The sequence below is a fragment of the Dactylosporangium sp. NPDC000244 genome, from assembly GCF_040300725.1.
Taxonomy (GTDB): Bacteria; Actinomycetota; Actinomycetes; order Mycobacteriales; family Micromonosporaceae; genus Dactylosporangium.
The window spans coordinates 107,704-164,155 of record NZ_JBEPEH010000017.1 but is presented as its reverse complement, the minus strand read 5'-3'; the positions used below and the strand labels follow the sequence as shown (position 1 = coordinate 164,155).

At 72.7% G+C, this 56,452-nt stretch carries 52 protein-coding genes (1 of these 52 cut by a window edge); 19 read left to right on the top strand and 33 right to left on the bottom strand.

Going from position 1 to position 56,452, the window contains the following annotated elements; genetic code table 11:
- The 4 genes from ABT369_RS25030 to ABT369_RS25015 all read right to left on the bottom strand — a co-directional run.
- Positions 1-340 carry the 5' portion of an SRPBCC family protein gene (locus tag ABT369_RS25030; protein WP_350615353.1) on the bottom strand. Its footprint begins 323 nt before the window's first position, so only the first 340 of its 663 coding nucleotides appear in the window; its start codon is at positions 338-340; its stop codon lies off the left edge, out of view.
- A 263-nt stretch (positions 341-603) separates the two neighbouring features.
- Entirely contained in the window at positions 604-849 is a 246-nt protein-coding gene (locus ABT369_RS25025; protein ID WP_350615351.1) for a hypothetical protein, read from the bottom strand.
- A 425-nt stretch (positions 850-1,274) separates the two neighbouring features.
- A complete protein-coding gene (locus ABT369_RS25020; protein ID WP_350615350.1) occupies positions 1,275-2,417 on the bottom strand; it encodes an XdhC family protein in 1,143 nt (380 codons plus the stop codon).
- Entirely contained in the window at positions 2,410-2,625 is a 216-nt protein-coding gene (locus tag ABT369_RS25015; RefSeq protein ID WP_350615348.1) for a hypothetical protein, read from the bottom strand. The genes ABT369_RS25020 and ABT369_RS25015 overlap by 8 nt, the downstream gene beginning before the upstream one ends.
- A 200-nt stretch (positions 2,626-2,825) precedes the next feature.
- Here ABT369_RS25015 and ABT369_RS25010 point away from each other — a divergent pair, with 200 nt between their 5' ends.
- Complete coding sequence (locus tag ABT369_RS25010) at positions 2,826-5,864, top strand: hypothetical protein (RefSeq protein WP_350615346.1); 3,039 nt, start codon at positions 2,826-2,828, stop codon at positions 5,862-5,864.
- Positions 5,865-5,993: 129 nt separating this feature from the next.
- On the opposite strand, the gene ABT369_RS25005 is transcribed toward ABT369_RS25010, so the two are convergent.
- Positions 5,994-6,569 (bottom strand): nucleotidyltransferase family protein, encoded by a 576-nt coding sequence (locus ABT369_RS25005; protein WP_350615471.1) that lies wholly within the window; start codon positions 6,567-6,569, stop codon positions 5,994-5,996.
- A gap of 83 nt (positions 6,570-6,652) precedes the next feature.
- Here ABT369_RS25005 and ABT369_RS25000 point away from each other — a divergent pair, with 83 nt between their 5' ends.
- A complete protein-coding gene (locus ABT369_RS25000) occupies positions 6,653-7,150 on the top strand; it encodes an NUDIX domain-containing protein (RefSeq protein ID WP_350615345.1) in 498 nt (165 codons plus the stop codon).
- Here the strand turns inward: ABT369_RS25000 and ABT369_RS24995 are convergent.
- From ABT369_RS24995 to ABT369_RS24965, 7 genes are all read right to left on the bottom strand, one after another.
- Complete coding sequence (locus ABT369_RS24995; RefSeq protein WP_350615343.1) at positions 7,132-8,817, bottom strand: bifunctional 3'-5' exonuclease/DNA polymerase; 1,686 nt, start codon at positions 8,815-8,817, stop codon at positions 7,132-7,134. The genes ABT369_RS25000 and ABT369_RS24995 overlap by 19 nt on opposite strands.
- A gap of 64 nt (positions 8,818-8,881) precedes the next feature.
- Complete coding sequence (locus ABT369_RS24990) at positions 8,882-9,688, bottom strand: carbohydrate ABC transporter permease (RefSeq protein WP_350615470.1); 807 nt, start codon at positions 9,686-9,688, stop codon at positions 8,882-8,884.
- 151 nt (positions 9,689-9,839) lie between these two features.
- Positions 9,840-10,781 carry a carbohydrate ABC transporter permease gene (locus tag ABT369_RS24985; RefSeq protein WP_350615341.1) on the bottom strand — a complete coding sequence of 314 codons (942 nt, stop codon included), beginning with the start codon at positions 10,779-10,781 and terminating at the stop codon, positions 9,840-9,842.
- A 30-nt stretch (positions 10,782-10,811) separates the two neighbouring features.
- On the bottom strand, positions 10,812-12,215 hold the full coding sequence (ngcE, locus tag ABT369_RS24980) for an N-acetylglucosamine/diacetylchitobiose ABC transporter substrate-binding protein (protein WP_350615340.1): 1,404 nt from the start codon (positions 12,213-12,215) through the stop codon (positions 10,812-10,814).
- A 22-nt stretch (positions 12,216-12,237) separates the two neighbouring features.
- Positions 12,238-12,990 (bottom strand): sugar isomerase domain-containing protein, encoded by a 753-nt coding sequence (locus tag ABT369_RS24975; protein ID WP_350615469.1) that lies wholly within the window; start codon positions 12,988-12,990, stop codon positions 12,238-12,240.
- 38 nt (positions 12,991-13,028) lie between these two features.
- On the bottom strand, positions 13,029-14,024 hold the full coding sequence (locus ABT369_RS24970; RefSeq protein ID WP_350615339.1) for a MurR/RpiR family transcriptional regulator: 996 nt from the start codon (positions 14,022-14,024) through the stop codon (positions 13,029-13,031).
- Between the two features lie 351 nt (positions 14,025-14,375).
- Complete coding sequence (locus ABT369_RS24965; RefSeq protein ID WP_350615338.1) at positions 14,376-15,644, bottom strand: aspartate aminotransferase family protein; 1,269 nt, start codon at positions 15,642-15,644, stop codon at positions 14,376-14,378.
- A gap of 53 nt (positions 15,645-15,697) precedes the next feature.
- Between ABT369_RS24965 and ABT369_RS24960 the strand changes: the two genes are divergently transcribed.
- Positions 15,698-16,717 carry a coiled-coil domain-containing protein gene (locus ABT369_RS24960; RefSeq protein WP_350615337.1) on the top strand — a complete coding sequence of 340 codons (1,020 nt, stop codon included), beginning with the start codon at positions 15,698-15,700 and terminating at the stop codon, positions 16,715-16,717.
- Between the two features lie 16 nt (positions 16,718-16,733).
- Here ABT369_RS24960 and ABT369_RS24955 read toward each other — a convergent pair whose 3' ends face one another.
- From ABT369_RS24955 to ABT369_RS24940, 4 genes are all read right to left on the bottom strand, one after another.
- Entirely contained in the window at positions 16,734-18,248 is a 1,515-nt protein-coding gene (locus ABT369_RS24955; protein ID WP_350615335.1) for a PucR family transcriptional regulator, read from the bottom strand.
- A gap of 74 nt (positions 18,249-18,322) precedes the next feature.
- Complete coding sequence (locus ABT369_RS24950) at positions 18,323-19,531, bottom strand: hypothetical protein (RefSeq protein ID WP_350615334.1); 1,209 nt, start codon at positions 19,529-19,531, stop codon at positions 18,323-18,325.
- Position 19,532: 1 nt separating this feature from the next.
- Positions 19,533-20,621: a HesA/MoeB/ThiF family protein gene (locus ABT369_RS24945; RefSeq protein WP_350615333.1), complete on the bottom strand. Its 1,089-nt coding sequence runs from the start codon at positions 20,619-20,621 to the stop codon at positions 19,533-19,535.
- 281 nt (positions 20,622-20,902) lie between these two features.
- On the bottom strand, positions 20,903-23,671 hold the full coding sequence (locus tag ABT369_RS24940; protein WP_350615332.1) for an ATP-binding protein: 2,769 nt from the start codon (positions 23,669-23,671) through the stop codon (positions 20,903-20,905).
- A 35-nt stretch (positions 23,672-23,706) separates the two neighbouring features.
- On the opposite strand from ABT369_RS24940, the gene ABT369_RS24935 reads away from it, so the two are divergent.
- Complete coding sequence (locus tag ABT369_RS24935) at positions 23,707-24,576, top strand: TrmH family RNA methyltransferase (RefSeq protein WP_502891820.1); 870 nt, start codon at positions 23,707-23,709, stop codon at positions 24,574-24,576.
- A gap of 94 nt (positions 24,577-24,670) precedes the next feature.
- Here the strand turns inward: ABT369_RS24935 and ABT369_RS24930 are convergent, their stop codons facing one another.
- From ABT369_RS24930 to ABT369_RS24915, 4 genes are all read right to left on the bottom strand, one after another.
- Entirely contained in the window at positions 24,671-25,912 is a 1,242-nt protein-coding gene (locus tag ABT369_RS24930) for an MFS transporter (protein ID WP_350615329.1), read from the bottom strand.
- A 53-nt stretch (positions 25,913-25,965) separates the two neighbouring features.
- A complete protein-coding gene (locus tag ABT369_RS24925; protein WP_350615328.1) occupies positions 25,966-26,577 on the bottom strand; it encodes a TetR/AcrR family transcriptional regulator in 612 nt (203 codons plus the stop codon).
- A gap of 180 nt (positions 26,578-26,757) precedes the next feature.
- Positions 26,758-27,879: an SPFH domain-containing protein gene (locus ABT369_RS24920; RefSeq protein WP_350615327.1), complete on the bottom strand. Its 1,122-nt coding sequence runs from the start codon at positions 27,877-27,879 to the stop codon at positions 26,758-26,760.
- Positions 27,880-27,884: 5 nt separating this feature from the next.
- Positions 27,885-28,319, bottom strand: coding sequence for an NfeD family protein (locus ABT369_RS24915; RefSeq protein WP_350615325.1), 435 nt, complete (start codon positions 28,317-28,319; stop codon positions 27,885-27,887).
- A gap of 120 nt (positions 28,320-28,439) precedes the next feature.
- Here ABT369_RS24915 and ABT369_RS24910 point away from each other — a divergent pair, with 120 nt between their 5' ends.
- Complete coding sequence (locus tag ABT369_RS24910) at positions 28,440-29,750, top strand: serine hydrolase domain-containing protein (protein WP_350615468.1); 1,311 nt, start codon at positions 28,440-28,442, stop codon at positions 29,748-29,750.
- A gap of 35 nt (positions 29,751-29,785) precedes the next feature.
- Here ABT369_RS24910 and ABT369_RS24905 read toward each other — a convergent pair whose 3' ends face one another.
- Positions 29,786-30,592 (bottom strand): DUF3097 domain-containing protein, encoded by an 807-nt coding sequence (locus ABT369_RS24905; RefSeq protein ID WP_350615324.1) that lies wholly within the window; start codon positions 30,590-30,592, stop codon positions 29,786-29,788.
- Between the two features lie 75 nt (positions 30,593-30,667).
- Here ABT369_RS24905 and ABT369_RS24900 point away from each other — a divergent pair, with 75 nt between their 5' ends.
- Positions 30,668-31,450 (top strand): Rv1486c family protein, encoded by a 783-nt coding sequence (locus ABT369_RS24900; RefSeq protein ID WP_350615322.1) that lies wholly within the window; start codon positions 30,668-30,670, stop codon positions 31,448-31,450.
- 13 nt (positions 31,451-31,463) lie between these two features.
- Here ABT369_RS24900 and ABT369_RS24895 read toward each other — a convergent pair whose 3' ends face one another.
- The 7 genes from ABT369_RS24895 to ABT369_RS24865 form a co-directional block, all read right to left on the bottom strand.
- Positions 31,464-32,252 (bottom strand): HAD-IIA family hydrolase, encoded by a 789-nt coding sequence (locus tag ABT369_RS24895; protein WP_350615321.1) that lies wholly within the window; start codon positions 32,250-32,252, stop codon positions 31,464-31,466.
- 23 nt (positions 32,253-32,275) lie between these two features.
- Complete coding sequence (locus ABT369_RS24890; protein ID WP_350615320.1) at positions 32,276-33,280, bottom strand: ferrochelatase; 1,005 nt, start codon at positions 33,278-33,280, stop codon at positions 32,276-32,278.
- Positions 33,281-33,594: 314 nt separating this feature from the next.
- Entirely contained in the window at positions 33,595-34,368 is a 774-nt protein-coding gene (fabI, locus tag ABT369_RS24885; protein WP_350615319.1) for an enoyl-ACP reductase FabI, read from the bottom strand.
- 26 nt (positions 34,369-34,394) lie between these two features.
- Positions 34,395-35,099, bottom strand: coding sequence for a 3-oxoacyl-[acyl-carrier-protein] reductase (fabG, locus tag ABT369_RS24880; protein ID WP_350615318.1), 705 nt, complete (start codon positions 35,097-35,099; stop codon positions 34,395-34,397).
- Between the two features lie 390 nt (positions 35,100-35,489).
- On the bottom strand, positions 35,490-36,440 hold the full coding sequence (locus ABT369_RS24875; RefSeq protein ID WP_350615316.1) for a VWA domain-containing protein: 951 nt from the start codon (positions 36,438-36,440) through the stop codon (positions 35,490-35,492).
- On the bottom strand, positions 36,437-37,300 hold the full coding sequence (locus tag ABT369_RS24870) for a DUF58 domain-containing protein (RefSeq protein ID WP_350615467.1): 864 nt from the start codon (positions 37,298-37,300) through the stop codon (positions 36,437-36,439). Before ABT369_RS24870 ends, ABT369_RS24875 begins: the two co-directional genes overlap by 4 nt.
- Before the next feature lie 56 nt (positions 37,301-37,356).
- Complete coding sequence (locus tag ABT369_RS24865; RefSeq protein WP_502891819.1) at positions 37,357-38,475, bottom strand: AAA family ATPase; 1,119 nt, start codon at positions 38,473-38,475, stop codon at positions 37,357-37,359.
- 268 nt (positions 38,476-38,743) lie between these two features.
- On the opposite strand from ABT369_RS24865, the gene ABT369_RS24860 reads away from it, so the two are divergent.
- From ABT369_RS24860 to ABT369_RS24840, 5 genes are read left to right on the top strand one after another with little or no spacing between them, the layout of a single operon-like run.
- Positions 38,744-38,929, top strand: coding sequence for an acetone carboxylase (locus tag ABT369_RS24860; protein WP_350615466.1), 186 nt, complete (start codon positions 38,744-38,746; stop codon positions 38,927-38,929).
- Entirely contained in the window at positions 38,926-39,429 is a 504-nt protein-coding gene (locus ABT369_RS24855; protein ID WP_350615312.1) for a PH domain-containing protein, read from the top strand. Before ABT369_RS24860 ends, ABT369_RS24855 begins: the two co-directional genes overlap by 4 nt.
- Positions 39,426-40,805: a PH domain-containing protein gene (locus ABT369_RS24850; RefSeq protein ID WP_350615310.1), complete on the top strand. Its 1,380-nt coding sequence runs from the start codon at positions 39,426-39,428 to the stop codon at positions 40,803-40,805. The genes ABT369_RS24855 and ABT369_RS24850 overlap by 4 nt, the downstream gene beginning before the upstream one ends.
- Before the next feature lie 22 nt (positions 40,806-40,827).
- On the top strand, positions 40,828-41,232 hold the full coding sequence (locus ABT369_RS24845) for a thioesterase family protein (protein ID WP_350615309.1): 405 nt from the start codon (positions 40,828-40,830) through the stop codon (positions 41,230-41,232).
- A complete protein-coding gene (locus tag ABT369_RS24840; protein ID WP_350615307.1) occupies positions 41,229-42,029 on the top strand; it encodes an MBL fold metallo-hydrolase in 801 nt (266 codons plus the stop codon). Before ABT369_RS24845 ends, ABT369_RS24840 begins: the two co-directional genes overlap by 4 nt.
- Positions 42,030-42,155: 126 nt before the next feature.
- Here ABT369_RS24840 and ABT369_RS24835 read toward each other — a convergent pair whose 3' ends face one another.
- Entirely contained in the window at positions 42,156-42,737 is a 582-nt protein-coding gene (locus ABT369_RS24835) for a TetR/AcrR family transcriptional regulator (RefSeq protein WP_350615306.1), read from the bottom strand.
- A gap of 42 nt (positions 42,738-42,779) precedes the next feature.
- On the bottom strand, positions 42,780-42,968 hold the full coding sequence (locus tag ABT369_RS24830) for a hypothetical protein (protein ID WP_350615305.1): 189 nt from the start codon (positions 42,966-42,968) through the stop codon (positions 42,780-42,782).
- Here ABT369_RS24830 and ABT369_RS24825 point away from each other — a divergent pair.
- Complete coding sequence (locus tag ABT369_RS24825; RefSeq protein ID WP_350615303.1) at positions 42,967-44,016, top strand: alpha/beta fold hydrolase; 1,050 nt, start codon at positions 42,967-42,969, stop codon at positions 44,014-44,016. The genes ABT369_RS24830 and ABT369_RS24825 overlap by 2 nt on opposite strands.
- A gap of 218 nt (positions 44,017-44,234) precedes the next feature.
- Here ABT369_RS24825 and ABT369_RS24820 read toward each other — a convergent pair whose 3' ends face one another.
- A complete protein-coding gene (locus ABT369_RS24820) occupies positions 44,235-45,485 on the bottom strand; it encodes a Gfo/Idh/MocA family protein (protein ID WP_350615302.1) in 1,251 nt (416 codons plus the stop codon).
- Positions 45,482-46,261, bottom strand: a complete 780-nt coding sequence (locus tag ABT369_RS24815; RefSeq protein ID WP_350615301.1) for a DeoR/GlpR family DNA-binding transcription regulator — start codon at positions 46,259-46,261, stop codon at positions 45,482-45,484. The genes ABT369_RS24820 and ABT369_RS24815 overlap by 4 nt, the downstream gene beginning before the upstream one ends.
- A gap of 107 nt (positions 46,262-46,368) precedes the next feature.
- Here ABT369_RS24815 and ABT369_RS24810 point away from each other — a divergent pair, with 107 nt between their 5' ends.
- The 5 genes from ABT369_RS24810 (at position 46,369) to ABT369_RS24790 (ending at position 52,645) form a co-directional block, all read left to right on the top strand.
- Complete coding sequence (locus ABT369_RS24810; RefSeq protein WP_350615300.1) at positions 46,369-47,676, top strand: alpha-glucosidase/alpha-galactosidase; 1,308 nt, start codon at positions 46,369-46,371, stop codon at positions 47,674-47,676.
- Between the two features lie 432 nt (positions 47,677-48,108).
- Positions 48,109-48,987: an SIS domain-containing protein gene (locus tag ABT369_RS24805; protein WP_350615298.1), complete on the top strand. Its 879-nt coding sequence runs from the start codon at positions 48,109-48,111 to the stop codon at positions 48,985-48,987.
- A gap of 609 nt (positions 48,988-49,596) precedes the next feature.
- Positions 49,597-50,886 carry an ABC transporter substrate-binding protein gene (locus ABT369_RS24800; RefSeq protein WP_350615296.1) on the top strand — a complete coding sequence of 430 codons (1,290 nt, stop codon included), beginning with the start codon at positions 49,597-49,599 and terminating at the stop codon, positions 50,884-50,886.
- Positions 50,883-51,821, top strand: coding sequence for a carbohydrate ABC transporter permease (locus ABT369_RS24795; protein ID WP_350615294.1), 939 nt, complete (start codon positions 50,883-50,885; stop codon positions 51,819-51,821). The genes ABT369_RS24800 and ABT369_RS24795 overlap by 4 nt, the downstream gene beginning before the upstream one ends.
- A 65-nt stretch (positions 51,822-51,886) precedes the next feature.
- Positions 51,887-52,645, top strand: coding sequence for a carbohydrate ABC transporter permease (locus tag ABT369_RS24790; RefSeq protein ID WP_350615293.1), 759 nt, complete (start codon positions 51,887-51,889; stop codon positions 52,643-52,645).
- Positions 52,646-52,859: 214 nt separating this feature from the next.
- Here the strand turns inward: ABT369_RS24790 and ABT369_RS24785 are convergent, their stop codons facing one another.
- Positions 52,860-53,855, bottom strand: a complete 996-nt coding sequence (locus ABT369_RS24785; RefSeq protein ID WP_350615291.1) for a carbohydrate kinase family protein — start codon at positions 53,853-53,855, stop codon at positions 52,860-52,862.
- Between the two features lie 269 nt (positions 53,856-54,124).
- On the opposite strand from ABT369_RS24785, the gene ABT369_RS24780 reads away from it, so the two are divergent.
- Together ABT369_RS24780 and ABT369_RS24775 are read left to right on the top strand one after the other, a co-directional pair.
- Complete coding sequence (locus ABT369_RS24780; protein ID WP_350615465.1) at positions 54,125-54,895, top strand: endo alpha-1,4 polygalactosaminidase; 771 nt, start codon at positions 54,125-54,127, stop codon at positions 54,893-54,895.
- A gap of 406 nt (positions 54,896-55,301) precedes the next feature.
- Positions 55,302-56,452 (top strand): 1-phosphofructokinase family hexose kinase (locus ABT369_RS24775; RefSeq protein ID WP_350615290.1); only part of this gene is annotated, 1,151 nt, incomplete at its 3' end.

The window sequence follows — 56,452 nt, the reverse complement described above, 5'->3', positions numbered from 1 at the left end:
CGTCGAGGTCGGTCGACACGCGCACCCGGGTGCCGTCACCCTCCGCGACCAGGGCCGCGGTCACCCGCGCCCGGGCCGTGCCTCCGCCGCCGCTGTCGGCCCCGGACGCGCTGATCACCATGCGGCGGGCGGCCTCGTCGCGCTCGACGAACGACCCGGACCCCTGGAACATCAGGGCGGCCGGGCCGAGCTCGACCGCGAGGGTGCCGGTGAAGTCGTCGCCCTCGGCCGCGGTGACGGTCGCGCCGGGCACGCAGGGGGCGATCCGCTCGATGTCCAGCAGCGCCGCCCACGCCTGCTCGACCGGGACGGGCACGGTGAAGGTGTTCTCCAGTTGCACGGGCCCTACCTCCATAGGTCGACGGCCCGGCCGAGTGAGCCGGGGCCATCTCGACGGTAGTCACCCTGGACGCCGAGCGCCCGGCAGACCACTCCGACGGTCGAGCCCGGCGCCGGCGACCGCGCGCCTAGTGCTTCGTCGCGGGCATCACCAGCGAGCGCTCGGCGGCGTCCAGCGCGGCGAGCTTCTCCAGCTCGGCGCGGTAGCCGGCACGGTCGAGGTCGCCGTGGAGCAGGCGCGCTCGGCGTCCGGCGAACGTGCCCCTAGTGCTCCGCCGCCGGCACCACCAGCGGGCGCTCGGCGGCGTCCAGCGCGGCGAGCATCTCCAGCTCGGCGCGGTAGCCGGCGCGGTCGAGGTCGCCGTCGAGCAGGCGCGCGGTGGCGGCGCGCTCGGCGCCGGCCAAGCGGCGGTGCGGGCGGCCGGGGGCGGCGGCCTTGTGCAGGTGCCGGGCGATCAGCAGCACGTAGACGCCGGCGATCAGCGCGGCGGCGAGCATCGTCGCGAGCATTCGCAGGACGATACGGGGGCCGGGGCGGGCTTCGGAACCGGCTCTGCGGACCGAATCCGTTGCACTCCTCGGCGGCAACCCGGCGGCGACCGGCCGATCGGGCGCCCGGGCACTTGGGATGCCGGCCGCGTGGAGAGGCCGGCGGGCTCGTGGGCTTCTCCCCGCGCCCGGCCGTACGGGATGGCGCGGCGGGCGAGACCTCGCGGCGGGCGGAAGGACGCGGGGACCTCGCGGCGAGCGGGAGGACGCGGGACCTCAGTGCGGGCGGGAGGACACGGGGACCTCGCAGCGGGCGGGAGGACGGGGCGGGAGGACGCGGGGCTGAAAGGGCGCGGGCCGGGAGGACACACGGCCGGGAGGACATGGGGCCGGGAGGACACGGGGGCAGGAGGACGCGGCCGTGCGGGAGGACGCGGAGGGGCAGCTCAGACCGGGTCGCGGCGGACGTCGTGATGGATTTCGTGATGGATGCGGCCCGCCGTGGTGGTGAGCCGCGCTCCCCCGCCGCCCCAGCGCCCGGCGATGATCTCCGCCGCGATGCTCACCGCGGTCTCCTCCGGCGTGCGCGCGCCCAGGTCCAGGCCGATCGGCGACGAGAGCCGCGCGAGCTCGGCCGGGCTCACCCCGGCCTCCCGCAAGCGTGCCACGCGGTCCTCGTGGGTGCGGCGGGAGCCCATGGCACCCACGTACGCGAATTCGCGGCGCAGCGCGACCCGCAGCACCGGCACGTCGAACTTCGGGTCGTGGGTGAGCACGCACACGACCGTGCGATCGTCGAGGCGGCCGGCGTCGATCTCGCCCTGGAGGTACCGATGCGGCCAGTCGACGATCACCTCGTCCGCGTCCGGGAAGCGCTTCGAGGTCGCGAAGACCGGCCGGGCGTCGCAGACCGTCACGTGGTAGCCCAGGAAGCCGCCGATCCGCGCGACCGCTGCCGCGAAGTCGATGGCGCCGAAGACGAGCATGCGCGCGGGCGGGGCGAACGAGGCCACGAACACCGCCAAGCCCTCGCCGCGGCGCTCGCCGTCGGGTCCGTAGTGCAGGGTGTCGGTGCGCCCGGCCGCGAGCAGGCCGCGCGCGTCGTCGGTGACCGCGGCGTCGAGGCGCGCCGAGCCCAGGGTGCCGTCGCGGGAATCCGGCCAGACGACGAGCCGCCGGCCGATGCGCCGCGCGGGTCCCTCCACGATGGACGCCACGGCGACCGGCTCGCGCCGCTCGATCGCGTGCGCCACGCGCTCCAGCTCCGGGAACCGCGCGCGGTCGACGGGCTCGACGAGCAGCTCGATGACGCCGCCGCAGGTGAGCCCCACGGCGAAGGCGTCGTCGTCGCTCACCCCGTACCGCTGGACGACCGGCACGCCGGACTCCACTACCTCGCGGGCGAGCTCGTAGACCGCGCCCTCGACGCAGCCGCCCGACACGCTGCCGACCGCGGTGCCGTCCGGCCCGGCGAGCATCGTCGCGCCGGGCGGCCGGGGCGAGCTGTGCCAGGTGCGCACCACGGTGGCCATGCCGACCGGCTCGCCCGTGCGCCACCAGCCCAGCAGATCGTCGAGCACCTCACGCACGGCGGACCTCCAGGGTCTGCGGCCGCGCGTCCAGCGCCGCGATCGCACGGCCCGCGACGCGGGCGTCGACGTCCGGGTGAGCGGCGGCAAGGCCACCGGCCCCTGGGCGCAGCGCGGGGAAGCCCGCCACCGCGAGCCCCTCGTCGGCGAGGTGACCCGCGTCGGCCAGGCGCGCCGCGAGAGCGGCCGGCGACGCGAAGTCCGGCACGCCCCAACTATGCCTCTCCGCCCGCCGATCGGGGAGCCATCCGCCCCGGCGGCCGGTAATTCGTCACGCCGCGTACCGGCGCGACCACAGCCCCGGAACATGCGGCTACGAAGGGAGTCATCCGCACCACGGCCGGCAATCCGGCGCGACCGCGGAAAATGCGGCTGCGTCGAAGGCGCCCCCGCCGCCATCATGGGCGCGTGACAGCGCGTCTCACCGGCGGTGTGGTCCCGGCCCCCCACGAACGCGTCCTGCCCCCCGGCGCGGATCGCCCCGGGCAGCCCGTCGCCGTCGGGCCCGCCGAGGCCGGGGAGGCGCCGGCGGCCGCGGCGCTCGAGCGGCTCCGGGCGCTCGTCGACCGCGCCGGCGTCGTGGCGGCCGACGCGGGCGTGGATCTCGGCGGCGGGTTCCGGTCGGCGCGCATCGAGGGCGGGGCCGGCAACCGGCGCGACGGGATGCTGGCCGCGCTGCGCGTGCTCGGGGCGGAGCCGCTCGGGGCGCCGGCCGCTGTGTCCGTGGCGCTGTTCGGGATCGAGGCGACGAAGCCCCTCGGGGCGGCCGCGGCCCGGGCCGTGGCGGACGGCCGATGGGCCGCGCTGCGCTTCGCGGTGGCGGCCGCGGAGGTGCTCGGGCCCGAGCAGCTGGTGCGGCTGCTCGAGGTCACCGGGACAGAGGCCGCGCGGGCACCAGAGGCGCTCGGGCCCGAGCAGCCGGTGCGGCTGCTCGAGGTCACCGGCACAGAGGCCGCGCGGGCACCCGACGCCGAACACCGGCCGGGCGGGGACGGCGACGACGCCGACCCGTTCCCCGACGGGCTGCCCTCCGTCGTCGGGGAGCATCTGCGGCAGGTGCTCGAGGCCGTCCCGCGGGCGCGGCGGCCGCGGCTGCTGCTGAGCCTCTGGGACGGGGTCTGTGCGCACCTGGAGGCGCGGCGGCGCACGCGGCGGCGGCGGGAGACGCAGGCGCGGGTGGACCGGCGCGACGACCTGCGCGCGCGGTACGAGGTCCACAGCGACGACGAGATCGTCGATGCCGTGCGCCGGAGCCTGCGCCGGGAGCCGAGCGTGGCCGACGCGGCGCGGTGGAGCATACCGCAGACGTACCGCCACCAGCGCGCCACCGGCGTCCTGCACGACTGTCTCGCCGCCACCGTGCTCCTGCGGCTCGCCGTGTCCGTCGCCGACACCGGGACGGCCGCGGCGCTGGTGCGCCACCGCGACGAGATCACGGCGGCCGGGGCGCTGCTCGACGAACCCGCCGTCCGGCTGGCGACGCGCGCGGTGCCGGGGCTCACGGGGCTGCCCGCCCGGCCCGGGGTGATCCTGCGCGGGCTCGAGCGGCGGCTGCGCCATCCATCGCGCGACGACGACGCCTTCGTGCGCAACGCGATCGCCAACGCCCGGGCGTACGGGCGGCTGGCCCTGGAGCACGCGGACGACCTGCTGTACGAGATGACGGACGAGCCCGACGGGCGGGTGCGGAAGATCGCCGAGCGGTGGGCCGCCCGGTCCATGGACGACTGGCGGGAGAAGGCCGGGCCGCTCTGCCCCGGCCGGGCCGCCGGGTGGTGGCAGCCGCCCCTGTTCGCCACGGCCGAGAGCCCGAGCATCGGGCACCGGATCGCGCGCGGCGAGCCGGTCCGGGAGACGATCGGCGACCTGGTGTGGCTGGCCGAGCTCGGCGACGCGCTCGCGCGGCTGGGCGGGGATTCGGCGGCGGTCGTGGAGTACGGCCGGGTCCCGCAGATCGTGTATGACGTCCCGGCGGCCGAGGAGTCGCCGCTCGCGCCGCGCTGGGACTCGATCGCGCTGGTCGCCGGGGGCACCGCGCAGCTCGCGGGGCTGGCCGGGCTGCGGGACGGCGCTCCGGCCGCGGCCGCGGCCCGGCGGGCTCGCGGCTGGGGCGAGCTGATCTCGGTGCTGCAGGGCGAGGCGGCCGTGGTGGAGGCGCTGACCGGCTCGTTCGCGCTGCCCGACGCCATCCTCGCGGCCGACGGGGCGGTGCTGCCGGGCGGCGGCGAGCGGATCGAGATCGCGCTGACGCCGCGGCGCACGGCGGAGTGGGGCGCGTACATGGGCAACTGCATCGGCGCGCAGTGGCACACCGCCGACGCCCTGGCCGGGCGGGCCTTCCTCGTCGCCGTGCGCACCGAGGACCGCATCCTGCTCAACGCCGACCTCCGCCCGACCGCCCGCGGGTGGCGCATTCAGCAGCTGCGGGCGCGGTTCAACCAGGACCCGGAGCCGGAACTGGCCGAGCGGTTCCGCGCGTGGGTGGCCACGCTGCCGCCGCCACCGGATCCCGGGCGGCCGCGCGCGACCGAGCCGCCGGCACCGCGGCATGCCCCGGAGCCGGCGCGGCAGCGTCGCGGGCGGGTGCGCACGCCGGCCGGCCGGATCTCGGCCGAGCACGCGGCGGCGCTCGGGTCCCTGGCGGACTCGGCGGTGCGCTCGGAGCCGGTGGCCGCGGCGGTGTCGCTCCTCGCGCGGCTGACGGACGGGACGGCGGGCGACGGCGTGGCGGCGATGACGGCGCTACGGCGGATGTCGCCGGCGGCGCTGGTCCGGGCGGTGGCCGCGGCGCTCGAGGCGGGCGACCCCGCGGCGGGCCCGGCGGCGGGTCGGGCGGCGGGTCGGGCGGCGGGTCCGGCGGGTCCGGCGGCGGGTCCCGCGGTGGGTCCGGCTCGGGACGGGGACGGGCTCACCGCGGGGCAGGTCTGGCTGGCCGGTGGGGTGCGGCCGCTCGGTGGGGTGCTGGCGGACTACGGGGTGGCCGAGCTGGCGCCGCTGGCGCTGGACGAGCCGCTGGCGGGGGCGTTGCGGACCGTGGCCAAGGCGCCGGGTGTCGCCGAGGCGCGCACCGTCGAGGTGGTCTCCCGGCGGGTCCGGCGAGCGGCGGGCACGCTGCTGCGCGGCGGGTCGCCGGTGCTCGCCGGGCGGCGGCCGGAGGGGATCGGCGTGGCGATGCTGTGCGCGTGCGCGCTCGCGGTGACGTCGTGGGCGGGGCCGGGGGTGGCGGTCGCCGGGCCTCGCCGCGTCACCGTGCCCGGGTTCCCGGCCTCGGCGCTGCACGACGAGGACGGGCCGTGGCAGGCCGCCTGGCCGGACGCGGTCGAGCTGGGAGCGGATCGGGACGTGTTCTGGGAGCGCATCGCCGAGCACGGGCTGCTGGTCCCGGCCGCGTGGGTCGGGGCGGGCGGCTGGGTGGCGCTCTGGACCCGCGCCCACCGTCAGCACTGACCGCGCGGAGCCCAGTGTCTCGCGAAGGCGGTCACGTCCCGGCCGCGCGGATCGGGGCGAGCGGCTGGGCGGCGCTCTGGACCCGCGCCCACCGTCAGCACTGACCGCGCGGAGCTTTCGAGAAGGCGGTCACTCCGCCGGGTCGGCCGGCACGTCGAGGTCGGTGTCGTCGGCGATGTCCTCGCACGGCACGCCCTGGACCTGGTCCGCGTGGGCCACCAGGTAGGCCCGCGCGCCCACGTCCGCCGTGGCCAGAGTGGTCACGCCCGGCCAGTGGCCGCGGCCGAGGATCACCGGGTGGCCCCGCTTGCCCTTGTACGTCGCGGTCAGCAGGGCGCCGGGGCCGGACGGGGCCTCGGCCAGCATGCGGGCCACCGCGTCCGGGCCGATGCCCGGGGTGTCGACGAGCAGGACCATCACGGCCTCCACGTCGGTCTCCGCCAGGGCGGCCAGCCCGACGCGCAGGGACGAGCCCATGCCGCTCTTCCACACCGGGTTGTCCAGCAGCGTCACGTCGCCCAGGGACGCCTCGGTGCGGACTCGGGCGGACTCGGCGCCCAGGACGACCAAGATGCGGGTGCAACCGCCGTCGCGCAGGGTGGCGACGGCGCGCTCGACCAGCAGGTGGCCGTCCTCGTGGCGCACGAGGGCCTTGGGACCGCCGAACCGGCGGCCACCACCTGCGGCGAGTACGAGTCCGGCAATCGCGCTCAGCGGGCTCTCCTACGTCCGACGGTTTCAGCACCGACTCGGATCAGACTAGTACGCGCTCGATAGGCTCCATGCTCATGGCCCTCCATGATCACTGTTCGTACTGCGGTGCCGCCTATCCGCAAGGGGCGCCCTGGCCACGGGTCTGTGCCGCGTGCGGCGAGACCACCTGGCGCAATCCGCTGCCGGTCGCGGTGACGCTGCTGCCGGTCGACACCGACCAGGGGCGCGGCATCGTGGTGGTGCGCCGCGACATCGAGCCGATGCGCGGCGAGCTGGCGCTCCCGGGCGGGTTCATCGAGGTCGGTGAGACCTGGCAGGAGGCGGCCGTGCGCGAGCTGCGCGAGGAGACCACGATCCTCGCGGACGCGGCCGACGTGCGGCTCTTCGACGTGCACAGCGTGCCGAGCGGGAATCTCATCGTCTTCGGGGTACTGCCGCCGCGCCCCCTCGCCGACCTCCCCGCCTCCACGCGGACGGAGGAGTCGCTCGGCTTCGAGATCTCCGTCGGCCCGCGGCCCCTCTGCTTCTCCACGCACACCGACATGCTGGCCGCCTACTTCGCGTCGAAGTAGCAGTCGACGATCGACACGTCGAGGGGGAAGCGGACCTCGGTGTCGCCGAACAGCAGGCGCCGGGCCTCCTCGCCCGCGGCGTGCACGGCGGCCGCGACCGCCTCGGCCTCGTCGCGCGGGCAGTGCACGATGACCTCGTCGTGCTGGAAGAACACCAGCTCCGCGCGGCGCCCGGCGAGCGCCGCGCGGAGGCGGGCCAGCAGCACGAGCGCCCACTCGGCGGCGGTGCCCTGGATGACGAAGTTGCGCGTGAACCGGCCCCGGGCCCGGCCCCTGGCCCCGCCGCGGGACTCGACCTCGGCCCCGGGCTCGTCGAACCCCTCGCGCCAGGTCACCGACGCCGGGGGGCAGGTGCGGCCGAGCCAGGTGCGCACCAGTCCCCCGGCCTCGCCGGTGCGGGCCGCCTCCTCCACGAGGTCCCAGGCGGCCGGGTAGAAGCGGCGCAGGGCGGCGAGGGCGGGCGCGGCGCTGCCGCCGGTCTGGCCGTACATCGCGCCGAGCAGCGCGATCTTGCCCTTCATCCGGTCGCCGCCGAACGCCTCGGCGGCCAGCGCCGCGTAGAGGTCCCCGGCCGCGCCCGCGCGGGCCAGGCGCCGGTCGCCGGAGACGGCGGCGAGCACCCGCGGCTCGAGCTGGCCGGCGTCGGCGACCACGAACGCCCAGCCGGGGTCGGCGACCACGGCGCGGCGCACGATCTTGGGGATCTGCAGGGCGCCGCCGCCGCGGGTCGCCCAGCGGCCGGAGACGACGCCGCCCGGGATGTACTCGGCGCGGAACCGCCCGCCCGTGACCCACTGCTCGAGCCAGCTCCACCCGTGCGCCGTCCAGAGGCGATAGAGCTCCTTGTACTCCAGCAGGATCGGCACCGCCGGATGCTCGACGTGCTCCAGCTCCCACTTGCGGGTGCTGCGCAGCATGATGCCGACCCGGGCGAAGGCGCGCAGCAGCTCGGCCGGGGAGTCGGGGTGGACGCGCTGGCCGAGGGCCTCGTTGAGGCGCACGCCGAGCTCGGCCAGGCGGGCGGGCGGGCCGCCGACCGGGGAGGGCGGGCCGAGCATCTCGCGCAGCAGGGCGTCGTGGACGTCGGCGCGCCAGGGCAGGCCGGCCAGGCCCATCTCGACGGCGACGAGGGCGCCCGCGGACTCGGCGGCGATCAGGGTGCGCATGCCGCCCGCCCGGGGCGCGAGGGCGTGCGCGGACTCGAGCTCCGGCAGCGCCTCGACCCGGCGCCGTTGCGCCCGGTAGACGGCCGTCAGCTCTTCCAGCGGTACGGCCGCAGCATCGAAGGCGTCGAAGAGCGAATCCTGCGACAGTCCGGGTGGCTCGGCCGCCCGCGCCGGCGGGTCGGGCGGCACCGGCCGTCCCGCCAGGCGGGCGCTCGCCGCGGCGAGCGTTCGGGGCTGGCCCCAGGCGCCCTCCGCGCCGAGCAGGAGCGCCTCGGCGAGCTCGAGATCGTGGCAGCGCTCGACGCGCACGCCCGCGCGCACCAGGCGCGGGTAGATCTCGGCGGTGGATGCCCAGAGCCAGCGGGGGCGATCGCGTGACTCGACTCGAGCGACCGCCCCCGCCAGGTCCTGGACGTGCTGCTCGGCGCCGGTGGGCGTGCCGTCGTCGGCCAGCGGCCGCAGGAGGCCGCCGGAGCCGGAGGGCGTGAGCGCGACGAGCATTCGATCATTACATCGCACGGCCCTGGTACTTCTCGTGGAAGCGCCAGGGCCGCGCGGGCTCGGGTTACTTGGAGATGCCGCCGGTGAGGCCGGCCTGCACCTGCCGCTGGAACGCGATGTAGACGATGAGCACGGGCAGCATGGCCATCGTGAGGCCGGCGAACAGGCCCGACCAGTCGGACTTGTAGCCCTGCTGCACCGACAGGCTGATCAGGCCCTGGGCGAGCACCTCGTGGACCTTGCCGGCGCCGGTGGTGTCCTGCATGAGCACGGTCGGCAGGTACCACTGGTTCCACTGGCCCAGCACGTTGAAGATGCCGATCGAGATCAGGCCCGGCTTGGCCATCGGCAGCATCACGCGGAAGAACAGCGTGGTGTGCGAGGCCCCGTCCACCAGCGCCGCCTCGGCGACCGAGGTCGGCAGCGTGCGGAAGAACGAGTGCATGAAGAAGATCGTGAACGACAGCGACCAGGCGACGTACACGAGGATGAGCATGAACCGGGAGTTCAGGCCGAGCAGCGGGATCGACACGCCGGAGTTGAAGACGCCCTTGTACAGCGGCACGACGGCGAGGTACACCGGCAGCGTCAGGCCCGACAGGAACAGGAAGTAGATCGCCCGGTTGCCCGGGAACTCGTAGCGGGCCAGCACGTAGGCGGCCATCGAGCCCAGCAGCATGGTGAGGATCACGCCGCCGCCGACGACGATCACGGTGTTGAAGAAGAACTCGCCCAGCCCGCCCTTGGTCCACGCGCGGGAGAAGTTGTCCCACTGCAGCGCGTGCGGGTTCAGGGAGAGCGGCTCCTTGATGATGTACTTGTCCTCCTTGAAGGACGAGATCACCACCCACAGGATCGGGTAGACGACCATCAGGGCCCACACGATCAGGAACAGGTGGGAGAAGCCCCCGAACACCTTGTCGCCGATCTTGGCCGGCTCCGCCGCGGCCTTCGGTACCGCGCGGCGCGAACCACCGCCGCCGGAGGCCGTGCGCCTGTCGTTCACCACCACGTCAGCCATGTCAGAACTCGATTCGTTCGCGGCGGGTGATCCGCAGCTGGAGGGCGGCGATCAGCATCGTGAAGATGGCGAGCGCGACACCGAGGGCGCACGCGTAACCGAACTGACCGCGGTTGAAGGCGGTGAACTGAATCACCGAGGCGAAGATCTCGGAGGCGTGGTCGGGGCCGCCCTGGCTGGGGGTCATGACGTAGACCAGGGCGAACATGTCCAGGGCGGTGATGCCCAGGTAGACCCACGCGACCGAGATGTTGTCGCGCAGCAGGGGCAGGGTGATCCGCATGAACGTGTGCACCCGGCCGGCGCCGTCGAGCAGCGCCGCCTCGTAGATGTCCTTCGGGATGCCCTGCATGGCGGCGGAGAACAGCACCATGTAGAAGCCGACGCCGCTCCAGATCGCGATGAGCAGCAGCCACCAGAGCACGGCGGGGATGCCGAGGATCGGGGTGGGGTCGGCGACGAACAGGTTGGGGTGCTGGGGGTCGAGCAGGCCGAACTTGATGAGCAGGCCGTTGAGCAGGCCCTGGTCGTCGGTGCGGTAGATCTGCTGCCACATGACCGCGATGAGGACCAGCGACAGCACCTGCGGGAAGAAGAAGATGACCTTGTAGACGCTGGACCCGAACACACCCCGGATGCCGGCCTTGTCTCCGCGTCCGCCCACATTGAGCAGGAACGCGAAGAACAAGGCCAGCGCGATCGTGAACAGCGGCACGGTGACGAGGAAGAACACGTTGTGCCAGAAGGCCTTGTGCACAAGCTCGTCCTTGAACAGCCGGACGTAGTTGTCCACGCCGACGAAGTTCTGCTTGTCCGAGTAGCCGCCCCAGTCGGTGAACGAGTACCCCACCGCCTGGGCGAACGGCCACACCACGTAGAACGCGAAGAGCAGTACCGGTAGGGCGAGGAAGCCCACCACGAACCGCGCTTTACCGTGCCGCATGATCAGTCACTACCTAACCGGGAAACGGGGTCAGTTGGTGCGGGTCTGCTTCTTGATGTTCGGGTCCTTGGCGATCTTGTCGGCGGCCGCCTGAATCTTGCTCACGAACCCGGCCGCGTCGACGCGACCGGCCATGAGGTCCTCGCAGAGGTTCTCGCTCTCCTTGCCGTAGTCGGCGTAGAAGTCCGGGAAGCGGAAGGAGATCAGGTCGGCGGGCGCGCTCTTCATGAGCGTGTTCGCGCTCGCCAGCGCCGAGTCGTCCACCTTGTCGCCCGAGCCCTTGACCGACGCCAGGGACTTGGTCAGCGAGGCGAACGCGCCCGCGCCCTCGGAGGACAGCATCGCGCGCAGGTACTCCTTCGCGCCAGCCGCGTTCTCGGCCTTGGCCGGGACGACCCAGTCCTCGCCGGCACCGGCGAAGACCGCGCCGGCCGCCTTCGGGCTGGCCACGTCCCAGTAGTTCGACAGCGTCAGCTTGAAGTCCGGCGGCAGGGTCTTGGCCATCTCGTTCTTGTACCAGGTGCCGACCTGGATGAAGGCGGCCTTGCCGTCGAGGTGCGCCTGCTGCGACTGGGTGTGGTTGAGGCCCTGGCTGCCGGCCAGGATCAGCTGGTCCTTGACCATCTTCTCGATGTTCTGCAGACCCTCGAGGATGCCCGCGGCCTTCCAGGCGTCCGGCTTGAGGTTGTCGATGTCGACGACAGCCTGCTTGCCGGCCGCGTTCCACACGGTGGCCATGACGTGCCAGCGCGGGTAGTAGCCGTGCACGCCGTCGTAGACGAACGGCGCGATGCCGGCGGCCTTGATCTTCGGGGCGAGGGTGAAGAACTCGTCCCAGGTCTTCGGCGCGGTCCAGCTGTTCTTCTCGAACAGGGCGGCGTTGTACCACATGCCCCACACCGTGTAGGCGTACTTGAGCGTGTAGAACTTGCCGTTGTAGGTGCCGTCGTTGATCGTGCCCGGCAGCAGCGAGTCGCGGATCTTGCCGGAGCCGTCCCAGGTCGGGGCGTCGAGCAGGTCGTCCAGCGCCTGGATCGCGTTCTCGTTGATCAGCGTGCTGGTGTCCATGATGTCGGCACCCGAGTTGTTGATCAGGTCGCTCGGAGTGGTAGCCATCTTCGGCTGCTCCTGCGTCTTGATCTTCTGGGTGGCGCTCTGGTTCACCGTGACGTTGGCGTGCTTCGCGTTGAAGATCTGCACGTCCTTCTTCGCGTAGTCGGTGCCCAGACCACCGTCGAAGACGACGACCTTGACGGTGCTGCCGTCCTTGACGCCGAACGGGTTGTCGGCCGACTTGGTCCCGGTGTCGCTGCCCTTGTCGGACGTGGCGTCCGAGCCGGCGCAGGCGGAGAGCAGCCCGGCGGCGGGGGTGGCGAGCAGGCCCGCCGCAGCCGCGCGCCGCAGGACGGTACGACGAGTCAGTTCATTGGACATTTGGGGGTCTCCTCGGTTCGGGTCAGGCGGTTCGCCGGACACGCCCGGCGTACCGCGACTCGAGGGTGTGGTTGTGCTCGTCCCCGCCGGGGACGTTTGCGGACAGGTAGACGGGAGCCACCTCGCCCGCGGCCTCGATGCGTCGCACGACCTCGGCGACCACCAGCTGCGCCAGCAGCGCGTTGGTGACCGAAGAGACCGGGCAGACCGCGCCGCCGCTATCCAGCGACAGCAGTGCGTCGCCGTACGGCGCGCCGTTGTCCAGCACGACGTCGGCAATGTCGGCGAGCCGCTGGCCCGAGGGGTGCCTGGGGGACACCCGGACGGTGTGCTCGACCGATGTGATGGCGATCAACTTGTGCCCGCGCTGCTTGATCAGCAGCGCCATTTCGACGATCCCCCCGTTGATCCCCGACTGTGAGGCCATCACGAACACGTCCTCGGGACGTGGCGCGGCGATCTCGTAGAGCCGGGCCGCGATCTTCGGATCGCGCTCCAGCTTCTCGTTCTCGAGGATCTTCGGGTCCTCCCCGCCGTAGACGACGAGGTCCCGCAGGAGGATCTTGTTCGTCGGCACGAGGCCTCCGGCGCGGCCGGCGAAATCCACCGCCACCGCCTCGGAGTGTCCCGTGCCGAACGCCTGAAGGAGGCCGCCGGCGCGCAGCGAGTCGGCGATGTGCTCCGCCGCCTTGCTGACGTTGTCGGCCTGGGTGGAGGCGATCCGGTCGATGACCGACTGGATCGCGGAGACGTAACCGTGAGCGGTGACGGCCATCCCGTCGCCCTTTCCCGCGCGAGCGTCCTGGAGGGTGGTCACGACGCTTCCTTTCCGGAGGCCGACCGGTGGCCGGCGACCGCCTGGGCCGTGACGGAGAACGCTGCGTGGGCGCGCTCGTGGGTGCGCTGGGCGACCGCGATGTACAGCAGGTCGAGCACCACGAGCTGCGGGTGCCGGGCCGAGAGGGCGTCCGGCCGGAAGGTGGTCGCCTGCGTCGCGGTGAGCAGGACGATGTCGGCGACCTCGGCCAGCGGCGAGCGCGGGAAGCTGGTCAGCGCGATCGTCGTCGCGCCCCGGCTGCTCGCCTCGGCGATCATCTCGATCGTCTCGCGGGTCTGCCCGCTGTGGGAGACGCCGAGGGCCACGTCGCCGCCCTTGAGCAGCGCCGCGCTGGCCAGGCCGTTGTGCACGTCGGTCCAGGCCCAGGCGGCGATGCCGATGCGGTGCAGGCAGAACTGCATCTCCCCGCCGACCAGCGCGCTGCCGCTCGCGCCGTAGATGTCGACCCGGTCGGCGCGGGCGATGGCGTCCGCGGCCCGCTCGACCTCGCCGAGGTCCAGCAGGGAGGCGGTGTCGTGCATCGCCTGGGTGTCGGCGGCCATGATCTGGCCGAGCACCCGCTCCAGCGGGTCGGTCGGCTGGATCTCGCGGCCGATGTCCATCGTCCAGCCGCCGGTGCGGGCGGCCCGGCCGGTCTCGCCGGCGATGGCCAGCCGCAGGTCGGCGTAGCCGACGAAGCCCAGCGCCCGGCAGAAGCGGGTCACGGTGGCGGGCGAGGTGCCGGAGCGCTCGGCGAGCTCGACGATGGTCGAGCGGGCCGCGGCGGCCGGGTCGGCGAGGATCAGCTCGGCCACGCGCTGCAGGGCCCCGGTGAGCTCGGGGAGCCCGGCGCGGACGCGGACCAGGACGCTCTCGCCGTTGCCGCCGGCGGCGAATCCGTCGACCGGGGCGGGCGAGGTCGGAGCGGATGCCGGCGGCGAGGCACTGACGGCGGTCGGCACCACCGTCGTGAGTTCCTCGCGAGACACCATCGCGCTCCCTTTCAGCAAGGTTCCTTAACTGTTAGTGGTAAAAGTTCTTACTGAGGCCCCCTTCTTGTCAAGGAGTTGGGCGAAGTTTTCAAACTGTTACCTGCGAAGTGGATCTTAATAGGACCTAAAAGGCCAGCTCAGGACACATCTCGATCTTGAGACGCGGGTGTCCGGCGCTCGCCCCAGCAGACCACCCGAGACCGCCCCAGTGGCAGCGTCCGGCCGGATTTACGCCCGATTTGTTACGTGGAGCGGCCGGCCCGAATCTGCCGGTTTTCACGGAAAAGGCCGAACCAGCCCGCTTGGGATGGTTCGGCCCGACCGAGAATTTTCATGGTGACCTGGGCGTTCTCAGACCGTAACGCTCCCGTGCTCGACGAGAGCCCTGGTCAGAATTTCCAAACCTTCCCGTGCGTCGGCCTCGGTGAGGTTCAGCGGCGGGCCCATCCGGATCACGGTGCCGTAGAGGCCGCCCTTGCCGACCAGCAGGCCGTCGCGCCGGCAGGACTCGAAGACCGCCGCGGTCGCCGCCGCGCTGGTCAGCTCGATGCCGATCATGAGCCCCTTGCCCCGCACCTCGGCCACGATCGGGCTCTCGACCGCGCGCAGGCCGTCGAGCAGGAGCGCTCCCACGCGCGCCGCGTTGGCCTGCAGATCGTGGTCGACGATGTAGTCGAGCACCGCGTTGCCGGCCGCCGTGGAGATCGGGTTGCCACCGAAGGTCGAGAACGAGATGCCCTGCACCGACTCGAGCACCTCCGCCCGCCCGACCACGCCGGCCAGGGCGAAGCCGTTGCCGATGCCCTTGGCGAACGTGAGCAGGTCGGGCGTGACGCCGTGGGCCTGGTAGCCCCAGAAGTGCTCGCCGGTGCGCCCCCAGCCGGTCTGCACCTCGTCCGAGATCAGCAGGATCCCGTGCTCGTCGAGGACCCGCTGCCAGACGGCCATGAGCTTGTCCGGCCCGTGCGTGAACCCGCCGACGCCCTGGATCGGCTCGGCGATGAGGCAGGCGACCGGGCCGGCGGTCGTGGTCGCGAGCACCTCGCGGAGGTCCTCCTCGGCCGCCTCGAGGTACCGCTCGTCGCTCATCCCCCGCAGCAGCCCCCGCAGGCGGTCGCCGGAGTGCAGGTAGCTCACGTTGTACGGGCTGTAGGCCGACGCCGACCAGGCCCGGTTGCCGGTCACCGCGATCGTCGCCGCCGTGCGGCCGTGGTAGCTGTTGCGCACGGCCAGGATGCTGTTGCTGCCGCGGGTGTTCGTCGCGACCTGCAGCGCCGCCTCGTTCGCCTCGGTGCCGGAGTTGGTGAAGAAGACCCGCGGGTCGGGGATGCCGGAGAGCCGGGCGATCTTCTCGGCCAGCTCGACCTGCTGGCGGATCAGGTACAGCGTGGAGGTGTGCACCAGGCCGGTGCGCAGCTGCCGCTCGACCGCCTCGCGCACCTCCGGCAGGTCGTAACCGAGCGAGTTGGTGAGGACTCCGCCGAAGAAGTCGAGATATGTTTTTCCATTACTGTCCGTGACGCGGGAGCCCTTGCCGGTGACGAGCTCGAGGGGTTCGTCGTAGTACACGGGCATCCAGCCGGGCATGACCCGCCGGTGCCGGGTGAGGAGGTCGTCCATGGGGTCCATTCTCGCGCTGGCGTTTTCAGGTCGCTTCGATATGCTGTGCCGCGATGTCGACGGCACCGAGACGGCTCCTCACGCTCCTGGTCACCGCGCTGGTTCTGGTGACCACGTTCAGTAGCGCCGCACTGGCGGAACCGACACCCGGCGCGGACGAGGACGGCGGCCAGAACCTCACCGTGCGTCAGGCCCTGGACAAGGCCACGGCCGAGTACAACGACGCCAAGGGCCGGCTGGACAAGTCCACGGCCGACCAGGCCGCGATCGGCGAGCAGATGGCCAAGAGCCAGGCGCGCCTCGGCGAGCTGCAGGCGGCCGCGGGGACGATCGCCAACGCGGCGTACCGCGGCAACCGGGTTAGCATCACGAACGTCGTCCTCGGGGCCGACAACCCCGAGGACATGCTGCACAACATGGTCACCGTCGAATACATGCTGCAGCAGGAGAACAAGCAGCTGCACGAGATCGCCGAGACCCAGCGCCAGCTCGAGCAGCAGCGCAAGGACGTCGACGCGGCCGTGGCCAACCAGCAGGCGCAGCTGAAGATCATGGAGGCCAACAAGAAGGCCGCCGAGGACGCGCTGCGCAAGGCCGGCGGCGGGGCCGACGTCAGCTCGGGCGCCCCGACGGGCGGCAAGGTCACCACGAACGCGGTGGCGCGCAACTCCGACGGGTCCTACCCGAAGGAGGGCTGCACCGGCGACGATCCCACCACCTCCGGGTGCCAGTCGCCGCGCACGACGAACATGTACAACGAGGCCCGCAAGGCCGGGTTCACGCACTACACGTCGTGCTACCGCAGCGGCGGGGGCGGCGACCACCCGCTCGGCAAGGCGTGCGACTTCTCGGCCAATGCATCGACGTTCGTGAACGCGCGGGCGACCGGGGCGGACAAGACGTACGGCGACAACCTCGCGGCCTGGGCGCTGGCGAACGCGAAGAACCTCGGCATCAAGTACGTGATCTGGTACAAGCGGATCTGGCAGCCGAGCAGCGGCTGGAAGTCCTACGGCGGCGACGGCACCCCGGCCGGCGACCACTACAACCACGTGCACATCTCGATGCAGTAGTCACTCGGCGCGGTGGTCAGCTGCGCAGCGCCTCCAGGGCCAGCAGGGCCACGTGCAGGGACAGGCACGCCTGCACCGAGTCGAGGTCGGCGCCGGAGACCTTGCTGATGCGCGCGAGCCGCTCGTAGAACGCGGGCCTCGACAGGTGGCTGTGCTCGGCCGCGGCGGACTTGTTGCGGCCGCACTCGAGGTACACCCGCAGCACCTCCAGCAGCTGCTCACGCGGGTTGCGGGCGTCGTAGGCCAGCAGCGGGCCGAGCTCGCGCTCCACGAAGGTCTGCAGCCGCGGCTCGTCGCGCAGCATGTGCAGCAGGCCGGCCAGCCCGACGTCGGCCAGGCGCACAACCCCGGGTGCCGGATGTCGTACGGCATCAGCCACCTGCACCGCCTCGACGAGCGACCGGCGTGCTTCCCGGGCCGTGGACACGATCTCGCCCGCCGCCACGATCGCGCCGGCGTCCAATTTGTGGACTTTTTCCGCGAATATGCGGATAACTTCCTCGGTCGCGTGCGCGATCAGCACGCCCGTCGAGTTCGCGTCGAGTGCGCCGACGAGGCCTTTCACCGCCATTTCCGACAAAAGCCGCTCGGCTGAGACCCGTGGCCGCACGACCACACCGACCAACATGCGGCGCTCCAGGGGCACGCCCAGCGCCCGCGCCCGCAGCATCACCTCCTCGACCGGCATCGAGTGGTTGAGCAGCGCCTGGAGCAGGGTGCGCTGCGGCCCCTCGGGGTCGGGGTCGATCAGGCGCCCGAGCGCGAGGGCCGAGGCGGCGCGTTCGATGAGGACGACGTACCGCGCCTGCGCCGACGCGACCCGCATGAGCAGCCGGCCCCAGTCCTGCCCGCGGGCGCCCACGGCGGTCACCAGCCAGCCCGAACCCGGGTCGAAGCCGGTGCGCCCGGCCGGGCGGATGGCCCGCGAGTGCGCCTCCCAGCTGGCCAGCAGCAGCTGCGCCGAGCCGCCGGCCGCGTCGTAGGCGAGCACCTGCCGCGAGAGGTTCTCGAGCACCACGGGCGCCCCGGACAGGGCCGCGGCCTGCGCGACGACCTCGGCCGGCCCGGCGCCCTCGACGGAGAGGTCGGTGAAGCGCTGGTGGATCTCCTCCGCCGCGCGCAGCTCGGCCAGCTGGGCGTCGATGATCATCGAGTGCACGGCCTCGGTGATGGCCACGAACGGCGTCCCGCGGTGCAGCTCGACGAGCGGCAGGCCGAGCGCGTCGGCCGTGCGCACCAGGACCGCCGGCAGCCGCCGCGCGTACCGGCGGCCGAGCTCCACGGCGAGCCCGCACGCGCCGACCTCGGCCAGATCGGTGATGTACCGCCGCAGCCCCGCCTCGTCCGCCGGCAGCCCGATCCCGGTGGTGAGCACCAGCTCCCCGCCGCGCAGCAGCGTCGCGATGTCGGGCACCTCGGAGCTGTGCACCCAGCGGACGGCCTGGTCGAGCCCGCGCTCGCCCGCCACGACGCGCGGGGCGCCGTTGCGCACCGGCTCCAGCTCGAGCACCTCGCGGACGGTCGGAAACATCAGCGCGGATGCTACAGCGGCGCACGGGCCGCGCAAGGTCACTCGGGCCGCCGCGCCGGGCCCGCGGGGCGCGGTCAGAGCGGCAGCTCGGCGGCGCGGCGAGCCTGGCGCCGCATCGTCGCCGTGCGCAGCACGCGCAGGCCGCTGCGGGCCGCGCCCAGCAGCGCCAGCAGGGACGGCACGACGGCGATGGCCAGCGCCGCCAGGCCGGCCCAGGCCGCCGCCGTGCCCAGCCCGCCGGCGCGGATCGGGGCCAGGCAGAGCCGGATGAGGTACAGCGTGCCCGGCACGGCGAAGGTGGCGAGGTACCCGAGCGCCAGCGCGATCCCGGGCACGTACAGCCACAGGTACCGCCGCGCCCACGCGATCTCGCCCGCGCCCGTGCCGGCCAGGTGCTCCTCGTCGGCCGGGGTGGCGCGGCGCAGGTACCGCCGCAGCAGCGCGCCCTTCGTGGCCCACAGCGTCTTGCAGCCGGTCGCGTTGACCAGCAGCGCGTAGACGTCGGTGCGCATGAAGACCAGCAGCTGGGCGACCATCGCGGTGACCTGCAGCAGCACCAGCGCCCGCAGCAGCCGCACGACCATCGGGCCGAGCGCGCCGGCCAGGGACGCCTGCGCCAGCAGCGCGGCGGCGAGCACGACCAGGTCCCAGGCCACGCCGGCCAGCAGCGGGCCGTAGCGCGCCCGCCGCGGCAGGCTCCACAGGCGGGTCAGGTCGGCCTGGAAGGTGACGAAGTACAGCCGCCGGGTCACGGCCAGGCGGCTGCGCAGCCCGTGCCGGGCGGCGGCGAGCACGTGGGCGGCCTCGTGCAGGGCGGCCGCCCCGACGCCCAGCGCGCTGACGGCGACGATGTTGAGCAGCTGGGTGTGGAACGGGAACCCGTCGCGGTACGACGGGCGCAGCGACGGCACCGCGACGAGCAGCACCGGCGCGGCGAGGGCGGCCAGGGCGTAGACGGCCCAGGCCAGCGGATGGAAGAGCGCCGCGCCGGCCCACCGGCGAAGGCGGGGGCCCGGATCGGCGCCGTCGTCGCCGGCCGATGCGGTGAAGAGGCCCTCATCGGCCAGGGTGGTCAGGAAGCCGGGCACGTCGACCGGCTCGCCGGCCGCCTCGGCGGCCCGCCGCTCGCACTCGGCGACGTCCACGCCCTCCTGGAGCCACTCGATGATCCGCGCGCCGAGCGGCGGCACCTCGACGTACTCGGCCGTGTGCGGGCTGCCCACCACGTAGCCGTCCCCGTCGGCGACCAGCGTCAGGGCCCTGATCTGGGTCAGCGACGGCATCTCAGGCCGCCGCCGCGGGGCCGCACAGGGCGCAGGCCGGGTGCCGTGGCCACGGCTCCCGGGTCGTGCGCATCCCGTCGGCCAGCTCGAAGGTGTGGTACGTCGCCGCCGCCACCGGCGGGTCGGTGCGGGTCAGGTACCGCCCGGTCTCCAGCGCCATGAACCCGGCGAGCACCTGCGCGACCGGCCCGGTGGCCCGGTTGACGAACTCCGCCGACAGCACGACCGACTGCTCGGGCTCCCCCGCCGCCCCCTCGTCGGCGCGGTTGAGCTCCAGGCACAACCGGCACGGGCTGACCCCGGGCTCCACCGACCAGTAGAACAGGGTCGAGTACTGCAGGCCACCGGTCACGAACGGCACGCCCAGCGCGAAGCAGGCCTCGTTGACCAGCAGCTGGATGTCGTTCGGGGAGTCGATGCAGCTCACCACGACGGACGCGCCCGCGCCCAGCCGGCGGATCGTGCCGGCGTCGGCCACCCGCTCGTGGACGGCCTCGACGGCCGTGGTGCCCGGGGAGTAGCGCGCCGCCCAGTCCCGCGCCGCGTCCACCTTGGCCCGCCCGATGTCGCCGTGGGCGTAGGCGAACTGCCGGGCCAGGTTCTTCTCCTCGACCATGTCGAAGTCGACCAGCCGGACCCGCCCGGCCCCGAGGCCGACCAGGGACTGCAGGACTCCGCTGCCCACCCCGCCGGCGCCGAGCAGCAGCACGTCGGCGTCGCGCATGGCCCGGTGGAAGGCCGCGCCGGGGCGCTGCAGGCCGGCGAAGAGGTCGTAGAAGCGCAGGTTGCTCTCGTAGCGGCGCCGGGTGTCCGGGTCGAGCCCGGCGTCGGAGTCGGCGCGCAGCAGGACGCCCACCTCGTCGAGGGCGGTGACGGCGGCCGCCATGTCCGCCTCGGTGACCGTGAAGCCACGCTCGCCCATGGCGGCCGGCAGCCCGGCGACGGGGTGCGCGCCCCGGGCGAGGACCTCCAGCAGCGCCGCGACGCTGCCGTCGGGGTCGGCGAGGTACGTCAGCTCGAGGGAGCGCCCGACCAGGATCACCTCGGCGGGCCGCCGGACGACGGAAATGGGTTTGAGTCTGGGCAGCATCGGCCCTCCTCTCGGGGGGGGGTTTGCACTTCGGGCGGGAAGGGGCCGGCCGGCCCTGGCCACGAGGCAGGACCGGCCGGAGGTGCACTACAGCGCGCCGATCTTCGTCTCCGGGTCCGGGTGGATCCGGGTGGCCTCGATGCGCTCAACCTTCTTGACCGTGATCTTCATGGGATCTCCTTCGGGTCGTGAACGACGGGGAGTTGCCCGTCCGACCACCAGGCTGGACCGGGCCGCGTGCAGGCGGCGTGCAGTCCGCGTGCAACCGGCCTGCGGCCCTGCTAGGAGCGCCGGTCGAGGGCTTCCAGGTGGGCGCGGACCGCGGCCCGGTCCATCCGCCGGCCCCGCGCGAGCGCCGCGGCGTAGGCGTCCGGGTCCAGCCGGGACGCGACCGCCTCGACGTGGCCGGGGGCGTTGAGCGGGTCCATGCGCTCCGGCGCGTAGCCGACCCGCCCGCCGAGCGCGTCGACCGCGCCGAGCAGCACGGCGCCGTCGGCGGGCCGGCCGGTGTGCGCGAGCGCGCCCGCCAGCAGGTGCGCGGTGGCCAGCCAGCCGGTCACGTCGTCCTGCTCGTCGAGGTCGGCCACCGCGCGGCCGGCCAGGCGCAGCGCCTCCTCGTGCGCGCCGCCGCCCAGCGCCAGCTCGGCCCGCATCCACCGGGCGGAGGAGGCGGACCAGGCGAAGCCGCTGCGGGTGCCGGCCTCGATCGCCTCGTCGAGCGCGGCGGCGGCGCCCCGCAGGTCCCCGCCGGCCCAGGCGACGTGGCCGATGCTGATGAGGGCCTCGGCCAGCAGCCAGTCCTCGCCGCACGCCGCCGCCAGGGCGTGCGCCTCCTCGCCCGCCCGGCGGCCCTCCTCGATCCGGCCCGACAGGCCCAGCAGCAGGGTGTGGTAGACCGCCGCGCGGGCCAGCGTGGCGGGGGCGCCACCCGCCCGGGCCAGCTCCAGCGCGGCCCGGATCGCGGTGCCGCTGGCCGGGAGGTCGCCGCCGAGGTACCGCAGGCAGGCGACGCCGGTGAGCGCCCGCGCCCTGGCGTCCTCGGGCGCGTCCGGGGCGGCGGCGAGCGCGGCCTCCAGCCAGCGCAGGCCCTCGACGATGTGGCCGCCGCGGTACCAGAACCAGCTCAGGTCGCCGGCCAGCCGCAGCGCGGCGCCGGCGCCGGCCGGGTCCGCCAGCCCGTGGGCGAGAGCGGCGCGCGCGTCGTCCTGCTTGGCCTCGACGGCGCGGAACCACCGCCGCGCGTCCGGCCCGCGCAGCGCCCGGTCGGCCTGCGCGGCGAGCTCGCAGGACCACGCGAGGTGGCGGCGGCGCAGGTCGGCGTGGCCGTCGGGGGTGAGGCGGCGCTCGGCGTACTGCCGCAGGGTCCGCAGCATGCGGTAGCGCCGGGGCCCGGCGACCGGCAGCACCGTGACGAGCGACTTGGTGATCAGCCCGGTCAGCGGCGCGAGCACGCCGTCGCCCTCGCCCGCGACCCGCTCGGCGGCGTCGAGGTCGAACGGGCCCGCGAAGACGCTCAGCCGCGCGAAGAGCTCCCGCTGCGGGCCGTCCAGCAGCCGGTAGGTGGCGTCGACGGCGCCGTCGAGGCTGCGGTGCCGCTCGTCGACGTCGCGCCGCGGGCTGACCAGCGCCCGCGGGTCGTCGAGCCGGTCCAGGATCTGCGCGGGTGAGAGCGCGACCAGCTGGGCCGCGGCCAGCTCGACGGCCAGCGGCAGCCCGTCGAGGCGCTCGCAGAGGGCCGCGACGACCGCCCGCTCGGCCTCGCCGCAGGTCCAGCCGGGCGCGACGGCCGCGGCCCGGTCCAGGAACAGCTCCACCGCGGCCGTGCCGGCGGGCAGCGGCGGCACCGCGTACTGCCGCTCCCCCGCGATGCTCAGCGGCGAGCGGGAGGTGAGCAGGACGCGCAGGCCCGGCGCCTGCGCCAGCAGCCGGCGCACGACGCCGGCCAGCGCGGCAAGGAGCTGCTCGCCGTTGTCCAGCAGCAGCACGACCGGCCGGTCGCCGACGGCCTCGGCGATCCCGGCCACGCCGGTCGGCACCGCCAGCCCGAACGCCTGCGTCAGGGCCGGCTCGAGCAGCGTGCCGTCCTCGACGCCGGCGAGCTCGGCGAGGCGCACGTCGACGGCCAGGCCCCGGCACAGCTCCATGGCGAGCCGGGTCTTGCCGGCGCCGCCGGGGCCGGTGACGGTGACCAGCCGGTGCTCGTCGAGCAGCGCCCGGACCTCGGCGAGCTCCCGCTCCCGCCCGACGAAGCGGTCGAGGACGGGCGGGATCGCGTTGACCGGCCCGGGGGCCGAGACGGGGACGGGCGCGGGGGCCAGCCCGGCGTCCTGGCGCAGCATCGCCCCGGCCAGCGCCTGCAGCTCCTCGCCCGGGTCGAGGCCGAACTGCTCGGCCAGCAGGGCGCGCAGCTCGTGGTAGGCGGCCAGTGCCTCGGCCGGGCGCCCGGCGCGGTACAGCCCCAGCATGAGCTGCGCCCGGCTGAGCTCCCGCAGCGGCTCCGCGGCCACGACCTCGGCCGAGCGGGCCACCGCCTCGGCCGTGCGCCCGAGCGCGAGCAGGCACTCGACGCGCAGGTCCTCGGCGACCCGCCGCAGCTCGGTGAGGCGCGCGATCTCGGCCTGCGCGAACAGCTCGCCCGCCACGTCCAGCAGCGCCGGGCCGCGCCACAGCCGCAGGGCCGCCTCGGCGGCGGCCAGCGCGCCGTCCGGGTCGCCGCCGGCCAGCGCGGCCCGGGCGTCGGTGAGGCCGGCCTCGAAGCGGCGGGCGTCGACCTGACCGGCGGCGGCCGCCACGCGGTACCCGCCCGCGTGGTGGCCCAGCGCGTCGCGGCCCAGCGCCCGCCGCAGCCGCGACATGTAGCTCTGCAGCGCGTTCACCGCGCTCGGGGGCGGGTCGTCGCCCCAGACGTCCGCGATGAGCCGGTCGGCGGCGACGTACCGGCCGGGGTGCAGCAGCAGCGCGATGAGCACGGCCCGCGGCTTGGCCCCGCCGAGCGGCACCGCCGCACCCGCGACGACGACCTCCAGCGGCCCCAGGATCCGGAACTCCACACTCCTCCTCAACGACGGCTCGGCCCCAGCCGAGGATGGCACACGTGCGCACCGGCCTCGCCCGGCGGCGAGCGGTCCGCCCGGCGCAAGGCAGAATCGGGCGGGTGCACGCCGCCGAGACCATCACCGACCCCGACGACACGCGGATCGCCGACTACCGGGCGCTCACCGACCTGGAACTGCGCACCCGCTGGGAGCCGCCCAACGGGCTGTTCATCGCCGAGGGAGAGCTCGTCCTGCGCCGCGCGCTGCGGGCCGGCTACCGCATCCGCTCCGTCCTCATCGACGCCAAGCGCGTCGCGCAGCTCGACGACGTGCCCCTCGGCGACGTGCCCGTGTACGCCGGCGACCAGGCGACGCTCGAGGCCATCACCGGCTTCCACGTCCACCGCGGCGTCCTCGCCTCGTTCCACCGCAGGCCCGACCTCACGGCGGCCGAGGTCCTCGCGTCCGCCCGGCGCGTGGCGATCCTCGAGGACGTCAACAACCACACCAACGTAGGCGCGATCTTCCGCGGGGCGGCGGCCCTGGGCCTGGACGCGGTGCTGCTCTCGCCGACCTGCGCGGATCCGCTGTACCGCCGCAGCGTGCGCGTGAGCATGGGCGAGGTGTTCGCGGTGCCGTACGCCCGCCTGGAACCGTGGCCGTCGGCGCTGGCCACCGTGCGCGCCGCCGGGTTCACGGTGCTGGCGATGACCCCGGCCCCCGACGCCATCGCGATGCGCGACCTGACCCCGGCGCAGCGCGAACGCCCGGCCCTGCTGCTGGGCGCGGAGGGCCCGGGCCTGACGGCGGCCGCGATGGCGGCGAGCGACGTGCGCGTGGTCATCCCGATGCACAACGGCGTCGACTCCCTCAACGTGGCCGCGGCCGCGGCGGTCGCGTTCTACGAGCTCTGCCGCTGAGGAAGATCATGGCTCGGGTCCGCGTCAGTCACTGACCGTCGCTCCCGCCAGACATCCCGGCCTCCGCGGTGCCAAGGGCAGGACCGGCCGGCGTTCACGGTTCGCGATCGGTGGACCGGGCCATGGCGGCGAGCCCACCGACGGCCAGCAGCGCGAGCACCGCGGGGACGAGGAACACGCGCGGGAGCCCGGCCGCCTCGGCGCCGATGCCACCGGCGGCGCCGCCCAGGGCGGAGGCCAGCGCGGTGGAGCTCATGAAGATCGCGGACGCGGTGGCGACGGCGGTGGGCAGCAGGCGCTGGGCGACGATGATGCCGAGGGTGGCGAAGACGCCCCAGACGCCGCCCATGAGGATCTGCCCCGCGAAGAGCCCGGCCGGGGTGGCGGTGAACGCGAAGCACAGGTTGGCCGCGACGCCGAACCCGGCGCCGAGGGTCATCAGCCGCATCATGCCGGTCCGGCGGGCCACGATCACGGCGACGGGCATCAGGAGGATCTCGGCCAGCGGCTGGATGCCGATGATCGCGCCGCTGAGGCCGGCCGCGAAGTGCAGCTGCCCGTTCATGTAGATCGGCAGGTAGGCGTACTTGATCGGCTCGCCGGCGTACACCAGCACGTAGAGGCCGGTGAACGCCAGCAGCGGCAGCATCGCCCGCAGGCCCGGGCGGCCGGCGTCCGGCGCGCCGCCGGGCCCGGCCGGGGCGGCGGGGGCCGTCCGGAGCGTTCCGAGCGGGACGATCTGGGCGAGCGTGCACACGGCGGTGGCGACCAGCATGGTGCGCAGCGACGTCTGGGCGGCCAGGAACGACCCGGCGACCGGGCCGACCACCCAGCCGCCGGTCAGGGCCATCCGCACGACGGCGACCACCCCGTCGTTGTTCGGCCCGGGGTGCGCCCGCAGCTCGTCGTGGACGGCCGCGAAGAGCTGCGACGTCGCGGCCCCGCCGAACCCGCCGATCACCGCGCTGATCACGTAGGGCATCCACAGCTCGGTCGACCAGGCGATGCCCGCCCAGCCCGCGAACCCGGCGACGGCGCACACCCGGAACAGCCCGAGCCGCCGCCCGGTGCGGTCCGAGCGGCGGCCGATCAGGAATCCGGCCACCGGCGCGGCCAGGTTCGTCAGGTAGAACAGCCCGGCCGCGGTGAGGGACGCGTGCAGGTCGTCGACCAGGAACGACGCGATCTGCGGGGCGGCGGCGGAGAACCCGAGCGCGGACAGGAACACCGCGATCGCGGCCCCGCGCAGCAATGGCGAGGCGAGGGTCAGCCGCAGCGCCGACGCGGGCGCCACGGGCTCGCCGAGCGCCGGCTCGACCTGCTCGGGAAGGGTCATCCGCGGGGCCTCCACGTCATGGCCGCAGATTCTTCCAATGGAAGAATCTTCGGTCAAGCGGGAGGTTCGCCCGGCGGCAGGAGCCGTTCGAGCAGGGCGAGCGCCCGGCGCACGTCCACGGCCTCCGGGTCGAGCAGCCACTGCAGCTGCAGCCCGTCGGAGGCGGCGATGACCAGCGACGCCGCGTCGGCGGGATCGATGTCCGCGGCGATCGCGCCGGCACGCTGGCCAGCGCGGACGCGCTCGGCGAGATGCTCGCGCACCGCCCGGAAGCGGTCCCGCACGAACTCCTGCGTCAGCGGATGCTGCGCGCCCTGCAGCGCGTCGGTGCTCAGCGTGGCGTAGAGCTCCACCAGGCCCGGGATCGCGCGGTTGCGCCGCGCGCTGCGCTCCATCACCGCGACCGCCGAGATGTCCTCCGGCGGCGGGTCCGCGTGCTCGAGGCGCTCGTGCGCGCGGTACACCTCGACCAGCAGCTCGTCGCGGGACGAGAAGTAGTACCGCAGCGCCGCGTGGGAGACCCCGATCGCCGCCCCGATCGCCCGCAGGGAGGCGCCCACCCCGCGCTCCGCGAACAGCTCGATGGCCCGGGACAGGATCTCCGCCCGCCGGTGCTCGGCCTTGCGGTACGACCGCTCACGCCCCGCGGCGCCGTCCTTCTCCACCCGCGCATCGTACGAAGCGGCAGGGGTGCGCCGACAACGGCGAGGGCCGCCCGGGGCGAACCGGGCGGCCCTCGAAACACGTGCGGTCAGACGTTGTCTCGCTGCCCCGTGGGCAGGGAGCCGCGCGACAACGGCGAGGGCCGCCCGGGGCGAACCGGGCGGCCCTCGAAACACGTGCGGTCAGACGTTGTCGCGCTGCTCCGTGGGCAGGGAGCCGAACGCCGAGGCCGCCGCGCCCGGGGAGCCCGGCAGCTCGCGCGTCGGCTGGTCGCCCGACACCTGGGCCGCGGCCGCCGCGGCCTCGGCGTTGGCCGCCGCGGCGGCCTCCTCCGCGGCGCGCCGGGCCTCCAGGACCTCCTCGGACTCGGCCTCCTCGACCGAGGACTGGTCGACGTGGCGCGAGCGCTCCTCGTTGGACATGGTGGCCATCCCGCCCAGGGCGCCCCCGATGCCCTCGAGGGCCTTGGTGAGCTCGACCGGGAGGATCCACAGCTTGTTCGACTGGCCGGCGGCGATCTGCGGCAGCGACTGCAGGTACTGGTACGCCATGACCTTCGAGTCCGGGTTCGCCAGGTGGATGGAGTCCACGACGGTCCGGATGGCCTTCGCCTGGCCCTCGGCGGTCAGGATGCGGGACTGCCGCTCACCCTCGGCCCGCAGGACTGCCGCCTGCTTCTCACCCTCGGCGGTCAGGATCTGCGACTGCTTGAGACCCTCGGCGTGCAGGATCGCGGCACGGCGGTCGCGCTCGGCGCGCATCTGCTTCTCCATGGAGTCGCGGATGCTCGGCGGGGGCTCGATCGCCTTGATCTCGACGCGGGTGACCTTGATGCCCCAGCGGCCCGTCGTCTCGTCCAGCACGCCGGAGAGGTGACGGTTGATCTCGTCGCGGCTCGTGAGCGCCTTCTCCAGGTCGAGCGAGCCGATGACGTTGCGCAGGGTGGTGACGGTCAGCTGCTCGATGGCCTGCAGGTAGGAGAAGATCTCGTAGGTCGCGCGGACGGAGTCGACGACCTTGAAGTACAGCACCGTGTCGATCGAGACGACCAGGTTGTCGGACGTGATCACCGGCTGGGGCGGGAAGTTGACGACCGCCTCCCGCTTGTCGACCTTGTTGCGCACGGAGTCGATGAAGGGCACCAGGATGTTCAGGCCGGGCGTGAGGGTCCGGCTGTACTTCCCGAGCCGCTCCACCACGTACTCGACCTGCTGCGGCACCACCTTCACCGACTTGACGACGGTGATGATGCCGATGAGGGCGGCGACGATGACGACCACCGCCAGGAACACGCTTGGATCCACTGGGCTCAGTCCTTCCACACCATTGCGGTGGCACCCTTGATCTCGATCACCCGGACCCGTTCTCCCGCGGCGAAGGTCTGCGTGGCGTCGTAGGGCCGGGCCCGCCACAACTCCCCGTCGATCTTGATCATGCCGCTGTCGGTGTCCACATCCTCCATCACAAGCGCCATCGAACCCTCGATGGCCTCGACACCCATCTGGGTGTCGCGTTCGTCGCGTTGCATGTAGCGGCGCAGCGTGGGGCGCACCGCCACGAAGGACAGCGCGCTCACGACGGCGAAGACGACGGCCTGGATCGGCTCGTTGGCCCCCAGGGCGGCGGCCCCGGCGGCGGCGAACGCGCCGATCGCGAACATCAGCAGCACGAACGTGGTCGTGAAGATCTCCGCCGCGACGAGCGCGGCGCCGACGATCAGCCAGACGATCAGCCAGACATCCACCCCTCGATCGTGTCACGACGATGCACGTCGTGCCGCATCCGGCGGCCGCCCGTTGCGGGAACCTTGCGAAAGTCCCGCCACCCTTGCGCGATGTGGACAGTTGGGCTGATCGTGACCCCCGTGCCCCTCCTGCCCGAGACCACCGCCCGCATCGACGAACTCATCGCCCGCGCCCACGCCGGCGCGCGGGTGCCGACGCTGGTCGCGGGCGTGGTCCGCGACGGGGCGCTGGCCCACACCGCGCACGCCGGCCCCTACCGGCCCGGGACGCAGTTCCGGATCGGCTCGATCACCAAGACCATGACGGCCGCGCTCGTCCTGGCCCTGCGCGACGAGGGGCGGCTGGCCCTCGACGACCTGCTGTACCGCCACCTGCCCGGCACCCCGGTGGGCGCGGTGACACTGCGCCAGCTGCTCGGGCACGCCGGCGGGGTGCAGCGCGAGCCCGACGGCGACTGGTGGGAGCGCCACGGCGGCACCGACGTGGAGACGTTCCTGTCCACGCTGACCGCGGACAAGGTGGCGTACCCCCCGCTGCACGGCTTCCACTACTCCAACCTCGCCTACGGGCTGCTGGGCGCGGTGGTGAGCCGGCTGGGCGGCGAGGAGTGGGCGGAGATGCTCGGCAAGCGGCTGCTGCGCCCGCTCGGGCTGGAGCGCACCACGTACGCCGCGGCCGAGCCGTACGCCCGCGGGTACGTCATGCATCCCTGGCTCGACCAGATGCGCGAGGAGCCGCACCCGGACGCCGGCGCGATGGCCCCGGCCGGGCAGCTGTGGTCGACCGTCGAGGACCTCGCCCGCTGGGCCGCGTTCGTGGCCGACCCGGACCCGGCGGTGCTGGCCCCGGCGACCATGACGGAGATGTGCGCGCCGTTCGTGCTCAGCGACCTCGAGTCGTGGCGCGCCGGGCACGGGCTCGGCATCCAGCTGTGGCGGCGCGGCGAGCGGGTCTTCGTGGGCCACAGCGGCTCGATGCCCGGCTACGTGGCCGTGTTCGCGGCCCATCGGCCCTCGCGGACCGCGGTGGTGGCCTTCGCCAACGCGTACACCATGCATCACCCCGGCGGGCTGAGCGCCTTCGGCCTCGACCTGCTCGAGACGGTCCTGGACCGCGAGCCGGTCCGGTCCGCGCCGTGGGCCCCGGGGCCGCCCCCGCCGGCCGGGATCGCGCCGCTGACGGGGCGCTGGTGGTGGATGGGGCGCGAGTACGAGGCCGGCTGGTCCGGCGACGCGCTCGTGGTGACCCCGCTGACCACCGGCGACACGCCGTGGCGCTTCGAGCCCGACGGGCCGGCGCCGGACCGCTGGCGGGGTCGTTCGGGCGAGAACGACGGCGAGGTCCTGCAGGTGCGCCGCTCGCCGTCGGGTGAGGTGGTCGCGCTGGACATCGCCACCTTCGTGTTCACCCGCGAGCCCTGGCCGGTCTAGCGGTCCGCTTCAGAGGTCTGCCTCAGAGGTCTGCTTCAGAGGTCTTCGTCGGGTTCCGTCACGAAGTCGATCAGCCGCTCCATCGAGTTGATCAGCGGCGTCTCCACGTCCCGGAAGCTCGACACCGAGGCGAGGATGCGCCGCCACAGCTCGGCCGGCTCGGCGACCCCGAGGGCCGCGCAGACGCCCTCCTTCCACGGCTGCCCCGGCGGCACGACCGGCCACGCCCGGATGCCGACGGCCGAGGGCTTCACGGCCTGCCAGACGTCGATGTACGGGTGGCCGGTCACGAGCACGTACGGCGACTGCACCGAGGCGACCATCCGGCTCTCCTTCGAGCCTGGTACCAGGTGGTCCACCAGCACCCCGAGCCGCGCCACGGGCCCGGGCCCGAACGCCCGGACGGCGGCGGCGAGCTCGTCGATGCCGTCCAGCGGCTCCACGACCACGCCCTCGACGCGCAGGTCATCGCCCCAGATGCGCTCGACCAGGGCGGCGTCGTGGATGCCCTCGACCCAGATCCGGCCGCGGCGGGCCACCCGGGCGGTGTGCCCGGCCACCGCGATCGAGCCCGAGGCGGTGCGCTGCCGCTGCGGCCGGGCGCGCTGCGGCGCGGGCCGCACCAGGGTCACCGCGCGCCCCTCGAGGAGGAACGCGGCCGGATCGAGCGGGAAGTTGCGCCGGTTGCCGTGCCGGTCCTCCAGCACGACCGCGCCGAACTCGAAGCCGACCACGGCCCCGCAGAACCCCGAGTCGGCGTCCTCCACGACCAGCTCGAGCTCGGCCTCCACCACGGGAACCGCCCGCCGGCGGCGCCAGTCGTTGTTCGCCAGGACATCCATGGCCGGGAAGCGTATCGGCTGACGGCCTGTTCGCCTGCGAGACATACCGGCACGTCAGCACGTACCCTTGCTCCCATGTCCCCCGCAGCACGCGCGGCGACCCTCCAGGCGCGCCGCTCGGCGCGTTTCGTGGCATGGGTCCGGGCGTGGCGCGCCGGCCTGGTGCCGTGCGACGACGCCGCCGCCGAGATCTCCGGCGACGAGGAGCACATGGTCTCCGACGTCCCCGGCACCTGGACCGACGTGTCGCTCGCCGACGCCCTGCCGTCGCTGGCGAAGCTGCACCCGGACGAGGTGCGCCTGGTGCTGCCCGCGCCCGGCGACCCGCGCGGCCTGCCCGGCCCCGGCCCGTTCACGGGCGCGGCGCTGCTGGCCGGCGAGGGGGTGCTCGCGGGCCCGCTGGGCTTCGTGCCGGAGGTCCGCCTGCACACCTCGGGCTCGGGCGACGAGTTCGAGACCGTGCGCTGGCAGGTGTTCGCCCTGCCGCAGGAGCGCCCGCCGGCCCACGAGCCGACCGCGGCCGAGGCCGAGGCCGAGCTCTCCGCGGAGCTGGTCACGGCGACCCGGACCCTGGCCAAGCTCGACATCGCCCAGTGGCGCCCCGAGCTGGCGGGCGCGATCGAGGCCATCCGCAAGCCGGACGGCGCGACGGACCTCCCGCCCGGCTACGACCCGCGGGCGCGGCGCCTCTACGCGCGCGCCAGCACCCTCGACCGCGTGCTGGCGCTGGCCGAGCACGCGGCCCCGGGCGGTGCCGTCAACGGCTACGAGGTCCAGCAGCGCGACGCCGCCCTGCGGCCCCTGACCACGGCCTGCCGCCGGGCCCTGGTGGCCGCCTGCAACGCCCCGCTGCTGTAGCCGCTGCTGTCGCTCAGACCTCGTCGATCAGGTGCGCCACCGACGGGATGATGCGCGAGGGGCGGTAGGGGTAGCGCTCCACGTCCGCCGTCGTGCTGATGCCGCTGAGCACCAGGATGGTCTCCAGGCCGGCCTCCAGCCCGCACAGGACGTCGGTGTCCATGCGGTCGCCTATCATGGCGGTGGTCTCGGAGTGGGCGTCGATGCTGTTCAGGGCCGAGCGCATCATCATCGGGTTGGGCTTGCCGATGAAGTACGGCTCGATCCCCGTGGCCTTCGAGATCAGCGCGGCGACCGCCCCGCAGGCCGGCAGCGCGCCCTCGTTGGACGGCCCGGTGGCGTCGGGGTTGGTGCAGATGAACCGGGCGCCGTTGTTGATCAGGCGGATCGCGGTGGTGATCGCCTCGAAGGAGTACGTCCGGGTCTCACCCAGCACCACGTAGTCGGGCTCGGTGTCGGTGAGGATGTACCCGACCTCGTGCATCGCCGTGGTGAGCCCCGCCTCGCCGATGACGTAGGCGGTGCCTCCCGGGCGCTGCGTGTCGAGGAACTCGGCGGTCGCCAGCGCGGAGGTCCAGATCGCTGACTCCGGCACGTCGAACCCTATGCGGCGCAGCCGGGCCTGCAGGTCACGCGCGGTGTAGATCGAGTTGTTGGTCAGGATCAGGAACGGCTTGCCGGACGAGCGCAGCCGGTTGACGAACTCCGGTGCGCCCGGCACGGGCTCGCCCTCGTGCACGAGGACCCCGTCCATGTCGGTGAGCCAGGACTCGATGGGCTTGCGTTCTCTCACGCGCAACATACTCCCTCAGCAACGTTTCGAGCCTATGCGCGTTTCGGTGACGCGCAGCAGTCAGCCGGGCAGAAATCCCAGGTGGGGACGGTTCCGAGCGCGTGACGCACATTACTGTGAGCAATAACGCGCTCGTCGACGAGCTCGCGGACCATGTCGGCGAAGCGCGGGTCGGCGCCGGGCGTCCCGGCCCGCGCGTAGGCGAGCCCGAGCCGCGCCGCGGTCGCCGCGGCCTCCTCGTCGAGGTCCCAGATCACCTCGAGATGATCGGAGACGAACCCGACCGGGCTGACGACGACCTCGGCGACCCCGGCCCCGGCGAGCGCCTCGAGGTGGTCGTTGACGTCCGGCTCCAGCCACGGCACCTGCGGCGGCCCGGAGCGGCTCTGCCAGACCAGGTCCCACTCGACCCCCGGCGCGGCCCGCTCGGCGACGAGGGCGGCGGCCTCGCGCAGCTGGGCCTCGTACCGCCCGGCGCCCCCGGGCCCGCTGGCCGCGTTCATGGCGGCCGGGATGGAGTGCGCGGTGAACACCAGCCGCGCGGGCGTCCGCCCGGGCAGGGTGGCCAGGGCCGCCCGCACCGCGTCGGCGTGCGGCTCGATGAAGCCGGGATGGTCGTGGTAGTGCCGGATCTTGTCGATGACCGGCGCGCCCGGCACCTCGGCCCGGGCCCGGTCGATGTCGTCGAGGTACTGGCGGCAGGAGGAGTACGACCCGTAGGCGCTCGTCACGAAGGCGATCGCGTGCCGCACGCCGTCGTCGCGCATCTGCCGCACCGTGTCGGCGAGCATCGGGTGCCAGTTGCGGTTGCCCCAGTAGATCGGCAGGTCCAGCCTCGGCCGGAGCGCGTCGAGCAGCTCGCGGCACTGGGCGTTGATCGGCGAGACCCCGCCGAAGTGCCGGTAGTGCCCGGCGACGGCCTCCAGGCGCTCGCGCGGGATGCCCCGGCCGCGGGTCACGTTCTCCAGGAACGGCAGGACGTCGTCCTGCCCCTCCGGACCGCCGAACGAGAGCAGGAGGAACGCGTCGTAAGCCACGCGCACCATTGTGCTCCTGAGCGATTCACCCCTCGCCCGCCACCTCACCCCGGCGGGCGCTCAAGCTCGCCCGTGTCCCGATCCCGGGGCGGTGCTGCGGCTGCTGGGCGTAGTGCCGGATGACCGCCGCCAGCAACACCCGATCCACCCGGAGCCGGGTCAGCGGCAGGCAGAGCGCCGCCCGGCGCAGGATTCTGCTCTTGACACCGCGGACCTGGCTGGGCGGCCCTCTCCGGCCGAAGGCCTTCAGGGCCGCCCATTGTCTGGCGGGAGCAACGGTCAGCGACTGACGCGGACCCGAGCAGAAAATCCCCTCAGGAGGTGCCGCCGATGGCGTGGTAGCCGCCGTCGACGTGCACGATCTCGCCCGTCGTGGCCGGGAACCAGTCCGACATCAGCGCGCAGCAGGCCTTGCCCGCGGCCTCCTGGTCGTAGAGGTCCCAGCCCAGCGGCGCGGACTTCGCCCAGGTGTCCTCGAACACGGCGAAGCCCGGGATCGACTTCGCCGCCATCGTGCGCAGCGGGCCCGCCGCCACCAGGTTCACGCGGATGCCGCGCGGGCCGAGCTCGCGGGCCAGGTAGCGCGACGTCGACTCGAGGCCGGCCTTGGCCACGCCCATCCAGTCGTACACGGGGTAGGCCCGCGTCGCGTCGAAGTCCAGGCCCACGATCGAGCCGCCGGTGCCCATGAGCGGCAGGCAGGCGACGGCGAGCGACTTGAACGAGAACGTCGACACGTGCACCGCCGTGGCCACGTCCTCCCACGGGGCGGTCAGGAAGTCGCCGCCGAGGCAGGACGGCGGGGCGAAGGCGATGGAGTGCAGCACGCCGTCGAGGCCGTCCACGTGCTCGCGCACCTTGTCGGCCAGGCCGTCGAGGTGCTCCTTGTTGGTCACGTCGAGCTCGATCACCGGCGCCTCCTGCGGCAGCCGCTTGGCGATGCGCTCCACCAGCGACAGCCGGCCGAAGCCGGTGAGCACGACCTTGGCGCCCTGCTCCTGGGCGAGTTTCGCGGCGGCGAAGGCGATCGACTGGTCGGTGATGATCCCGGTGATCAGCAGCCGTTTGCCCTCGAGAAGTCCACCCATGATTGCGCAATCTCCCTAGAAAGTAGTCAGTGGCCCATGCCCAGGCCGCCGTCCACGGGGATGACGGCGCCGGTGATGTAGGCCGCGGCGTCGCTCGCCAGGAAGGTCACCACGTCGGCGACCTCCTCGGGCTTCGCCATGCGGCCCAGCGGGATGTTCTTCCTGTACTCGGCCTGCGTCGCCTCCGGCAGGACCGCCGTCATGTCCGTCTCGATGAACCCGGGCGCGACCACGTTGGCGGTGATGTTGCGGCTGCCGAGCTCGCGGGTGATCGATCGGGCCATGCCCACCAGGCCGGCCTTGCTGGCGGCGTAGTTCACCTGGCCCGGGCTGCCGTAGAGGCCCACGACCGAGGAGATGAAGATGATCCGGCCCCAGCGGGCGCGCAGCATCTTGCTCGCGGCGCGCTTGGCGCAGCGGAACGAGCCGGTCAGGTTGGTGTCCACGACGCCGGTGAACTGCTCCTCGCTCATGCGCAGCAGCAGCGTGTCCTGCGTGACGCCGGCGTTGGCGATGAGCACCTCGACCGGGCCGAGCGCGTTCTCCACCTCGGTGAAGGCGGCGTCCACGGCGGCACTGTCGGTGATGTCACACTGCACGCCGAAGAGACCCTCCGGAGCCCCGGAACCACGGTGCGTCACCGCCACGCGGTCACCCTGCTTGGCGAACGCCTGCGCGATCGCCAGTCCGATGCCCCGGTTCCCGCCGGTGACCAGTACGGTCCTCGCCACGGTGCCGCCTTTCAAAGCTCGTGGAAATCTGTAGGGAGCGTAGGTGCTACCGCATGGTAGGTACCAATGCGCCGGGCGGCTGATGCCGGGATTGGCGACAGGGCGTAGCATTGGGCCCGTCCGGCACCCGGCCGTATTGACGGCTGGGTTCCTTTCGCTGACCGTCCGGCACGGCAGCTGCTCCCAGGAGGTGATCGCTGTGCGAAGTAGCGATCCCTCCAGTCGTGGCCGGTAGCAGCAGATCACCCGCCACGGCTTCCGTGTGTCTGTTCTCTCCTTCTGTCTGAGACAACACCCGTTGGAGCATCTCGTGAGCCGTTTCGTCGCGCCCGTTGGCTTCTTCCTGGCCGCCGCCTGGGTGGCCGCGCTCTTCTACCTGGTCGGCGCCCACTAGGGCAGACGCGAGCCCCACAGCAGGCTCAGTCCGCCCGCGCACAGCGCCAGCAGGAACCCGAACCCGAGGTACCACTGGGTGATCTCCCGCGGCTTCGTGCGGAAGCCGATGGAGCTGCCCATGTCCGAGTAGACGCGCTTGAGCTCGTCCTTGCTGGCGGCCTCGTAGAAGTACCCCTTGGTGACCTCCGCCACCTTCTGCAGCGAGGGGCGGTCGACCGGCACCCGCTGCGGCGTGTTGCCGATGCGTACCACGCCCTCGTCGGTGCCGAAGGCGATCGTCGACACCGGCACGTTGGCCGCCGACGCCGCCGCGGACGCGTCCTCCAGCGAGCGGCCCGCGGTGCGGAAGCCGTCGGAGAGCAGCACGATCCGGGCCGGCGGCGGGCCGGCCGCGCCGTCCGCGGGCACCGTGCGGATCGCGTCGAGGCTCGTGAAGACCGCCTCGCCGGTCGCCGTGGACTCCTGCAGGGTCAGGCCGTCGATGGCCTGCATCACCGAGCTGCGCTCCTTCGTCGGCGAGACCAGCACGCTCGCGGTCTTGGCGAAGGAGACCAGCCCGACGTTGAAGCTCGGCGGGAGCTGCTTGACGAAGTCGATCGCCGCCGACTTGGCCGCGTCGATGCGCGTCGGGGCCACGTCGGTCGCCTGCATCGACAGCGACACGTCGATGGCGAGCATGATCGTGGCCCGCTCCAGCGGCTCCTTGGTGTCGACCGACGGGCGGGTCAGGCCGAAGGCGAGGATCACCAGGCTGAGCAGGAACGCCGCGGCGCTGACGTGCCGGCGCGCGCCGATGCCCTTGGGCACCAGGCTGCTGAGCAGGTCGACGTTGGTGAAGCGCACCGCGAACGCGCGGCGGTGCAGCTGCCGCCAGATGTAGATGCCGATGACCCCCGCGACGGGGATCAGGGCGAGCAGCCACCACGGCGAGAGCAGACGGATCATCGGGTCGTACCTCGAGTTCGAGCGTGTCGCTGGGCCGCGACGAACCGGACGATGTCCAGGAGCCAGTCGGAGTCGGTGCGCAGCCGCAGATGGGACGCACCGGCGCCGCGCAGGGCCGAGGCTATCTCGGCCCGCTGGGCGGCGGCCGCGTGCGCGTAGCGGTGGCGCAGCTTCGGGTCGGCCGTCTGCACCTCGTGCGTCCGGCCCGTCTCCGGGTCCACGAGCGCGATGACGCCGACGTTGGGCAGCTCCAGCTCCCGCGGGTCGACGACCTCGACGGCGAGCAGGTCGTGGCGCACGCCGAGCTTGCGCAGCGGGCGCGCCCACTGCTCCGGCGGCGTCATGAAGTCGGAGATCACCACGGCCAGGCCGCGCCGGCGCGGGGGCCGGTTGAGCATGTCGATGAGCGCGCCGAGGTCCGCGCGGCCGGGCCGGCCCCGGGTGAGCGCGATCGTGCGCAGCAGCCCCTGGGCGTCCTTGCGGCCGGGGCGCGCGGGCAGGCGGGTCAGGTCGTCGGCGGTCCCCACGACGGCCCCGATGCGGTTGCCGCCCCGCACGGTCAGGTGCGCCACCGCGGCCGCCGCGGCCACCGCAAGGTCCCGCTTGAGGTACTGCGCGGTGCCGAAGTCGAGGCTGGCGCTCAGATCCACGGCGAGCCAGGTCTCCAGCTCGCGGTCGGCGACGGTCTGGCGGACGTGGGGCAGCGTGGTGCGCGCCGTGACCGGCCAGTCCATGCGGCGCACGTCGTCGCCCGGGCGGTACTCCCGCGACTCCCCCGCCTCCGTGCCCGGCCCGGGCAGCAGGCCGAGGTAGTCGCCCTGCAGCAGCCCGTCGAGCTTGCGCGTGACGAGCAGCTGCATGCGGTTGAGGACGACCTCCGCGCGGGCGTCGTCCAGGCCGGTGCCGCTCTGGATCTTCACCGCCCCGGCCACGTGGTGATCGTGGTCGTGCCGCCCGGACCCGGCTGCCCGGGCTGGCCCGCGGGGGCGGTGGTCGCCTGCTGGCGGGGCGCGACGGTGGGCGGCGGCACGGCGGCGAGCACCCGGCGCACGACGTCGTCGGCCGGGATGTCGTCGGCGAGCGCGTCGTAGGAGAGCACGAGCCGGTGGCGCAGGATGTCGGGGGCGATGTCCTGCACGTCCTGCGGCAGCGCGTAGTCCCGGCCACGCAGCAGGGCCAGCGCGCGTGACGCCCGCACGATGCCGAGCGAGGCGCGGGGGCTCGCACCGTACTGAATGAGGTGCGCGATGTCCCCCAGCCCGTGCTCGGCCGGGGCGCGGGTCGCGACCACCAGCCGCACCGCGTAGTCCACGAGCGCGTTGTGCACGAAGACGTCGTCGGCCTTGTCCTGCAGCGCCATGAGCTCCTGGGTGGTGAGCACCGCGGTCGGCTCCGGGGTCTTCACGCTGACCCGGTAGACGATCTCGCGCTCCTCGGCGTCGGTCGGGTACCCCACCTGGATCTTCATGAGGAACCGGTCGCGCTGGGCCTCGGGCAGCGGGTAGACGCCCTCCTGCTCGATCGGGTTCTGGGTGGCCATCACCAGGAACGGGCGGGGCACGTCGTAGGTCTCGCCGCCGATCGACACCTGCTGCTCGGCCATGACCTCCAGCAGCGCCGACTGCACCTTGGCGGGCGCCCGGTTGATCTCGTCGGCGAGCAGGAAGTTCACGAACACGGGTCCGAGCTCGACGTCGAACTTCTCGCTGGACTGCCGGTAGATCCGGGTGCCGACGATGTCGGCCGGGACCAGGTCCGGAGTGAACTGGATGCGGGAGAAGGTGCCGCCCACGACCCGGGCGAGGGTCTCCACGGCGAGCGTCTTGGCGACGCCGGGCACGCCCTCCAGCAGCACGTGTCCGCGGCACAGCAGGGACACGAACATCCGCTCGATCATGCGGTCCTGGCCGACGATCACCCGCTTGACCTCGAAGAGCGCCCGTTCGAGCACGGTCGCGTCCTGAGCTGGGGTCGAGACAGGGTTGTTCGGCTCGGTCACCGGTCCTCCACGCGCGCGCTTGTACTTCCCAGTCAACCTAACGTCGGAACAAACCTAACGCCGGTCAACCTAGCGTCGCACGGCGCGGCGACCGATCGCGATCCGATGCTCCTGAGAGCCTACTGGGAGTTGCCTCCCCGGCGGCTTGGCCCGATATATCACATATGCGGCTATCGATTCGGGGGATTTTCGTCACCGGGCAAGCGTGACGACTGGACACCACCCGTACCGCAGTGGGTACGATTCACCCGTCGCCGGGCGGCTTCCCCCGTGGCCGCCCGGCGCTCACACTCTTGGCGTGGACATGATGATCTGCTCCGCGAAGGGTTGCCGTTCCGAGGCCCGCTGGCAGCTGCTGTGGAACAATCCCAAGCTGCACACGCCCGAGCGGCGCAAGATCTGGCTGGCCTGCGACGAGCACCGGGACTCACTCGGCGAGTTCCTCGCGGTGCGCGGCTTCCTGCGCGAGACCACTACGCTCGAGGGGTGAACGCTCCGGTCGCGCCCGACCCGCTGCGCCCCTGGCCCGACACGGTCGCGTGGCGGCCGATCTCCGCGCGGTACTTTCTCGTCCGCCTCGCCGTCCTGGGCGTCTGGGTGCTGATCCTCACGCTCGCCGCCCTGGCCGCCGCGGTGCTGTGGTCGGCCTGGTGCTACGCCGCGGCCGTCGCGATCGTCACCGGCGGCGCCCTGCGCGCGGTGTTCCTGCGCCGGTCCATCCGCGCCTGGGGCTACGCCGAGCGGGCCGAGGACCTGCTGGTCCGCCACGGGCTGCTCGTGCGGCGGCTGTCGATCGTGCCGTACGCCCGGATGCAGTTCGTCGACGTGACCGCCGGGCCGATCGAGCGCGCCGCGGGCCTGGCCACGGTCACCCTGCACACGGCCGCCGCGGCGAGCGACGCCACCGTGCCGGGCCTGGAGGCCGCCGAGGCCACCCGGCTGCGCGACCGGCTCGCCGCCCTGGGCGAGATCCGGGAAGAGGGTTTGTGACCGAGCCCCTGACCCTGCCGCGGCAGCGTCTGCACCCGCTGACGCCGCTGGTGCGCGGGGCCAAGCTGGTCGCCCTGGCCGCCGTCGCCGTCTCCTGGCGCGGCCTGTCCGACCTCGGGCTGCTGCACTGGCTGATCGCCATGGTCGTGGTCCTCGTCGGCGCGGTGCTCGTGTCGGCGGTGGTGTGGGCCGTGACCGGGTACGAGGTCGTGGGCCGCGAGCTGCGCGTCCACGAGGGCCTGCTGTCGCGGCGGGTGCGGACCATCCCGCTGGAGCGGGTGCAGGCGATCGACGTCGTGCGGCCCGCCCTGGCCCGCGTGTTCGGCCTGGCCGAGCTGCGCCTCGAGGTGATCGGGGGCAGCAAGGCGGAGGCGCCGCTGGCGTACCTCACCGTCGCCGGCGCCACCGAGCTGCGCGCCTCCCTGCTCGGCCTCGCGACCGGGGCCGCGCCCGCCGCGCCCGACGACGAGCGCCCGCTGTTCACCGTGGACAACCGCCGGCTGCTGCTCGCCCAGGTCCTCACCCCGCAGCTGCTCGCGGTGCCGGTCGGCGCCGCGTTCGTCATCTGGCCGGCGCTCGCGCACCCCGACTGGACCCTGATCGGCGCGGCGAGCACCATCACCGCGTTCCTCGGCGTCTTCCAGGTGCCGGTGCGCCGCGTGCTCGACGAGTGGGACTTCCACATCGCCGACGACACCGCGGCCCTGCGCGTGCGGCAGGGCCTGCTGAACAAGCGCAGCCAGTCGGTGCCGCCGCGGCGCGTGCAGGGCGTGAAGCTGACCTGGCCGCTGCTGTGGCGCCCGGCCGGCTGGGCCCGGGCGCGCATGGACGTGGCGGGCTACGGCGGCGACGGCGACGAGCAGCTGCGCGCGGGCACGCTGGTGCCCGTCGCCGCGGCCTCCGACGCCGCATCGGTGGCTGCTTCGGTACTGGCCGAGGCCGTCATCGCCGCCCCCGTCGACGTCACCGCGCTGCCCGTGAGCCGCCCGCCCAGCCGCGCCCGGTGGCTCGGCCCGTGGTCGTGGTCGCGCATCGGGGTGGCCGTGACCGACGACGTGGTCGTGGTGCGGGAGGGCGTCCTCACCCGCGAGGTCGTGGCCGTGCCGCTGGCGCGGGTGCAGAGCGTGCGGGTCGTGCAGGGGCCGCTGCAGCGCGCGCTGTCGCTGGCGACGGTGACCGTGGACACGGCGGGCGGCCTGACCGCGACCGCCCGCCTGCGCGACGCCCAGGACGCCTACCACCTCGCGGGCGACCTGGCCGCGCGCTCCCGGGCGGCGCGCCACACCTTCGCGGCCCGCCTCGCCGCGGCGGCCCCAGCCCCGGCGCCGTCACCGTCGCCCACGGCGGCCTTCGAATTTCCCGCACCCGGGCAATGACCGTGGTCGCTAGTCTTAAGGTATGCAGCCGAGCGAGCGCCCCACGGTCGATGCCGCCTCCTGGGTCGGCGCCGTCACCCGCGTCGAGCTGACGGTCACCGACGCCGACACCGCCCAGGCCCTCGGCTCGGGCGACGTCCCGGTCCTGGCCACCCCGCGCGTGCTGGCCCTGGCCGAGGCCGCGACCGTCGGCGCCACCGCGAGCCGCCTGCCACCCGGCTACACGACCGTCGGCACGCGGGCCGACCTCGAGCACCGCGCCGCCACCCCGATCGGCGGCCACGTGGTGGCCGAGGCCCGCCTGGCCAAGGCCGACGGCCGCCGGCTCACGTTCGAGATCGTGGTCCGCGACGGCAAGCAGGTCGTGGCGGAGGGGCGCGTCGAGCGGGTCATCGTCGACCGAGCACGGTTCCTGGCGTCGTTATGACGGTCCTGCGCGAGATCGCCGCGGGGGTGCACGTGCTGCGCCACCCGGTCCTCGACGTGAACGCCACCCTCGTGGTCGGCGCCGAGGCGGCCCTCGTCGCCGACACGCTGTCCACCGCCGCGCAGGCCCGGGACCTGCTCGCCGCGGTCCGCCGCGTGACGCCGCTGCCGGTCCTCGTCGTGAACACCCACCACCACTTCGACCACTGCTTCGGCAACGTGGTCTTCGCCGCCGACGGCTCCCCGATCTGGTCGCACGAGGAGGCCGCCCGGCTGGTCGGGCCGGCCCTGCGCGACCGGGCCGTGCAAGAGCACCCCGACCTGGCCGCCGACCTCGCCGCCGTCACCCCGACGCCCGCGACCCGGCTCGTGCGCACCACCGCCGACCTCGACCTCGGCGGGCGGCCGGTGCTGCTGCGCCACTACGGCCGCGGGCACTCGATCGGCGACCTCGTGGCGCTCGTGCCGGACGCCGACGTCGTCGTCGCGGGCGACCTGGTCGAGCAGAGCGGGCCCCCGCAGTTCGACGACGCCTTCCCGCTGGAGTGGCCGGACACGGTGGCCGCCCTGCTGACCGAGATCGGCCCGCAGACGCAGGTCGTGCCCGGCCACGGCGCCGTGGTGACGCACCGGTTCGTGGCGGCCCAGCACGAGCAGCTCGCCGCCCTCGCCTGGCTGATCCGGGAGGGCGACGCGGACGGGGCGCCGCCGGAGCGGGTCGCGGCGAAGTCCCCGTTCCCGCACGAGATCACGCTGCCGGCCGTCCATCGGGGCTATCTGCACCTGAACCAGCCCTGATCCTTTTCGCCGCGCTCGACCAGCCCGCGGACGCCGCTGCTTTTTGTTGGTCACTGCTGCTTTTGCCGGTCGCTGCTGCTTTTGCCGGTCGCTGCTGCTTTGGTTGGTCGCTGCTGCTTTTGTCGCTCACTGCTTCCGGGCGAGGCGCCGACTGATGTCGCGGAGGGCGAAGGCCAGGTCGCGGCCGCTCATCGCCTGCTCCGGCACCGCCAGATGCTGCACGACGACACCCGTGAGCAGCGCGTGGTAGAAGCCGCCGATCACCCGGGCGAGCTCCGGCTCCGCCTCCGGGTCGATGCCGTGGAACAACGCGGCGAGCGCGGCCTGGGCCTGCCCCTGCGCCTCCGCCCACGCCGGTGACGGAACCGGCTGCCGCCCCAGCTGCGTGACCACCTCGAACTGCGTCGTCCACAGCGGCCGGTTCGCGGCGACCGAGGCGATCACGCTCGCCCACACCGCCTCGAAGCGCTCGGCCGGGTTCGCCACGTCCGCCGCCCCGCGCAGGGCCCGCTCCATCTCGTCGCCCCACTGCTCCAGCGCCCGCTGCAGAGCCTCGTTGAGCAGGGCCTCCGTGGTCCTGAAGTGATAGTTGATCGCGGCCAGGCTCACGCCCGCCGCGCCGGCGATGTCCCGCGCGGTCGTGGCCGCGTACCCCTTCTCGAGCAGGCACTGCAATGCCCCATCGAGCAGCTTCTCCCGGTTACCCATGTCTGAAGCATACGTCTGAGAATTTTGTCTTGCACATTTGTCTCAGACTTCTGTACAGTCAGATGCATCGAAGCCGGGCGCCACCAGATCGGCACCGGGCACCGCCAGATCGAAGTCAGGCGCCACCAAGTCGACGCCGAGCACCACGAGATCGAAGCCAGGCGCCACCAGATCGAAAGCCGAGCACCGCCGAGTCGAAGCCAGGCACCACCAATCGGGGAGGTCCACCATGTCCGCGCTTGCCATCACCGCCGTCACTGCCGCCGCCGCCACGATCGCCGCCGCGCCGCTCGCTTACCGCGCGGTCCGCAAGCACCAGCGCGCGAACGACGCGCGCATCGACACGCCGAACGGCGTCGCCGAGGGCCGGTACGTGACCATCGGCGGTGTCGAGCAGTGGCTGCAGATCCGCGGCGAGGACCGCGCCAACCCGGTGCTGCTCGTCGTGCACGGCGGCCCGGGCTCGCCGTACTCGGTGTTCACCCCGGTGCTGCGCGAGTGGGAGCGGCACTTCACCGTCGTGCACTGGGACCGCCGCGGCGCGGGCAGGACGCTGCGCCGCAACGGCCTGCGCCCCGAGGAGCTGGACTTCGAGCTGATGGTCGAGGACGGCATCGAGGTCGCCGAGCACCTGCGGCAGTACTTCGGCCAGGAGCGCATCCTGCTCATGGCCGGCTCGATGGGCACGATCGTGGGCCTGCCGATGGTCAAGCGGCGCCCCGACCTGTTCTGCGCCTACGTCGGCACCGACTTCTACGTGAACATGGTCGAGAACGAGCGCAAGGGCCGCGTGGACACCATCGAACGACTGCGCGCGGCGGGCAACCGGCGGGGCGTGGCGGCACTGGAGCGGCTCGACGCCGACCCGCGCACCTGGGACGTGAAGAGCTGGGGTACCCGCATGCAGTGGAGCATGGGCACCGACCCGACCACCGGCAACGCGGCCCTGACCACGCTGTTCAAGCTGCTGCTGACCAAGCCGGACTACTCCCTCGCCGACGTGTCGGCCTGGCTCAAGGGCTTCGGCAAGTCGCGCGACCTGATGTTCGAGCAGTTCATGCGGTGGGACGCCCGCGCGCTGGGCACCTCGTTCGACGTGCCGTTCTTCCTCTTCCAGGGCGCGCACGACGTGGTGACGCTGACCGAGCCGACGGTGGACTACTTCGCGGAGGTCGTCGCGCCGCAGAAGGAGCTCGTCCTGATCGACGGCGCGAGCCACTTCTGCGCGTTCAGCCAGCCGGCGCAGTTCTTGAGCGCGCTGCGGACGGTTCGCTGCTGATCGGCGGCGTTGATGGCTCCTGGTGCGCGGGTTTGCTCATTCGAGCGGACCCGCGCACCGCTTTGCTGGCTGGCCAACGACCACGACAAGCTGGCGCTCGGGTTTGTTCGTTCGCGCAGAGGCGCGCACCATTTCGCCGCCGACCGACGACCACGACAGTGCGCGGGCCTGTTCATGTGGACAAGCCCGCGCACCTGTCGCCGACGATCTGTGTGCGGCTAGGGCAGCGACACGACGGTGCCGGTGCGCCGGGCTTCTTCCGCGGCCCAGACAACCTGATGGCCCGCAAGACTCGTGCGCACATCCGAGCGCAGCAGCCCGGCGTCGCCCGCCGCCACCGCGGCCACGAACGCCGACACCAGCCCGGCGTCGCCGTCGGAGTGGTCCCCGGACCCGCGGGCGTCGACGCTCGTCGTCTCGTCCGCGCCGGTGCGGAAATCGACGAGCCGGATCGAGTGCCCGTCCCCGTCGATGTATCCATGGGTGCCGAAAATGCGCGTCTTACGGTGCTCGGCCGGCGTGAACGCGGTCATCGTGAGCGACACGGTCCCGCCCCCGGCCAGCTCCATCGCCACCACCTGATGGTCCACCACGTCGTTGTCGCAGGCATAGACGCAGCGGCCGTACGGCCCGGTTCGCAACGCCTCCGTCACCGCCGCCCGGCTCGCATCGGCCGAGACCACCGACAGCGGCCAGTGCACGGGTTCGCTCGGCGACTGCGCGTCCACGAGCGGGAAGTAGAGCTTCGGCGCCGAATACGGACACTCCGGCTCGATCGAACAGTCAAGGCACCGGTCCGCGGCCCCGGCGGGTCGCTGGTCGGCCCGGAAGTGCGCGAGCCCGCCGAACGAGCTGACCCGGCGGACCGGCTCGCCGGCGAGGTACAGCAGCCAATCCACGTCATGACAGGCCTTGGCGAGCAGCATCGGCGACGACACCGCCGCGCTGCGCCAGTTCCCCCGCACGAACGAGTGCGCCTGGTGCCACCATCCGACGGGCTCGAGGTGCTGGATGCTCACGATCCGGCCGATGCGCCCGGCATCGAGCAGTTCCTTGAGCGCGGCCGTGTATGGCGTGTACCGCAGCACATGACACACCGCCGCGATCACGCCGGCCTCAATGATCGCTTCGGCGATCCGGCGCGCCGGCGGTTCCTCGGGCGCCATCGGCTTCTCGAGCATGAGGTGGTATCCCTGCGCGGCGAGCAGCACCGTGGGCTCCTCGTGCATCGCGTCCTGCGTGGCGACGATCGCCGCGTCGGCGAGCCGTTCCCGGCCGGCGAGCCGCTCCCAGCTGTCGAAAACGCTCACCTCCGGCAGTCCGAACTCGCGCGCGAACGCGGCACGGCGCGCAGGATCGGCCTCGGCGACCGCAACGATCTCGGCGTGTCCGGTCTGCACGGCGAGCCGCGAGTACCACGTGCCCCGCTGCCCGGCCCCGACCACCAGCAGCCGCACCGGCGCGCTCAACCCGCCACCACCACGGCGGTGCCGGTCCGGCGGATCGCCTCTACCTGGTCCAGGTCGGCGCTGCTGTCGGTGATGAGCGTGGTGACGGAGTCGAGCGGGCTGATCTGCGCGAGGCAGACGCGGCCGACCTTGGAGCCGTCCGCGACCACGATGACCTTGTCGGCCTGGCGGAGCATCGCCCGGTTCGTGTGCGCCTCGGCGTCGTCGTGGGTGGTGAGGCCGCCCCGGGCGCTGATCCCGTCGACGCCGATGACCGCGATCTCCATGTTGAGCCCGCGCAGGGCCTCCTCGGCGATCGGCCCGACGAGCTCGTAGGACTGGGTGCGGGAGACGCCGCCGGTCATGATGAGCTTGATCCGGGGCCGCAGCACCAGCTCGGAGGCGATGTTCAGCGCGTTGGTGACGACGGTGAGGTCGACCCGGACGGCGAGCAGGCGGGCCAGCAGGAGCGTGGTCGTGCCGCCGCTGAGCCCGAGCGTCAGCTGCCCGTGCGGCAGGAGTCCCGCGGCGCACTGGGCCACGCGAACTTTCTCCTCGCGATGCTGGCCTGTTCGGTACCGGACGGGCAGCTCGTAGGCCATGTCCACGGCCACCGCACCGCCGTGTGTGCGCGAGACGAGCCGCTGCTCCTCCAGCACCTGCAGGTCGCGGCGGATGGTGGCGGGCGAGACCTCGAACTCCTCGGCGAGGACGGCCGCGTCGACGGACCCCTCCCGCGACACCCGGTCGAGGATGGCCGACACGCGGTCGGCCCGGCGCAGCGAACTCTGGGTCATTTCCAGCTCCGGTCTGATGATCAAACGCGCAGTGAAGATAGTTCATTTGCGCGCGAATCGCGACGATACCTTGTGCGAGTGTGCACGTGCTGCCGAGAATCCCGTCCATGACTGTGATCGCGTTCCTCGGCGCCGGCAGTGTGGTGTTCACCCGCGAACTGCTCGCCGACCTGCTGTCCTTCGACGAGTTGCGCGGCGTGACCCTCGCACTGCACGACATTGATCCCGAGCGGCTGGAGACGGCCGAGGCGATCGCCCGCCGCACCGCCGAGCAGCTCGGCGCATCGCCCGTGATCACGGCCTCGCTGGATCGGCGGGCCGCGCTCTCGGGCGCTGGGTACGTTATCAACGCGATCCAGGTCGGGATGCACGCTGCGACAGTTCGTGACTTTGAGCTACCGGCGAAGTACGGAGTGCGCCAGACCATCGGTGACACCGTCGGCGTCGGGGGTATTTTTCGCGCCCTGCGCACGTTCCCTGTACTCGACGGGATCGCGGCTGATATGCGCGAACTCTGCCCGGACGCGTGGCTGCTCAACTACACCAACCCGATGGCGATGAACGTCGCGTACCTGGCCGCGATCGCGCCCGACCTGAACGTGGCGGGCCTGTGCCACTCGGTCTTCTGGACCGTGCACGATTTGTGCGCGCTGCTGGGCGTACCGCTGGACGAGGTGGACTACCGCGCGGCCGGGGTGAACCACCAGGCGTGGCTGCTGCGGTGGGAGCACCGGGGCGAGAGCCTCTACCCGCGGCTGGACGAGCGGCTGTCGGGCGATCCGGAGCTACGCCGCCGGGTGCGCATGGACATGTACCGCCGCCTCGGCTACTTCCCCACCGAGACGAGCGAGCACTCCGCCGAGTACGTGCCGTGGTACCTCCACCACGACGCCGAGATTGAGCGTTTGCGCATTCCCGTGGGCGAGTACGTGCGCATCAGCGAGGCCAACCTGGCCGACTACGCCACGACACGCGCCGCGGTGCTGGCCGGCGAGCCGCTGGATCTGCACCGGGAGGCGACCGAGTACGCGCCGCAGATCATTCACAGCATCGAGACGGGCACCCTGCGGCGCATCCACGCCAACGTGGCCAACCGGGGCCTGATCAGCAATCTGCCGGAGGGCTTCGGCGTCGAGGTACCGTGCACCGTCGACCGTCTCGGGCTGCACCCCGAGCGTGTGGGCGCCCTGCCGCCGCAGTGCGCGGCGGTCAACCGCGGCTTCGTGAGCGTGGGCGAGCTGACCGTGCAGGCCGCCCTGACCGGTGACCCGCGGCTGGTCCGGCAGGCCGCGATGGTCGACCCGAACACGGCCGCGACCCTGACGGTCGACCAGATCTGGTCCTTGTGCGACGACCTGACGAACGCCCACGGCGACCTGCTGCCGGAACCTCTGCGCGCCCCGGCACCCCTCTGACCCGTTGACCCCTCGCGCAGACCACAGCGCACGTCCGCGCGAACGTCTCGTGCCTCCCACCCCAACCAGCCGGCCGCGCTGCACGTTCGCACGGGCGACCGCGCGTGGACGCAACCGAACGCGGCGGCCGCACACTCGCGCCGCCCTCCGCACTTCCCAGCGCGGAGGGCGGCGCTGCACGTTCGCGCACGCATCCGGCGCGTTTCCTGCTCGGCGGGCTCGTTGCGCGTTCGCGCACTACGGCATGCGCACCAAGCGGGATCGGACGTGATGGTGCACATTCGCACACGCAGCCCGGCGGGTGCGGAGCGCGCGGATGGCATGGCCGGGGTGCGCGTTTGGACCGCTAGCCAAGGTCAAACGCGCAACGGCGAATGTTCACTTGTGCAGGGAACCTTGTGGAACGAACGCAAGCGCGCATAGCGTTCGCGCATGAACGACACTTCGCTCGAAATCGCCAGCCAGCCGGACGTGTGGAGTCGCGGGGTCGGGCTGGCGGACGAGGGGCGGGCCGCGCTGGGCGCGCGCGGCGAGCGGATGCTCGTGCTCGGCTGCGGCACCTCGTGGTTCGTCGCCCAGAGCATCGCCGAACTGCGCGAGTCCGCAGGGCTGGGTGAGACCGACGCCGTCTGCGCGTCGGAGTTCGTGCCCCGCCGCCGCTACGACCGCGTCGTGGCCGTCACCCGCTCGGGCACGTCGACCGAGGTGCTGGAGGCGCTGCGCGCGGTACCGGCGGACACCCACCGGGTCGCGATCACGGCCGTGGCCGGCGAACCGGTCGACGACCTGGTCGACACCCGGGTACTGCTGGACTTCGCCGACGAGCGCAGCGTCGTCCAGACGCGCTTCCCCACCACCGTGCTCGCCCTGGCCCGGGCCGCGTTCGGCGAGGACCTCGCCCATCTGGTCGCCGACGGCGAGGCCGCGCTGGCCGCCCCGCTGCCGGCCGACTCGGCGGACATCGAGCACCTGGTGTTCCTCGGCACCGGCTGGACGATCGGACTCGCGCACGAAGCTGCACTCAAGGTGCGCGAGGCTGCACAGGCATGGTCCGAGTCGTACCCGGCGCGGGACTACCGGCACGGCCCTGTCGCCGTGGCCGGCCCGCGCAGCCTGGTCTGGTCGTTCGGGGCCGTGCCCGACTCGCTCGACGAGGCCGTCCGCGATGCCGGTGCCCGCCCGTACCGCGACTCGCGCGACCCGCTCGCGCAACTGGTCCTGGCTCAGCGCTTCGCCGTGGCCCTCGCCGCGCACCGCGGCCTCGACCCGGATCATCCGCGCCTGCTGACCCGCTCCGTCGTCCTCGCGTAGCACCCGCCCGAACCCAGCACCCGCCCGAACCCAGCACTGCCAACGAGACCAGCACTGCCACGAAAACCAGCACTGCCATGAGACCAGCCCTCGCCACGAGACCAGGGCTCACTCCGAGACCGGGACTCGCTCCGAGACCAGCACTCGAGCACAAAGCGACACCGGCTTCGGCAACCGGCGCCAGGAGACCCGCCCGGTCAGCAAGCGCACTGGAAAACGACACGAACAGCCGGACAGCCGGACACAAACAGCCCGACACGAACAGCGCGAACAGCACGACACGAGGAGAGCCCGGCGGCCGAAGCCGGGCATCGACTCGCGAAACGACACCAGCCCTCTCAACAGCGAAGCGGCCATCCGGCTCGACGTAACAACCAGTGCTCGACGTCGACATTTGGACGCGTAGCAACACGCAGTACCGATGCAGCATCTGAACGCAAAGTGCCACTCGAAGACGCACGAGCACTCATGCAGCGATGCATCGCCCGGCTTGTCGGACATATGGCCCGACAGGCGGCATGAACCTATAAACCGACAGCTCTCCACATCCCCCAGTGAAGAGGTGCAGCGATGATGCTGATCCCCAACCGAGGCAGTCGACGGACATCAATGGTCGCCGGTGTCACCGGTCTGGCGCTGCTGCTCGGCGCGTGCGGCGGCGGCGGCTCGAAGGCGGACAACGGCAAGGATGCCGCCGAGGGGTACGACCCAGCCGCCCAGGTCACGCTCACCTGGTGGACCGGGCAGCCCTCCGAAGGCGAGCAGAAGGCCGAGGAACTGGCCGCCGAGTACATGAAGGCGCACCCCAACGTCACGATCAAGACGTCGTCGGGTGCGGCGACCACTGACGACCTGCTCACCAAGCTCTCGGCCGGGTTCACGAGCAACAGCTACCCCGACATCTCGTACGGGTACGGCAGCTGGGCCGGCGAGCTGGCGACGAGCGGCAAGACGCAGGATCTGGCCAAGTTCGTAGCGGACCCGTCGTTCGGGTGGCAGGAGATCCCGGCGGCGGCGCGCGAGACGGCCACCTACGACGGCAAGGTCATCGGCGTGCCCGCGCTCGTGGACAATCTTGCGCTCATTTACAACAAAAAACTGTTCGATGATGCGCACGTCGCGTACCCGACCGACCAGTGGTCGTGGGACGACTTCCGCGCGGCGGCCAAGAAACTCACCAATCCGTCACAGAATTTGTACGGAACCGCGTACTCGGTGTCGGGCAGCGAGGACACGACCTGGCACCTGTGGCCGATGTTGTGGCAGCGGGGCGGGAAGATCCTCGACGGCAACAAGCCGGCCTTCAACTCCGAGGCGGGCGTCGGCGCGCTCGAACTGCTGCGCGCGATGGCGGTCGATGACAAGTCGATGTACCTCGACCAGACCGACGAGCAGTACGCGAAGCTCTTCAACGACGGCCGGATCGGCATGATGATGTCGGGTCCGTGGGCCCTGCTGGAGATCAAGGAGGCCGGGCTCGACTACGGCGTCGCGCAGCTGCCCGGGTACAACGGCGACCACCAAACGGTGTCGGGGCCGGACCTGTGGGTGCTGTTCGATCACAATGACGCAAACCGGGCTGGCGCTTCGCGCGACTTCATCAAGTGGCTCACGAGCAAAGAGACCGACGCCAAGTGGAACCTCGCGATCGGCAACCTCCCGCTGCGCTCCTCCGAGCAGGGCACTCCCGAGTTCGCGGCGTACGTCAAGGAGTACCCCGGCGGCCAGAAGTTCTTCGAGAACCTCGCGAACGCCAAGCAGGCCCGCCCCACCGTCGCCGGTTATGAGGAGATGTCGCGCAACGTCGGCGACGGGATCTCGAAGGTGCTGCAGGGTGCGGCGAAACCGAAGGAGGCGCTCGACGAGGCGGCCAAGAAGTCGGCCGGGGCGATCGAGTGACGCTGACGTTCGCGGCCTCGAAGTACGCGCCGGCGCCGGCCGCCGCCAAGCCCAGCACGAGCCGGAAGCTCCGGCGGACGCTCACCGGGTGGGCGTTCGCCGGGCCGGCGACGTTGATCGTCGTGGGGCTGTCGCTCTTCCCCGCGGTGTGGGCGTTCTTCATCTCGCGCACCAAATGGAACGGAATCGCCCAGCCGACGGACATCGGTTGGGCGAATTATGAGCGACTCGCGCAGGATCCGGACCTGGCCGCCGCCGCGCAGCACACACTCGTGCTCACCGTGCTGTTCGTTCCCGGCTCGATCGTGCTCGGGCTCCTGCTCGCGATCGCGCTCAATCAGCGCATCCGGCTGATCGGTTTCTATCGAACGTGCATCTTCGTGCCGTACGTGGCGTCGGCGGCGGCGACCGGCATCCTCGCCGGCTACGTGTTCAATCCGCAGTTCGGCCTGGCGAACGATGTGCTGCGCCGGGCCGGCCTGCCCGCGCAGCAGTTCCTGGAGAGCCCGCGGCAGGCGCTGGTCGTCGTGTGCATCGTCGCGCTGTGGGGCGAGGTCGGATTCACGTCGGTGGTGTACCTCGCGGCCTTGCAGGATGTGCCAAAAGAACTGATCGAAGCTGCAACCGTCGACGGCGCCGGGAAGTGGCGGGTGCTGCGCAGCGTGACCCTGCCGCAGCTGCGCCCGGTGACGCTGTTCGCCACGGTGTGGCAGACGATCACGGCGCTGCAGCTGTTCGACCTCATCTACACGACGACCCGCGGCGGCCCCATGAACAGCACGCAGACGGTCGTCTACTACGTGTACGAGCTGGCCTTCCAGACGCGGCGTCTCGGCTACGGGGCGGCGGTGGCGTACATCCTCTTCGCCGTCACGCTGCTGCTCACCGCGCTCGTGATCTGGCGCAGCCGCCGTAGCGGCGAGGAGGCGTTCTGATGCGTCGGAAAGTGCTTCCGTTCAGCGCGTGGCACCTCGTGTTGATGCCCGTGTCGCTCATATTCGTGCTGCCACTTGTGCACATGGTGCTCGCGTCGTTCATGACCAAGGCCGAGCTCAACCGCTTCCCGCCGCGGTTCATCCCCGATGGCCTCCATCTCGACGGGTACCGCCGGCTGTTCTCGGAGTCGCACATCCTGCTGTGGCTGGGCAACACCGTGCTGGTCGCGGCCGTGTCGGTGGTCGCCCATCTCGTGCTGTGCTCGGCGGCCGGCTACGGGTTCGCCCGGCTGAAGTTCGCGGGGCGCGGGGTCGCGTTCGCCGCGGTGCTGGCCACGGTGATGATCCCGATCCAGCTGCTCATGATTCCGACGTACCTCATGTTCGCGCGTCTGGGCATCGTCGACACCTTGGCCGCGGCGTTCGTGCCGTGGCTCGCGTCCGCGTTCGGCATCTTCCTCATGCGCCAGTTCTTCCTGTCGCTGCCGGTGGAGCTCGAGGAGGCGGCGCGCATCGACGGGTGCGGCGTCCTGCGCACGTTCGTGAGCATCGTGCTGCCACTCGCGCGCCCGGCACTGGCGACTCTTGCGGTGTTCACGCTGCTTTCGAGCTGGAACGACCTGCTGTGGCCGCTCGTGGCGATCAGTGACGACCACAAGTACACGTTGCAGGTCGGCCTCGCCTCGTTCCAGGGCATGCGGCGGACCGAGTGGTCGCAGCTCATGGCCGGCAACGTGGTCGCGACGCTGCCTCTGGTCGTGGCGTTCCTGGTGGCCCAGAAGCGCTTCGTGGCGACGATGACGATGACCGGGCTGAAGGGGTGAGCCCACCCGGCCGGCGAACCGCTCAGGTCGCGCCGAGTTCCGCCGGCGCGACCTGGACCGTGGTGCCGCCGGTGGCGTGCGCGGCTCAGGGTGCGCCGAGTTCCTCCTGCGTGACCTGGACCGTGGTGCCGCCGGTGGCGTGCGCGACTCAGGGCGCGCCGAGTTCCTCCTGCATGGCCTGGACCGTGGTACTGCCGGCGGCACCACGGTCGGCTCAGGATGCGCCGAGTTCGTCCGGCGTGGCCTGGGCCGCGGTGCCGCCGGCGGCGCGTGTGCTCAGTGAACCCGCCCTGGCCGCCCAGGCCAGCGACTCGGGCACGTCACGACCGGCCAGCCGGCCCGCGAGGAAGCCGGCGTTGAAGCTGTCCCCCGCGCCGGTCGTGTCGACGACGTCGACGGCGAGCCCGGGCGCGGTCGCGTACCCGGCGCCCGGCCACCAGGCACGTCCGCCGCGCGCGCCGTCCTTGAGCACGACGGTCGTGCCCATCGCCACGAGCTGTTCCGCCGCCGCCTCGGTCGAGTCCGCGCCGGTGACGGCGAGCAGTTCGGCCGTGTTGGGCAGGAACACGTCGGTCACCGCGAGGATGTCGTCCAGCCCGCTCCACCGGCCGGACGGGTCCCAGTTGGTGTCGAGTGAGGTGGTCAGGCCGAGCGCGCGGGCACGAGCGAACACGCCGGCCAGCCCCGCGTGCAGTCCTGGTTGCAGGAACAGCGACGCAACGTGGACGTGTCGCGCGGAAGCGAGCAGTGCGTCGGTTGCGTCCTCGGGCCGCAGCGTGGGGATGATGCCCGGCAGCGTCAGGATCGCGCGGTCGCCCGGCGCGGACAGGATCACGCTGAGCCCGGTCGGCGTCGGCGTGCCGTTGCCCGGCGCGGCGGACCCGCCCGCGTCCACATTGGACACGCCGGTCGCGGCTGCGGACAGTGCGACCGAGCCGGTGCCGGGTACGGCCGGTCGCAGCAGACGGACGTCGCGCTCCTCCAGGCGTTCGCGGGTGAACGCGCCGAACACGTCCGCGCCGATCGCGGCGAGCAGCCCGGTGCGCAGGCCCAGGCGGGCGCAGCCGGTCGCGGTGATCGCCGCGGAGCCGCCCAGCACCAGGTCGGCCGCGTCGAGCAGCTGTTCCTCCTGGCCGAAGCGGGGGTGCACGTCGCCGCGCAGCACCAGGTCCGGGTTGGCGTCGCCGATCACCAGTACGTCGAGCACCATCGTCGCCCCCTCGGGTTTGTGTTCGATCGGACAGTACCAGCTGAAGGATCATGCTCGTATCACGAGTTTTCGGACACAAACAGCCATTGACAGCAACGAATTTAAGCGATTGAATCGCCCCGAGCGATCGAGCCCAGCCGGTAGTGGAGCGCTTCCCGAGTCCGGCACACAGGTCGCCAGGGTGCTCGGCACCCGAGGCGGGGCAGATCCCGAAACCCCTCGGAGCTCTCGCTGTGATTCCCGCACTGCGCCGCATCGGCGTACCCGTGATGGCGGTGCTTGCCGTCATCGGACTCGGCATCGGAACCGCCGATGCCGCCACGTTCACCCCGCCCCCGGCGAACGCCCAGTTCGACTACCAGATCGGTGGCGCGTACTCGCCGCCGTCCGGGGTCCGGGTGGTCAGCCGCGACCGGACGGCCTCGCCGGCATCCGGTCTCTACAACATCTGCTACGTCAACGTGTTCCAGACCCAGCCCGACGAGATCTCCTGGTGGCAGGCGAACCACGACGACCTGCTGCTGAAGGACGCGAAGGGACAGTACGTCGTGGACAGCGACTGGGGCGAGAACCTCATCGACGTCTCGACGGCGGCCAAGCGCACGGCGGTGGCCGGGATCGTCAACGGCTGGATCGACGGCTGCGCGGCGAAGGGCTTCAAGGCCGTGGAGCCGGACAACATCGACTCGTACGAGCGCTCGAAGGGGCTGCTGGTGAAGTCGAACGCAATCGCACTGCTGAAGCTGATCGCCACGCACGCGCACGACAAGGGACTCGCGATCGCGCAGAAGAACACCACCGCTCTGGGCAGTGCGGGCAAGGCCGCCGGCCTGGACTTCGCGATCGCCGAGGAGTGCGGCCGCTACGACGAGTGCGGCGACTACACGTCGGTCTACGGCAACAACGTGATCGTCATCGAGTACACGAAGAGCGCCTTCACCAAGGCGTGCAAGGCGTACGGGTCGTCGCTGTCGATCGTGTTGCGCGACGTCGACGTCACGGCGCCCGGCAGTGGGTCCTACAAGTACGACGCCTGCTGAACCTCCGGGCTCGCGCCGCATCCTCGACCGGGGGTGCGGCGCGACACCCGCTTGGCCGCGCGGATCACGACGCGCTCTCGCCTAGGACCCCGGCAGGATTCCGGCCGAACTGCCGGCATGACGCCGCATCTTCGACTGCCTGCGCGACGTGGCACTCGTCGAACCACCAGCATCGCGCCACGTCCTCGGCTGCGGGTGCGGCGCGGCGTCCGTCGAACCGCCGGGAACGCGTCGCATCCTCGATTACGGCCGCGGCGCTGCGCACGCTGAGGCGCCAGTATCGCGCCGCGCTCTCGACCGGGTGTGCGGCACGGCTCGCGCTGAGCCGTCAGCATCACGCCGCGCCCTTGATGCGACGGCCGCTGAACCGCCGGAGTCAGGCCGTCCCGGCGATCGGGGGTGCGGCGTGATTCTCACGGTGACGCTCAACCCCGCGCTCGATCTGACCTATGCGGTCGACGAACTCCGTCCGTATACGACGCATCGGGTGCGAACCGTGCACGAACGCGCAGGCGGCAAGGGCCTGAACGTCGCGAGCGTCCTGCACGCGCAGGGCGAACCGGTGCTCGCGACCGGGCTGCTCGGCGGGGCCACCGGCTCGCGGATACGCGAATTGCTCGCAGCGGACGGCGTGCCGCACGCGTTCGCGCAGATTTCCGGCGAGACGCGACGCACGGTGACGATCGCCGACGGCGTGGACGCGACCGGGCTGTGGGAGCCCGGCCCGAGTGTCGAAACGGCGGAATGGCACGAGTTCCTGCAGTTGTACCGCACGCTGCTCGCCGACACCGCCGTCGTCGCGCTGTCGGGGTCGCTGCCGCGGGGGCTTCCGGCGGATGGGTACGCGGTGCTGATCGAGCTTGCGCATTCGTGCAACGTGCGCACAGTGCTCGACACCAGCGGGGAGCCGTTACGTCTCGGGCTCGCCGCCGGGCCCGACGTCGTCAAGCCCAACGCCGATGAGCTTGCGGCGCTGCTTCGCGCACCGGCGGCCGAGCACACACCAGCGGGCGAACGCACAGCGGCGGACCAGCGCACGCCGGCAGGCCAGGATGCGTTGACGGGCCAGCGCGCATTGGTCGGCCAGAGCACACCGGCGGGTCAGAGCGCGCCGACGCACCGGAATGCAACGTCGGACCGCGCGGTGGGCGCAGAACGACAGACCCGAGCAGGCCGCAGTGCGCGGTTGGATCGGGATGCGTTGCGTGGGCTTGGTGCCGGGTGCGTTGTCGTTTCGCGCGGTGCCGATGGGCTGATCGCGGTGCGGGGCGACGAAGCCTGGCTGGCCGCGCCGCCGGTTGTCGAGGCCGGCAACCCCACCGGCGCGGGGGACGCGTGTGTCGCAGCGCTCGCGCGCGGGTTGCGCGATCGCTCACCGTGGCCGGAGTTGCTGGCCGATGCCGTCGCGCTGTCCGCGGCTGCCGTGGCCGCACCGGTTGCCGGGGCCGTCGACGAGAGCCGTTACCGCGAGCTGCGCACTCGGATTGACGTCTCTCCGCTACCGCCCGGCGAGCCGCTCCCGACGCGGGTGCGTGGTGCCGACGAGCACAAGCAAAC

Bases quoted from the DNA above. Each gene is read 5' to 3' on its own strand.
- ABT369_RS24800 (WP_350615296.1), top strand. From the start codon at position 49,597: ATGGTCGCCGGTGTCACCGGTCTGGCGCTGCTGCTCGGCGCGTGCGGC.
- ABT369_RS24975 (WP_350615469.1), bottom strand. From the start codon at position 12,990: ATGGCCGTCACCGCTCACGGTTACGTCTCCGCGATCCAGTCGGTCATC.
- ABT369_RS24960 (WP_350615337.1), top strand. From the start codon at position 15,698: ATGTCGACGGCACCGAGACGGCTCCTCACGCTCCTGGTCACCGCGCTG.
- ABT369_RS24955 (WP_350615335.1), bottom strand. From the start codon at position 18,248: ATGTTTCCGACCGTCCGCGAGGTGCTCGAGCTGGAGCCGGTGCGCAAC.
- ABT369_RS24875 (WP_350615316.1), bottom strand. From the start codon at position 36,440: ATGATCCGTCTGCTCTCGCCGTGGTGGCTGCTCGCCCTGATCCCCGTC.
- ABT369_RS24985 (WP_350615341.1), bottom strand. From the start codon at position 10,781: ATGCGGCACGGTAAAGCGCGGTTCGTGGTGGGCTTCCTCGCCCTACCG.
- ABT369_RS24930 (WP_350615329.1), bottom strand. From the start codon at position 25,912: ATGACCCTTCCCGAGCAGGTCGAGCCGGCGCTCGGCGAGCCCGTGGCG.
- ABT369_RS24835 (WP_350615306.1), bottom strand. From the start codon at position 42,737: ATGGGTAACCGGGAGAAGCTGCTCGATGGGGCATTGCAGTGCCTGCTC.
- ABT369_RS24870 (WP_350615467.1), bottom strand. From the start codon at position 37,300: ATGCAGCTGCTCGTCACGCGCAAGCTCGACGGGCTGCTGCAGGGCGAC.
- fabI (WP_350615319.1), bottom strand. From the start codon at position 34,368: ATGGGTGGACTTCTCGAGGGCAAACGGCTGCTGATCACCGGGATCATC.
- ABT369_RS24990 (WP_350615470.1), bottom strand. From the start codon at position 9,688: ATGGTCGTCTACCCGATCCTGTGGGTGGTGATCTCGTCCTTCAAGGAG.
- ABT369_RS24805 (WP_350615298.1), top strand. From the start codon at position 48,109: ATGAACGACACTTCGCTCGAAATCGCCAGCCAGCCGGACGTGTGGAGT.
- ABT369_RS24810 (WP_350615300.1), top strand. From the start codon at position 46,369: ATGACTGTGATCGCGTTCCTCGGCGCCGGCAGTGTGGTGTTCACCCGC.
- ABT369_RS24945 (WP_350615333.1), bottom strand. From the start codon at position 20,621: ATGCTGCCCAGACTCAAACCCATTTCCGTCGTCCGGCGGCCCGCCGAG.
- ABT369_RS24895 (WP_350615321.1), bottom strand. From the start codon at position 32,252: ATGTTGCGCGTGAGAGAACGCAAGCCCATCGAGTCCTGGCTCACCGAC.
- ABT369_RS24995 (WP_350615343.1), bottom strand. From the start codon at position 8,817: ATGCTCGTCGCGCTCACGCCCTCCGGCTCCGGCGGCCTCCTGCGGCCG.
- ABT369_RS25000 (WP_350615345.1), top strand. From the start codon at position 6,653: ATGGCCCTCCATGATCACTGTTCGTACTGCGGTGCCGCCTATCCGCAA.
- ABT369_RS24780 (WP_350615465.1), top strand. From the start codon at position 54,125: ATGGCGGTGCTTGCCGTCATCGGACTCGGCATCGGAACCGCCGATGCC.
- ABT369_RS24935 (WP_502891820.1), top strand. From the start codon at position 23,707: ATGGCACACGTGCGCACCGGCCTCGCCCGGCGGCGAGCGGTCCGCCCG.
- ABT369_RS24900 (WP_350615322.1), top strand. From the start codon at position 30,668: ATGTCCCCCGCAGCACGCGCGGCGACCCTCCAGGCGCGCCGCTCGGCG.
- ABT369_RS24785 (WP_350615291.1), bottom strand. From the start codon at position 53,855: ATGGTGCTCGACGTACTGGTGATCGGCGACGCCAACCCGGACCTGGTG.
- ABT369_RS24950 (WP_350615334.1), bottom strand. From the start codon at position 19,531: ATGCCGTCGCTGACCCAGATCAGGGCCCTGACGCTGGTCGCCGACGGG.
- ABT369_RS24825 (WP_350615303.1), top strand. From the start codon at position 42,967: ATGTCCGCGCTTGCCATCACCGCCGTCACTGCCGCCGCCGCCACGATC.
- ABT369_RS24905 (WP_350615324.1), bottom strand. From the start codon at position 30,592: ATGGATGTCCTGGCGAACAACGACTGGCGCCGCCGGCGGGCGGTTCCC.
- ABT369_RS25025 (WP_350615351.1), bottom strand. From the start codon at position 849: ATGCTCGCGACGATGCTCGCCGCCGCGCTGATCGCCGGCGTCTACGTG.
- ABT369_RS24845 (WP_350615309.1), top strand. From the start codon at position 40,828: ATGCAGCCGAGCGAGCGCCCCACGGTCGATGCCGCCTCCTGGGTCGGC.
- ABT369_RS24860 (WP_350615466.1), top strand. From the start codon at position 38,744: ATGATGATCTGCTCCGCGAAGGGTTGCCGTTCCGAGGCCCGCTGGCAG.
- ABT369_RS24840 (WP_350615307.1), top strand. From the start codon at position 41,229: ATGACGGTCCTGCGCGAGATCGCCGCGGGGGTGCACGTGCTGCGCCAC.
- ABT369_RS24830 (WP_350615305.1), bottom strand. From the start codon at position 42,968: ATGGTGGACCTCCCCGATTGGTGGTGCCTGGCTTCGACTCGGCGGTGC.
- ABT369_RS24965 (WP_350615338.1), bottom strand. From the start codon at position 15,644: ATGGACGACCTCCTCACCCGGCACCGGCGGGTCATGCCCGGCTGGATG.
- ABT369_RS24970 (WP_350615339.1), bottom strand. From the start codon at position 14,024: ATGGTGTCTCGCGAGGAACTCACGACGGTGGTGCCGACCGCCGTCAGT.
- ngcE (WP_350615340.1), bottom strand. From the start codon at position 12,215: ATGTCCAATGAACTGACTCGTCGTACCGTCCTGCGGCGCGCGGCTGCG.
- ABT369_RS24815 (WP_350615301.1), bottom strand. From the start codon at position 46,261: ATGACCCAGAGTTCGCTGCGCCGGGCCGACCGCGTGTCGGCCATCCTC.